Annotated in this window: 53 protein-coding genes, 1 pseudogene and 1 riboswitch (2 of these 55 cut by a window edge); of the genes and pseudogenes, 33 read left to right on the plus strand and 21 right to left on the minus strand. The window is 71.0% G+C overall.

Going from position 1 to position 55,401, the window contains the following annotated elements; translation table 11 throughout:
* The 3 genes in view from WFJ01_RS11245 to WFJ01_RS11255 are tightly spaced (at most 13 nt apart) and all read left to right on the plus strand, a layout consistent with a single transcriptional unit that may run on beyond the window.
* On the plus strand, positions 1–723 hold the 3' portion of the coding sequence (locus WFJ01_RS11245) for a hypothetical protein (RefSeq protein WP_336629042.1). The gene continues 153 nt to the left of window position 1, outside the view; the window shows 723 of its 876 coding nt (coding positions 154–876); the start codon falls outside the window, past its left edge; its stop codon occupies positions 721–723.
* A complete protein-coding gene (locus WFJ01_RS11250) occupies positions 716–985 on the plus strand; it encodes a hypothetical protein (RefSeq protein ID WP_336629043.1) in 270 nt (89 codons plus the stop codon). The genes WFJ01_RS11245 and WFJ01_RS11250 overlap by 8 nt, the downstream gene beginning before the upstream one ends.
* A gap of 13 nt (positions 986–998) precedes the next feature.
* Positions 999–1,292 carry a transcriptional regulator gene (locus WFJ01_RS11255; protein WP_336629044.1) on the plus strand — a complete coding sequence of 98 codons (294 nt, stop codon included), beginning with the start codon at positions 999–1,001 and terminating at the stop codon, positions 1,290–1,292.
* Positions 1,293–1,406: 114 nt separating this feature from the next.
* Here the strand turns inward: WFJ01_RS11255 and WFJ01_RS11260 are convergent, their stop codons facing one another.
* The 7 genes from WFJ01_RS11260 to WFJ01_RS11290 form a co-directional block, all read right to left on the minus strand.
* A complete protein-coding gene (locus WFJ01_RS11260) occupies positions 1,407–2,642 on the minus strand; it encodes an MFS transporter (protein WP_336629045.1) in 1,236 nt (411 codons plus the stop codon).
* Positions 2,626–3,837 carry an amidohydrolase family protein gene (locus WFJ01_RS11265; protein ID WP_336629046.1) on the minus strand — a complete coding sequence of 404 codons (1,212 nt, stop codon included), beginning with the start codon at positions 3,835–3,837 and terminating at the stop codon, positions 2,626–2,628. Before WFJ01_RS11265 ends, WFJ01_RS11260 begins: the two co-directional genes overlap by 17 nt.
* Positions 3,824–4,849 carry an ABC transporter ATP-binding protein gene (locus tag WFJ01_RS11270; RefSeq protein WP_292880873.1) on the minus strand — a complete coding sequence of 342 codons (1,026 nt, stop codon included), beginning with the start codon at positions 4,847–4,849 and terminating at the stop codon, positions 3,824–3,826. The genes WFJ01_RS11265 and WFJ01_RS11270 overlap by 14 nt, the downstream gene beginning before the upstream one ends.
* A complete protein-coding gene (locus tag WFJ01_RS11275) occupies positions 4,846–5,874 on the minus strand; it encodes an ABC transporter ATP-binding protein (protein ID WP_251444553.1) in 1,029 nt (342 codons plus the stop codon). Before WFJ01_RS11275 ends, WFJ01_RS11270 begins: the two co-directional genes overlap by 4 nt.
* Positions 5,874–6,875 carry an ABC transporter permease gene (locus WFJ01_RS11280; RefSeq protein ID WP_251444551.1) on the minus strand — a complete coding sequence of 334 codons (1,002 nt, stop codon included), beginning with the start codon at positions 6,873–6,875 and terminating at the stop codon, positions 5,874–5,876. The genes WFJ01_RS11275 and WFJ01_RS11280 overlap by 1 nt, the downstream gene beginning before the upstream one ends.
* A gap of 62 nt (positions 6,876–6,937) precedes the next feature.
* Positions 6,938–8,662, minus strand: a complete 1,725-nt coding sequence (locus tag WFJ01_RS11285; protein WP_251444549.1) for an ABC transporter substrate-binding protein — start codon at positions 8,660–8,662, stop codon at positions 6,938–6,940.
* A 42-nt stretch (positions 8,663–8,704) separates the two neighbouring features.
* The gene (locus WFJ01_RS11290; protein WP_251444548.1) at positions 8,705–9,712 is read right to left on the minus strand and encodes an ABC transporter permease; all 1,008 of its coding nucleotides are present in this window, start codon (positions 9,710–9,712) and stop codon (positions 8,705–8,707) included.
* A 159-nt stretch (positions 9,713–9,871) separates the two neighbouring features.
* Between WFJ01_RS11290 and WFJ01_RS11295 the strand changes: the two genes are divergently transcribed.
* A complete protein-coding gene (locus WFJ01_RS11295) occupies positions 9,872–11,365 on the plus strand; it encodes a chlorohydrolase family protein (protein ID WP_442928032.1) in 1,494 nt (497 codons plus the stop codon).
* Entirely contained in the window at positions 11,349–12,014 is a 666-nt protein-coding gene (locus tag WFJ01_RS11300; protein ID WP_295032812.1) for a GntR family transcriptional regulator, read from the plus strand. Before WFJ01_RS11295 ends, WFJ01_RS11300 begins: the two co-directional genes overlap by 17 nt.
* A gap of 18 nt (positions 12,015–12,032) precedes the next feature.
* Here the strand turns inward: WFJ01_RS11300 and WFJ01_RS11305 are convergent, their stop codons facing one another.
* Positions 12,033–13,037, minus strand: a complete 1,005-nt coding sequence (locus WFJ01_RS11305) for an isopenicillin N synthase family dioxygenase (protein WP_336629048.1) — start codon at positions 13,035–13,037, stop codon at positions 12,033–12,035.
* Positions 13,038–13,231: 194 nt separating this feature from the next.
* Between WFJ01_RS11305 and efeU the strand changes: the two genes are divergently transcribed.
* The 6 genes from efeU to WFJ01_RS11335 all read left to right on the plus strand — a co-directional run bounded on the left by efeU (position 13,232) and on the right by WFJ01_RS11335 (position 20,268).
* Positions 13,232–14,227 carry an iron uptake transporter permease EfeU gene (efeU, locus tag WFJ01_RS11310; RefSeq protein ID WP_336629049.1) on the plus strand — a complete coding sequence of 332 codons (996 nt, stop codon included), beginning with the start codon at positions 13,232–13,234 and terminating at the stop codon, positions 14,225–14,227.
* On the plus strand, positions 14,224–15,456 hold the full coding sequence (efeO, locus tag WFJ01_RS11315) for an iron uptake system protein EfeO (RefSeq protein ID WP_292880850.1): 1,233 nt from the start codon (positions 14,224–14,226) through the stop codon (positions 15,454–15,456). The genes efeU and efeO overlap by 4 nt, the downstream gene beginning before the upstream one ends.
* A 1-nt stretch (position 15,457) precedes the next feature.
* A complete protein-coding gene (gene efeB, locus WFJ01_RS11320) occupies positions 15,458–16,771 on the plus strand; it encodes an iron uptake transporter deferrochelatase/peroxidase subunit (protein ID WP_336629050.1) in 1,314 nt (437 codons plus the stop codon).
* Between the two features lie 218 nt (positions 16,772–16,989).
* Positions 16,990–18,204 (plus strand): LLM class flavin-dependent oxidoreductase, encoded by a 1,215-nt coding sequence (locus WFJ01_RS11325; protein ID WP_336629085.1) that lies wholly within the window; start codon positions 16,990–16,992, stop codon positions 18,202–18,204.
* A 1-nt stretch (position 18,205) separates the two neighbouring features.
* On the plus strand, positions 18,206–18,850 hold the full coding sequence (locus WFJ01_RS11330) for an FMN reductase (protein WP_251444534.1): 645 nt from the start codon (positions 18,206–18,208) through the stop codon (positions 18,848–18,850).
* 65 nt (positions 18,851–18,915) lie between these two features.
* The gene (locus tag WFJ01_RS11335) at positions 18,916–20,268 is read left to right on the plus strand and encodes an FAD-binding oxidoreductase (protein ID WP_336629051.1); all 1,353 of its coding nucleotides are present in this window, start codon (positions 18,916–18,918) and stop codon (positions 20,266–20,268) included.
* 50 nt (positions 20,269–20,318) lie between these two features.
* Here WFJ01_RS11335 and WFJ01_RS11340 read toward each other — a convergent pair.
* The 3 genes and pseudogenes from WFJ01_RS11340 to WFJ01_RS11350 form a co-directional block, all read right to left on the minus strand.
* Positions 20,319–20,759, minus strand: a pseudogene (locus tag WFJ01_RS11340) (6,7-dimethyl-8-ribityllumazine synthase); the annotation flags it as partial.
* Positions 20,760–20,766: 7 nt separating this feature from the next.
* A riboswitch (FMN riboswitch) is annotated at positions 20,767–20,912 on the minus strand.
* 52 nt (positions 20,913–20,964) lie between these two features.
* Entirely contained in the window at positions 20,965–21,657 is a 693-nt protein-coding gene (locus tag WFJ01_RS11345) for a response regulator (protein ID WP_336629052.1), read from the minus strand.
* A complete protein-coding gene (locus WFJ01_RS11350) occupies positions 21,654–22,949 on the minus strand; it encodes a sensor histidine kinase (protein WP_336629053.1) in 1,296 nt (431 codons plus the stop codon). The genes WFJ01_RS11345 and WFJ01_RS11350 overlap by 4 nt, the downstream gene beginning before the upstream one ends.
* Positions 22,950–23,130: 181 nt before the next feature.
* Here WFJ01_RS11350 and WFJ01_RS11355 point away from each other — a divergent pair, with 181 nt between their 5' ends.
* Together WFJ01_RS11355 and WFJ01_RS11360 are read left to right on the plus strand one after the other, a co-directional pair.
* Positions 23,131–24,585, plus strand: coding sequence for a cation:dicarboxylate symporter family transporter (locus tag WFJ01_RS11355; RefSeq protein ID WP_336629054.1), 1,455 nt, complete (start codon positions 23,131–23,133; stop codon positions 24,583–24,585).
* 97 nt (positions 24,586–24,682) lie between these two features.
* Positions 24,683–25,168 (plus strand): SRPBCC family protein, encoded by a 486-nt coding sequence (locus tag WFJ01_RS11360; RefSeq protein WP_336629055.1) that lies wholly within the window; start codon positions 24,683–24,685, stop codon positions 25,166–25,168.
* A gap of 7 nt (positions 25,169–25,175) precedes the next feature.
* Here the strand turns inward: WFJ01_RS11360 and WFJ01_RS11365 are convergent, their stop codons facing one another.
* Together WFJ01_RS11365 and WFJ01_RS11370 are read right to left on the minus strand one after the other, a co-directional pair.
* Positions 25,176–26,384 carry a hypothetical protein gene (locus WFJ01_RS11365; protein ID WP_336629056.1) on the minus strand — a complete coding sequence of 403 codons (1,209 nt, stop codon included), beginning with the start codon at positions 26,382–26,384 and terminating at the stop codon, positions 25,176–25,178.
* 125 nt (positions 26,385–26,509) lie between these two features.
* Entirely contained in the window at positions 26,510–26,680 is a 171-nt protein-coding gene (locus WFJ01_RS11370; protein ID WP_091477308.1) for a DUF5302 domain-containing protein, read from the minus strand.
* Between the two features lie 219 nt (positions 26,681–26,899).
* Here WFJ01_RS11370 and WFJ01_RS11375 point away from each other — a divergent pair, with 219 nt between their 5' ends.
* The 4 genes from WFJ01_RS11375 (at position 26,900) to WFJ01_RS11390 (ending at position 33,180) form a co-directional block, all read left to right on the plus strand.
* Positions 26,900–28,825: a GDSL-type esterase/lipase family protein gene (locus tag WFJ01_RS11375; RefSeq protein WP_336629057.1), complete on the plus strand. Its 1,926-nt coding sequence runs from the start codon at positions 26,900–26,902 to the stop codon at positions 28,823–28,825.
* Between the two features lie 137 nt (positions 28,826–28,962).
* Positions 28,963–31,239 (plus strand): polyribonucleotide nucleotidyltransferase, encoded by a 2,277-nt coding sequence (locus WFJ01_RS11380; RefSeq protein ID WP_251444517.1) that lies wholly within the window; start codon positions 28,963–28,965, stop codon positions 31,237–31,239.
* Between the two features lie 200 nt (positions 31,240–31,439).
* Positions 31,440–32,504, plus strand: coding sequence for an aldo/keto reductase (locus WFJ01_RS11385; RefSeq protein ID WP_251444515.1), 1,065 nt, complete (start codon positions 31,440–31,442; stop codon positions 32,502–32,504).
* Positions 32,505–32,577: 73 nt separating this feature from the next.
* Complete coding sequence (locus tag WFJ01_RS11390; protein WP_251444513.1) at positions 32,578–33,180, plus strand: histidine phosphatase family protein; 603 nt, start codon at positions 32,578–32,580, stop codon at positions 33,178–33,180.
* Between the two features lie 157 nt (positions 33,181–33,337).
* Here WFJ01_RS11390 and WFJ01_RS11395 read toward each other — a convergent pair whose 3' ends face one another.
* Positions 33,338–33,772, minus strand: a complete 435-nt coding sequence (locus WFJ01_RS11395; RefSeq protein WP_292880820.1) for a pyrimidine dimer DNA glycosylase/endonuclease V — start codon at positions 33,770–33,772, stop codon at positions 33,338–33,340.
* Positions 33,769–34,248, minus strand: a complete 480-nt coding sequence (locus tag WFJ01_RS11400) for a GNAT family N-acetyltransferase (RefSeq protein WP_251444509.1) — start codon at positions 34,246–34,248, stop codon at positions 33,769–33,771. Before WFJ01_RS11400 ends, WFJ01_RS11395 begins: the two co-directional genes overlap by 4 nt.
* Positions 34,249–34,333: 85 nt before the next feature.
* On the opposite strand from WFJ01_RS11400, the gene dapB reads away from it, so the two are divergent.
* The gene (dapB, locus tag WFJ01_RS11405; RefSeq protein WP_251444507.1) at positions 34,334–35,080 is read left to right on the plus strand and encodes a 4-hydroxy-tetrahydrodipicolinate reductase; all 747 of its coding nucleotides are present in this window, start codon (positions 34,334–34,336) and stop codon (positions 35,078–35,080) included.
* Positions 35,077–38,232: an ATP-binding protein gene (locus WFJ01_RS11410; RefSeq protein ID WP_336629058.1), complete on the plus strand. Its 3,156-nt coding sequence runs from the start codon at positions 35,077–35,079 to the stop codon at positions 38,230–38,232. Before dapB ends, WFJ01_RS11410 begins: the two co-directional genes overlap by 4 nt.
* A 96-nt stretch (positions 38,233–38,328) precedes the next feature.
* On the opposite strand, the gene WFJ01_RS11415 is transcribed toward WFJ01_RS11410, so the two are convergent.
* Together WFJ01_RS11415 and WFJ01_RS11420 are read right to left on the minus strand one after the other, a co-directional pair.
* Positions 38,329–39,159, minus strand: a complete 831-nt coding sequence (locus WFJ01_RS11415; RefSeq protein ID WP_336629059.1) for an ABC transporter permease — start codon at positions 39,157–39,159, stop codon at positions 38,329–38,331.
* Positions 39,156–40,160 carry an ATP-binding cassette domain-containing protein gene (locus WFJ01_RS11420; RefSeq protein WP_292880804.1) on the minus strand — a complete coding sequence of 335 codons (1,005 nt, stop codon included), beginning with the start codon at positions 40,158–40,160 and terminating at the stop codon, positions 39,156–39,158. Before WFJ01_RS11420 ends, WFJ01_RS11415 begins: the two co-directional genes overlap by 4 nt.
* A gap of 157 nt (positions 40,161–40,317) precedes the next feature.
* Here WFJ01_RS11420 and WFJ01_RS11425 point away from each other — a divergent pair, with 157 nt between their 5' ends.
* On the plus strand, positions 40,318–40,752 hold the full coding sequence (locus tag WFJ01_RS11425; protein WP_336629060.1) for a hypothetical protein: 435 nt from the start codon (positions 40,318–40,320) through the stop codon (positions 40,750–40,752).
* Between the two features lie 123 nt (positions 40,753–40,875).
* Here WFJ01_RS11425 and WFJ01_RS11430 read toward each other — a convergent pair whose 3' ends face one another.
* The 3 genes from WFJ01_RS11430 to WFJ01_RS11440 all read right to left on the minus strand — a co-directional run bounded on the left by WFJ01_RS11430 (position 40,876) and on the right by WFJ01_RS11440 (position 42,267).
* Positions 40,876–41,301 carry an OsmC family peroxiredoxin gene (locus WFJ01_RS11430; RefSeq protein WP_251444497.1) on the minus strand — a complete coding sequence of 142 codons (426 nt, stop codon included), beginning with the start codon at positions 41,299–41,301 and terminating at the stop codon, positions 40,876–40,878.
* A gap of 67 nt (positions 41,302–41,368) precedes the next feature.
* Positions 41,369–41,836 (minus strand): DUF4395 domain-containing protein, encoded by a 468-nt coding sequence (locus tag WFJ01_RS11435; RefSeq protein WP_336629061.1) that lies wholly within the window; start codon positions 41,834–41,836, stop codon positions 41,369–41,371.
* Positions 41,833–42,267 (minus strand): thioredoxin family protein, encoded by a 435-nt coding sequence (locus WFJ01_RS11440; RefSeq protein ID WP_251444493.1) that lies wholly within the window; start codon positions 42,265–42,267, stop codon positions 41,833–41,835. The genes WFJ01_RS11435 and WFJ01_RS11440 overlap by 4 nt, the downstream gene beginning before the upstream one ends.
* A gap of 102 nt (positions 42,268–42,369) precedes the next feature.
* Between WFJ01_RS11440 and WFJ01_RS11445 the strand changes: the two genes are divergently transcribed.
* From WFJ01_RS11445 to WFJ01_RS11460, 4 genes are all read left to right on the plus strand, one after another.
* Entirely contained in the window at positions 42,370–43,179 is an 810-nt protein-coding gene (locus WFJ01_RS11445; RefSeq protein WP_292880794.1) for a thymidylate synthase, read from the plus strand.
* Positions 43,176–43,661 carry a dihydrofolate reductase gene (locus WFJ01_RS11450; protein WP_295032216.1) on the plus strand — a complete coding sequence of 162 codons (486 nt, stop codon included), beginning with the start codon at positions 43,176–43,178 and terminating at the stop codon, positions 43,659–43,661. The genes WFJ01_RS11445 and WFJ01_RS11450 overlap by 4 nt, the downstream gene beginning before the upstream one ends.
* Positions 43,662–43,691: 30 nt before the next feature.
* A complete protein-coding gene (locus tag WFJ01_RS11455; RefSeq protein ID WP_336629062.1) occupies positions 43,692–44,453 on the plus strand; it encodes an SDR family NAD(P)-dependent oxidoreductase in 762 nt (253 codons plus the stop codon).
* A 250-nt stretch (positions 44,454–44,703) separates the two neighbouring features.
* A complete protein-coding gene (locus WFJ01_RS11460; protein WP_336629063.1) occupies positions 44,704–45,621 on the plus strand; it encodes an endonuclease domain-containing protein in 918 nt (305 codons plus the stop codon).
* A 193-nt stretch (positions 45,622–45,814) separates the two neighbouring features.
* Here WFJ01_RS11460 and WFJ01_RS11465 read toward each other — a convergent pair whose 3' ends face one another.
* Positions 45,815–46,354 (minus strand): NUDIX hydrolase, encoded by a 540-nt coding sequence (locus tag WFJ01_RS11465; protein ID WP_336629064.1) that lies wholly within the window; start codon positions 46,352–46,354, stop codon positions 45,815–45,817.
* Positions 46,355–46,415: 61 nt separating this feature from the next.
* Between WFJ01_RS11465 and WFJ01_RS11470 the strand changes: the two genes are divergently transcribed.
* From WFJ01_RS11470 to recA, 9 genes are all read left to right on the plus strand, one after another.
* Positions 46,416–46,835 carry an EF-Tu/IF-2/RF-3 family GTPase gene (locus tag WFJ01_RS11470; RefSeq protein ID WP_336629065.1) on the plus strand — a complete coding sequence of 140 codons (420 nt, stop codon included), beginning with the start codon at positions 46,416–46,418 and terminating at the stop codon, positions 46,833–46,835.
* Positions 46,836–46,863: 28 nt separating this feature from the next.
* Positions 46,864–47,841: a 4-hydroxy-tetrahydrodipicolinate synthase gene (gene dapA / locus WFJ01_RS11475; protein ID WP_045273778.1), complete on the plus strand. Its 978-nt coding sequence runs from the start codon at positions 46,864–46,866 to the stop codon at positions 47,839–47,841.
* Positions 47,842–47,970: 129 nt separating this feature from the next.
* A complete protein-coding gene (locus tag WFJ01_RS11480) occupies positions 47,971–49,647 on the plus strand; it encodes a ribonuclease J (protein ID WP_251444481.1) in 1,677 nt (558 codons plus the stop codon).
* 117 nt (positions 49,648–49,764) lie between these two features.
* Positions 49,765–52,566, plus strand: a complete 2,802-nt coding sequence (locus tag WFJ01_RS11485) for a DNA translocase FtsK (protein WP_251444479.1) — start codon at positions 49,765–49,767, stop codon at positions 52,564–52,566.
* Positions 52,566–53,153: a CDP-diacylglycerol--glycerol-3-phosphate 3-phosphatidyltransferase gene (pgsA, locus tag WFJ01_RS11490; RefSeq protein WP_336629066.1), complete on the plus strand. Its 588-nt coding sequence runs from the start codon at positions 52,566–52,568 to the stop codon at positions 53,151–53,153. Before WFJ01_RS11485 ends, pgsA begins: the two co-directional genes overlap by 1 nt.
* Positions 53,153–53,689: a CinA family protein gene (locus WFJ01_RS11495; RefSeq protein WP_336629067.1), complete on the plus strand. Its 537-nt coding sequence runs from the start codon at positions 53,153–53,155 to the stop codon at positions 53,687–53,689. Before pgsA ends, WFJ01_RS11495 begins: the two co-directional genes overlap by 1 nt.
* A gap of 141 nt (positions 53,690–53,830) precedes the next feature.
* Positions 53,831–54,139 carry a helix-turn-helix domain-containing protein gene (locus WFJ01_RS11500; protein ID WP_251444473.1) on the plus strand — a complete coding sequence of 103 codons (309 nt, stop codon included), beginning with the start codon at positions 53,831–53,833 and terminating at the stop codon, positions 54,137–54,139.
* 4 nt (positions 54,140–54,143) lie between these two features.
* Positions 54,144–54,368 carry a DUF3046 domain-containing protein gene (locus WFJ01_RS11505; RefSeq protein ID WP_292880762.1) on the plus strand — a complete coding sequence of 75 codons (225 nt, stop codon included), beginning with the start codon at positions 54,144–54,146 and terminating at the stop codon, positions 54,366–54,368.
* 269 nt (positions 54,369–54,637) lie between these two features.
* Positions 54,638–55,401, plus strand: partial view of a recombinase RecA gene (gene recA, locus WFJ01_RS11510; protein WP_251444469.1) — the 5' portion only. 286 nt of this gene lie beyond the right edge of the window; 764 of the gene's 1,050 nt are visible here — the first part of the coding sequence; the start codon lies at positions 54,638–54,640; its stop codon lies off the right edge, out of view.

Genomic DNA, 55,401 nt, shown 5'->3' on the forward strand with positions numbered 1-55,401 from the left:
TACGTCGGCGTCTATTTCATCGCCTGGGGGCTGCATCGGCAGAATCCCGACCTGCCCATCGCACCGATGAGCCTCCTCGCCGTCCTCCTCATCTGGTCGTTTCTCGCGCGCGAAGTCCGGGAAGGATACGGCGCCCGCCGCGTGCTTCGGGGTGCGCGTGCGGTCGCCTACTACGGCCTCGCCATCACCGGTGCCCTGCTCGGGCTCGCGCTCGTTCTCATCGATGGGTTCCTCGGCGCCTTCTCGTGGTTCTGGCTTCCCCTGCCCTCACTGCTCTTCCTCGCCGGAGGACTCTCGGCCGGTCTGTCTCTGCGCCATGACGGGCGGTACGACCCTTCCCGCACTGCGCCCGCGCGGGCGCCGTTCACCCGCACGGCACGGGTCGGCACGCTGGCGGTGGGTGCCTGCCTCGCGATCAGCGTCGCCCTCAGCGGGGTGGCGGCGGTCCCGGGATGGGGCCCCGGCGTCAGCTCCTTGGGGGTGTGCGCCGTCGTGATCCTCTCCCTGATCGCGGTGCTGACACGGTGGTGCGCGGATCTGGGCGACACCTGGCGGGCGCCGCAGTGGACCATGTTCGGGTTCGGCGCATCCGCCGCGGCGGCGATGGTGCTCCTCACCAGCACGCGTCCAGCGCTCGCGCCGGCGCTCGGCTTCGCCCTCGGGGCCGTGGTCCTGGTCCTGGCGGCGATCGTCAGTCGGCTCCCGGGACGCGGCGATGACTGAGGAGCGCCGCATCGACGACACGGACGGCATGCACGAGCGGCTCGCCGCGCAGCCCGCGCTCGACGCAGTGCCCGCGATCGGTGCGGCATGGCGTCCCCCTCAATGGACGGCGTTCGCGATCTCCGCCGTGATCACCTGCGTCGCGCCGATTCCGGCATTCGCGACCCCGTTGCACGGCGGCACGATCGGTGGCATCGCCGCGGGCGCGATCCTGGCGCTCTTCGTCGTCGCGGCGCTCTGGCCGGCCGGTCGCGATGACTGAGCCGCATCCGCGAATGCGCCTCGATGACACCTTCGCCGGCGCGATCCGCTTCTCGATGATGGCTGCCCTGCGCGATGGCGTGGAGATGGACTTCGCGACGCTCGCGCACGTGCTGCAGGCGAACGACTCCGCGGTGAGCAAGGCGATCGCCGCGCTGTCGGACGCCGGCTACGTCGTCAGCAGGAAGGGGCAGGTCGGCACCCGGCCGCGCACCTGGGTGCGCGCCACAGCGTCCGGTGCGCGGGCGTTCGAGGCGCACGTGCAGGCGCTGAGGGACATCGTCGCCGGTGGCGGACCCGACATCTGATCCCGCTCGCGATCGGGATCCGCGCGAGAAACCACGTCCTGCGCGAGACATCACATCAGACGTCGTCTCTCGTGCAGGAGGTGGTTCTCGCGGCGCAGCGGAGCGACGGCGTGGTCAGCGCCGGATCAGCGACACCGGACGGCGGCGGATCACGAGCGCCACGGATCCCGCGAGCAGCAGCGCGCAGACCGCCATGATCAGCAGACTCGGCGTCCAGGTGCCGGTCGCGTCGTGGACGACGCCGAGCAGCAGGCTTCCGATGCCGGCGACGGCGTAGCCCGCGCCCTGGGCGATCGCCGAGAGGATCCCCGCGGACGACTCGTCGGTGGCGAGGCTGACGAGCAGCCCCATGGCGAGCCCGAAGCCGGCGTTCTGCGCGATCCCGAGCACCGTCACGACCACCGGATCATGACCGCCGTCCAGGGCGAACCACACGAAGCCCGCTGCCATGACGAGACCGAGGCCGGGACCGAACCACGTGAGGATCCGGCGCCGGCGCGCGATCACCGGCGCCACCAGGGTCGGCACGAGCCCGATCAGGCTGAACCAGCCCAGGAGCCCGCCGGCGGCCGCCCGCGATTCGCCGTGCGAGGACAGCATCAACGGAAGCCAGGTGGTGACGGCGAAGTACAGCAGCGCCTGCAGCGAGAAGACAGCCGTCATCACGGCGACGGACACCCGTGCGTCGGCGGGGATCGAGACCGGCTCGCGGATCGGCGCGGTGGCCGCCGATCCGCGGCCCACCGCGAGCATCGCCAGCGCGGCGAGCACCGCGAGCACGCTCCAGGCGGCGAGGGCCGGGCGCAGGCCGAACGCCTCATCCAGGGGCACGGCGAGTCCGGCGCCGAGCGCCGCGCCGATGCCGAAGGACATGCTGCTGAGGCCCACCCAGAGTCCGCTCGCACCGAGCGCCTTGAGGTACGGCGGCAGCAGCGTCGCGGCGACCATGATCGCCGCCCCCGCGAGGAACGTGCCCGGCAGCAGCATCCACCCGCTGAGGACGCGCAGCACGAGGCCCGCGGCGAGCGCCGACATCGCGGCGAGGATCGCGCGGGTCGTCCCGAACCGCCGCGCCAGCAGCGGCCCGAGCAACGCGGTGAGACCGAAGGCGATCACGGGAAGCGTCGCGAGGAGGCTGCGCTCCACTCCGCCCAGGCCGAACTCGCTCGTCGCCTGATCCAGCAGCGCGGAGACCGAGGTGATCGCCGGTCTCAGATTGACGCCGACGAGGAGCGCGGCGCCGAGCGCGAGGGCTCGGGCGGCGGTCCCCGTCGGCGCCGGCCGGGCGCGGCCCCCCGCGCGTCCGGCCGGGACGACATGGCCGTCGACCCGATCAGCTCGCGAGGACACGGAGCCCATCGGCGACGACGCGTCCGTCGTGCAGGACGGTCCGGTCGGTGCCGCGGTCCATCACGGCGCTGGTGGGGGTCTGCCCGTCCACGAGCAGCAGGTCGGCCCGGTCGCCGATCGCCGTGCCGGGGCGGTCCTTCACTCCCGCCAGGCGCGGCACGTCGTGCGACATGATGGCGGCTCCGCCCATCGTCGCGATGGCCAGGCACATCTCGATGTGCTCGTCGCGGCGGAAGTTGTTGGTGAATGCGAGCTGCCAGGTGCGGTCCAGCATGTCGCCGTTGCCGTAGGGGCTCCAGTAGTCGCGCTGGCCGTCCTCGCCGAGCCCGAAGCGCACGCCCGCCTCGGTGAGGGCGACGAGCGAGAGCTGGTTGCGCGCGGCCGGGGCGACGCTCGCCATGGCGATGTCGAGTTCGGCGAACTCCTCGATCAGGCGGCGACTCGTGGCCTCGTCCACGCCGCCGAGCTCGTACGCGTGCGACAGGGTGACCTTGCCCTGCATGCCCAGAGCCCGCACCCGCTCGAGCACGAGGTCGGTGCTGAACACGCCGAGGTGTCCGGGTTCGTGCAGGTGGATGTCCACCTCGACCTGGTACTTCTCGGCGAGACCGAACACGACGTCGAGGTGACGCACCGGGTCGCGGTCGAGCTGAGAGGGGTCGATCCCGCCCATGACGTCGGCGCCCTGCTTGAGGGACTCCTCGAGATAGTCGACGGTGCCCTCCTCGAGCAGGATCCCGGCCTGCGGGAACGTCATGACCTGCACTTCGGCGGCTCCGGCGAACTTCTCCTTGGCGGCCATCACCGAGTCGAACTTCTCCAGCTTGCAGTCCACGTCGACCTGCGCGTACGACCGGACCCGGGTGGTGCCGCGCGCGATCATCCTCTCCAGGGTCCCGGCGACGATCTCGGCATGGGGCACGTCGGTGTTGCGCCAGTTGCGGCGGTCGTTCATCATCATCGCCCACACCCCGGGGGCGCCCGTGTGCTCCCGGAACGGCAGCCCGATGCGCGAGGAGTCCAGGTGCACGTGCACGTCGCTGAACGAGGGCAGCAGTAGCCGGCCGCGACCGTCGACGTCTCCTGCCCCGAGCGGGACGCTCTCATCGTGGGGGCGCACGGCGGCGATGCGGCCGTCCTCGATCACGACGTCGGATGCGGGGCCGCCCCAGGGGCGGGCGTCACGAATCAGCAAGGATCTTCCTCTCTTCGGGGGAGCTCGCCGCGAACGCGGCGGCCTCGGCGGGGTGGTGGCAGGCGACGGCGCCGGTGGGCACCTGCTCCACGCACATCCTCTTCCTCTCCTCGTCGAGGAGGGCGAACACGGGGCAGCGCGTGCGGAACACGCAGCCGCTCGGCGGGTTCGACGGGTGCGGCAGGTCTCCGGACAGGCGGATGCGTCCGCTGCGGTCGGCGTTCGGGTCCGGCGAGGGCACCGACGACAGCAGCGACTGCGTGTAGGGATGCCGGGGCGCGTCGAACACCTCGTCCCTGGTGCCGATCTCCATGATCTTCCCGAGGTACATCACGGCCACATCGTTCGCGAAGTGCTTGACGACGGAGAGGTCGTGGGCGATGAACACGTAGGAGATCCCGGTGTCGTCCTGGATGTCCTGGAGCAGGTTGATCACCTGCGCCTGCACCGACACGTCCAGCGCCGAGACGGGCTCGTCGCAGATCACCACGTCGGGTTCGAGCGCGAGCGCGCGGGCGATCCCGACGCGCTGCTTCTGCCCGCCGGAGAACTCATGAGGGAAGCGGTTGTAGTGCTCCGGCCGCAGCCCGACGCGATCCATGAGCGACTGCACGCGCGCCTTCAGGCCCTCCTTCGGGGCGATGCCCTGCGCGCGCAGCGGCGCGGCGATCGCGGCGCCCACGCTCTGTCGGGGGTTCAGCGACGATGCCGGATTCTGGAACACCATCTGCACCCGCCGGCGGAAGTCCTGCAGCTCGGACCCGGTGAGCCCCGCGACGTCGGCGCCGTCGAGTCGGATGCTGCCGGCGGTCGGCGTCAGCAGGCGCATGAGCAGGCGGCCCGTCGTCGACTTGCCGCACCCGGACTCGCCGACGAGGCCCAGCGTCTGGCCGCGCTCGAGGCTGAACGAGACCCCGTCGACGGCGCGCACGGTGCTCTTCGGGCGGAGGAAGCCCTTCGACACAGAGAAGTGCTTGGTGAGGGACTCGACCTGCAGCAGCGGTGCGCTCATCGTGCGGCCTCCGTCATCGTGGGGGCGCCGGGGGCATCCGCGACGCCGAGGTTCTCGGACAGGTGGCACCGGGAGCGGTGCGATCCGGCCCCGTGCAGCTCCGGCCGCTCGGTGATGCAGCGATCCCCGGGCACCAGGTGCCGCACCGGGCAGCGCTCGGCGAACAGGCAGCCCTGCGGAAGGTTCAGCAGAGAGGGCGGGAACCCCGGGATCGGCGTGAGCCTGCCGGCGTCGTCCGCCATCGAGGGCATCGAGGCGAGCAGCCCCTTCGTGTACGGGTGGGCGGTGTGCGCGAACGCGTCCTGCACCGTGGCGTGCTCGACGCACTGACCGCCGTACATGACGACGACGCGCTGGCAGACCTCGGCGACGACGCCGAGGTCGTGCGTGACGTAGACGACCGCGGATCCGGTCTCCTGCTGGAGCGAGGCGATGAGGTCCAGGATCTGCGCCTGGACGGTCACGTCCAGTGCCGTGGTGGGCTCGTCGGCGATGAGGAGCTCCGGCTCGCAGATCAGGGCCATCGCGATCATCGCACGCTGCCGCATGCCGCCCGAGAACTCGTGCGGGTAGGAGTCGTAGCGGGAGACCGGATCCGGGATCCCGACCCGCGCGAGCATGTCGATCGCCTGGGCCCTGGCCGCCTTCGCGCTCACGGCGTTGTGCACGCGGTACGCCTCGGCGATCTGCGTGCCGACCGTGTAGAAGGGGTGCATGGCCGACAGCGGATCCTGGAAGATCATGCCGATCTTGCGGCCCCGGTAGGGGCGCATCTCGTTCTCGCTGAGCGGCACGAGGTCGGTCCCCTCGAAGAGGATCTGCCCGCTGACCCGCGCGCTGGTCCCCTTGAGCAGTCCCATCAGGGTCTGGCTGGTGACCGTCTTGCCGGATCCGGATTCGCCCACGATGCCGATCGTGTCGCCGCGCTCGAGGGTGAGATCCATGCCGTTGACGGCGTGCACGAGCCCGTCGTCCGTGGGGAAGTCCACCCGCAGGTCGCGGATGTCCAGGAAGGGGGAGGCCATCAGCTGATCCTCACTCTGGGGTCGATGCCGGCGTAGACCAGGTCGACGATGACGTTGGCGGTGATGATGAAGAACGCGGCGAGCATGGTGATCGCCATCGTCACGGGCAGGTCGCCGGCCACGGCCGCGTGCACCGCGGTGAATCCGAGGCCGGGGACGGAGAAGATCTGCTCGGTGAGCACGGCGCCGCCGAGGAGTGCGCCGATGTCGAGGCCGAGCATCGTGACGATCGGGGTGATGCCGGCGCGGACGCCGTGCCGGAACACGATGGCGCGCCGTCCGAGGCCCTTGGCGCGGGCGGTGCGCATGAAGTCCTCGCCGAATGTCTCGATCATGTTGTTGCGGGTGATGCGGATGTACTGCGCGCTGAACAGCACCGCGAGCGCGATCCAGGGCAGCAGGTAGTTCGTGAACCAGGCGGCCGGGCCCTCGGGGCCGGCGGGGCTGAAGATCTGGTTGCTGGTGAACGGCAGCCAGTGCAGCGTGCTGACGAAGACGAGCAGCAGCAGGAGACCGGTGACGGGGATCGGCAGCGAGACCCCCACCGAGGCGGCGCCGACGATGATCTTGTCCGTCGGCCTGCCCTTGCGCAGCGCAGCCAGCAGGCCGAGCCCGACGCCGGCGATCGTCCACAGCACGACGGCGCCGACCGCGATCGACAGCGTGTACGGAAGGGCGCGGGCGAGCACGTCGGTGACGTTCTCGTTGGTCTGGAAGGACTTGCCCAGGCACGGCCAGGCGCAGAGCTGCTCCGCACCCGGGGCGCCGATCATCCGCGGGCCGATGAAGCCGGAGAGGTAGGCGAAGTACTGCACGAAGAAGGGCTTGTCCATGCCGAGCGCGATGCGCGCCTGCTCGATGCGCTCGGGCGTGCACTCCTGCCCGCAGGCGGCCGCTGCGGGGTCGGAGGGGCCGATCTGGAAGAGCGCGAACGTGACGAAGCTCACGACGAGGAGAAGGATGACGAGGCCCGCCACGCGGCGGACGAGGAATCCGAACATTGCTGTCCCGTGCGGGGCCGGCCGATGCTGCCGGCCGGCCCCGTCCTTTCAGGGGTGAGGCGTCAGTTCTTGACGCCGACGGTGGACAGGTCGATGCTTCCGAAGAAGTACCCGACCTGGGCGTTCTGGATCTTGGATCCGACGACGCTCGAGGTGTACGTGCGGAACAGCGGCACGATCGGGTAGGTCTCCATGGCCTTGTTGTAGAGCTTCGTCCACTCGGTGTTGAGCTCCTCGGACGAGCCGTTGGTGTCGCGCAGCTTGTACATCTCGCCCGAGATGGTGGGGTCGAAGTAGCGCGAGATGTTGCTGAACCCGTAGGTCGTGCCGTCCAGGCTCGGGCCGAGGTTCGGGTCGACCGTCGTGCGGGTCGATGCGGAGGCCGCGCCGCCGCACCAGCCGGCGCGCGCGATGTCCGGCATCTGGTCGCCTGCGAGGGTGGTGTAGTAGTTCGGCGCGGGGATCGCGACCATCTGCAGGTCGATGCCGAGCTCCTTGAAGTTCTGCTGCAGCACGGTGCCGAGGTTCTTGAACCGCTCGGTGGCGTTCGAGTAGCCGTAGGTGAGCGTCTTCGGCACGGTCTTGCCCTGCAGGAGCTTCTTCGCCTCGTCGAGCTTCGGCTTGCCGTTCGGGTCGAGGTCGATCGTCGGCGGGATCCAGCCCACCTGCGCGTCGTTCAGGTACGAGTTCGTCAGCTGGCCGAAGCGCTTGCCTCCGTACTGCACCTGGATCGCGGCGCGGTCCATCGCGAGCGCGAGAGCGTGGCGCACGTCCGGATCGGTGATCGTGGTGGTGTTCAGGTTCAGCACGTCGGTGCAGCCGAGCAGTCCGGCGGCGGTACGCGGCTTGATGGTCGCATCGGTGAGACGCGCCGCATCCGAGGCCTGCAGGGCGCCGTTCGAGTCCAGCGTGATCGCGGTCGGGTCGGAGTCGCTCAGGAGCTGCTGGCTGATCGTCGCCTGCGCCGTGGACAGCGAGAAGGAGAACGTGTCGGGCAGGGCCGTGCGGTTCTCATCGGTCTTCGCGTCCCAGTTCGGGTTGCGCACGAGCTTGAGCTCGCGGCCGCGGTCGTAGCTCGAGATCATGTACGGCCCCGACGAGATCGGGTGGTTCGTGTAGTCGAGCTTGGTGTCCTTCGCCTGCGGCACCGGGGCGCTGTTGGAGCGCGATGCGAGCGAGGGGAAGTCGGGGTACGGCTGCTTCAGGTGGAAGATCACGGTCTTCGCGTCCGGGGTCTCCACGGCGGCGAGGTCTCCGCCGGTGTACGGGCCCTTGTAGGTGTCCGCGTCGAGGACCGCGTTCAGCTCCTGCGGGGCCTGGGTGTAGACGTCGCGGGCGAAGGTGCGCTCGATGCCGTACTTGATGTCGGCGGAGGTGATCGGGGATCCGTCCTCGTACTTGAGGCCGTCCTTGAGCGTGTACGTCCAGGTGAGGCCGTCCGAGGAGACCTTGCCGAGGTCGGTCGCGAGATCGGGGACGATCTTCGGCGGCTGGCCGGCCGTCTCCTTGGCCATGGTCAGCGTGCGGTAGTAGAGCTGACCGACGTTGGCGGTCTGGACGTAGTTGCTGTTGCCCGGGTCGAGCGTCTGGAAGTCGCTCGACATCAGCACGTTGACGTTTCCGCCCTTGGTGCTGAAGCCCTCGTTCACGACGTGCGGGGCGTAGGGGTTGTTCGCGTTCGAGGAGCCGGACGCGGAGCCGCTCGGCGCGGATCCGGCCGCGCAGCCGGTCACGGCGAGCGCGACGGCCACGACGGAGGCGGCGAACAGGGGACGACTGTGTCTCATGGTGCTTCTTTTCTCGGGGTGGGTGGTGGGGCGAACTAGGGGTCAGCTGCGCGAGGCCTTGGGATCCAGCGCATCGCGCACGGCGTCGCCGAGCAGGTTGAACGCGAGGACCGTGATGACCAGCGCGATGCCGGGGACGAACAGGAACCAGGGATCGACGAGGTACCAGTTGCCGGACTGGGCGGCGTTGAGCATCTGTCCCCAGGACGGCGTCGGATCCTTGACGCCGACTCCGAGGAAGGAGAGCGCGGCCTCGGCCGAGATGTTCGTGGGGATCATCATGGTCGCGTAGACGAGCACGACGCCGGACACGTTCGGGATGACCTGGGTGAACAGGATCGTGCGCTTGGATGCGCCGTAGGAGCGCGCGGCCTCGATGTACTCCTGCTCCCGGATGCTGAGCACCTGGCCGCGGACGACGCGGGCGAGATACGCCCAGCCGAAGAATCCCAGGATGATCACGAGGGAGGCGATCGGTACGAAGCTGCCCTGCCCGAGTGCGGTGCCCCGCAGGCGGGACTGCAGGATGGGCGTGAGCGAGAGCACCAGGAGCAGGTGCGGGAAGGCGAGGAACAGGTCGATCAGGCGGCTGATGACCATGTCGACCTTCCCGCCGAAGAAGCCGGCGGCCGCGCCCAGGATCGTTCCCAGCACGACCGAGACCAGCGTCGCCAGCAGCGCGATCGTCAGCGACACCTGGGCGCCGTAGGCGAGCCGTGCGAAGAGGTCGCGGCCGAGACCCGGTTCGACGCCGAGCCAGTGCTGGGCGGACGGATAGATGAACTGCGGCAGCGGCAGGCCCGGGGTGTTGAAGTCGTCCAGCATGTCGGGGCCGGTGTGCGTCGTGAACGGGTCCTGGCCCTCGATCGCGGTGAGGACCGGCGCGAGGAGCGCGAACAGGATGATCGCGACGACGACGCCGAGCGACACGAGCGCGATCTTGCTGCGCTTGATGCGCAGCCAGGCCGTCCCGAGGAGGGAGCGGCCGGTGGCGATCTTCGGCATGATGACGGCCTCGGTCTTCGGGGCCGTCGGCAGGGTGTCCGTCACGATCTTCCTTGATGCTCGGGGACGGGGGTTGCTGGAATTGTATACCAAACCAGTAGGATATGTATACCAAACGAAAGCCACTTCTGACCAATCCCCGTCGTTTCGGGGGCATCTCGCGGAGAAAGCTCGGCTTTTGGATACCAATCGACTCTCGGGAGAATGAGACCTGTGCGCACCCTGATCACCGCCGATCATGTCCTTGCCTTCGACGGCACAGCCCCCGTCGAGCTGCGCGACGGCGCGGTCGTCATCGAGGGGGAGCGGATCGCGTTCGTCGGCCCCCGGGCGGAGGCGCCGCGCGACGTCGAGCGCACGATGGAGCTCGGCGAGAGCCTGCTCATGCCCGGTCTGATCGACCTGGACGCCCTCACCGACATCGACCACCTGATCCTCGACTCGTGGTCCACCGCGGAGCACGCCCGGCGCCTGCAGTGGTCCGCGGACTACCTCCTGCGCCGGCGCCACGTCTTCGACACGGCCCAGCGCCGGCGCATCCGCGAGATCGCGCTCGTACAGCTCGCCCTGCACGGCATCACCAGCTACATGCCGATCGCCTCCGAGGTGCACTCGGTCTGGGCGGAGACCGCCGACGACTTCCTCACGATGGCGGAGTACTCGCGCACGCTCGGGCTGCGCGGATTCCTCGGGCCGTCCTATCGCTCGGGCGTCAACGTCGTGCGGGACGGACGGCGCGACATCGCGTTCGACGAGGCGGAGGGGGTCGCGGGCCTCGCCGAGGCGATCCGCTTCCACGACACGGTCCGGTCCTGGAGGGATCCGCTGCTCACGCCCGTGTTCCTGCCCTGCCGCATCGAGACGCTGACCCCCGAGCTGCTCGCCGCGACCGCGGACGCGGCGCGGCAGCGCGGAGCACTGGTCCGCCTGCACGCCCTCCAGGGCGATTTCGAACGGGACTGGATCCTCGAGCGCTACGGCTGCACCCCGCTCGAGCTGATCCGCGCGCAGGGGCTGCTGGACGACCGGCTGATCATCCCGCACGGCGTCTTCCTCGACGTCAATCCCCGGGTGTGGGGCGAGGACCGCGGCGATCTCGCGACGCTCGTCGACGCCGGCGTCTCGATCGTGCACTGTCCGCTCACGAACGCGCGCTACGGCTCCGAGCTGGAGACGTTCGGGCGCTACCGTGACGCGGGGCTGAACATCTCGCTGGGCACCGACTCGTTCCCGCCCGACCTCATCCGCGGCATCGACACCGGCGTGTCCGTCGCGAAGGTGCAGAACCGCTCGCTGGCCGCCGGGGACCTCGCCGGCTACATCGAGGCCGCGACGCTCGGCGGCGCGAGGGCGCTGCACCGCCCGGATCTCGGGCGCATCGCCGAGGGCGCGTCCGCCGACCTCACGGCCTTCCGGTTGTCGGATGTGCGCTTCGGGCCGATCGAGGACCCGCTGCGCAACCTCGTGCTGGCCGGAAGCGCGCGGGACGCGTGCCTTACGATGGTCGCGGGCCGGGTCGTGATGCGCGACGGAGCGATCGACGGCGTCGACCTGCACGCCGTCCGCGACGACGCACAGGCGCTGTTCGATGTGATGCGCGCCGGGTACGACGAGCGCGATCACCTCGGCGGTGGGGGACTGTTCCCGCCCGTGTTCCGGCGGATGGGGGAGAGGATGGGCGATGGAGAGCGGTCCTGAGGCGGAGCACGCGGCGCTCGCGCTCGCCGATCGCGTCTACCGCGACGTCCTGCGCTCCATCATCGAGGGCGAGACGGCGCCCGGCGCCTGGTTGAAGGAGCGCGAGCTCTCCGAGCGCTTCGAGGTGTCCCGCATCCCCGTCCGCCAGGCGCTGCAGCGCCTCGAGGCCGAGGGGTTCGTCATCGCGTCCCGACACAGGGGTGCGAACGTCACGCCGCTCACCCGCGCCGACGTGCACGACCTCTTCGACACCCGCCTCTGCTTCGAGCCGTTCGCCGCGCAGCGCGCAGCGGAGCGCGTGCGCGACGGGTCGGAGAGCATCGACCGGCTGGACGAGCTGCACGAGGCGGCGTCCGTCGCGGATCCCCAGGTCGCACGGGCGGCGAGCATCGATTTCCATTCCGAGGTCGTCCGCCTCAGCGGCAGCCGCCTGCTGCTGCGCAGCCTCGGTCCCCTCGCGGGGCGCATGGAGTGGGTGTTCCGGCTGACCAGGGAGGCCAGGGACCGGGAGCAGACCGATGAGCACGTCGACCTCGTCGAGGCGATCGCGCACGGACGCGGCTCGCTCGCGGCGGCGCTGATGTACGCGCACATCGAGATGAGCAGGGAGCCCGTGCTCGCTCAGCTGGACGGAGTCCTGGACGGCTGACACCCTCCGCGCCGTGGATCAGGCCGGTGCGCCGACCAGGTCCGCGTGGTGGATCGCGGCGACGTCGGGGTGCGCGCGCAGGCGCGACTTCAGCGCGTTCTCGCCGTACAGCGCGTGGATCGGATTCGCGGGATCCTTGGTGACTCCGCGCGCCTGGGCGGCGAGCTCGGCGGGAAGCTCGATGAGCGGCAGGCGGGCGTCGAGGGCGGGATTGAAGAAGAAGGGGATCGAGATCCGCTCCTCGGGAGCCTTCGGCGAGACCACGCGATGGTTCGTCGCCTTGAGGTAGCCGTCGGTGGCATACTCCAGGAGCTCGCCGATGTTGACGACGAACGCGCCGTCGACCGGAGGAGCGTCGACCCAGGTGCCGTCGCGCTCGACCTGGAGGCCGCCCTTGCCCGGCTCCACCCACAGCAGGGTGAGCACGCCGGAGTCCTTGTGCGCACCGACGCCCTGCTGCGGCTCCGGCTCGTGGGAGCCCGGGTAACGGACGATCTTGATGAGCGTCGACGGATCGCCGAAGTTCGACTCGAAGTAGTCCTCCGCCGCGCCGAGCGCGAGCGCCCAGGCCCGCAGCAGCTTGCGCGCGACGCCGGAGAGGTGCTCGTGCCACTCCGCGACGACCTCCCGCAGCTCGGGCTGTGCCTCGGGCCACAGGTTCGGGCCGATCAGCCGGTTGTAGCCGGGGCCTCCGTGGACCGCGGTCCGCTCGGGACCGATGTCGATCTGCTCGCGCCAGTCCACCGCACCCTGGGTGCGCTCGCCGCCGATGCGCGTGTAGCCGCGGAAATGCGGGCTCTTCACGTTCTCGATCGCCAGCTTGTCGTCCTCCGGCAGCGCGAAGAAGTCTTTCGCCGCCCGGTGCAGGCGCCGCTCGAGCTCGTCGGTGACCCCGGTCCCGGTCAGGTAGAAGAACCCGACGTCGTGGGTCGCCGCGCGCAGGTCGCCGCGGAATCGGGCCGCCGCCTCCTCTCCGGCGTCGAGCTGGGACAGATCGAGGATCGGGAGGTTCAGTTCGGCCATGAGGCGAGGCTAGGTCCGGGTGGCCGGCCCCGGCGCGAATGTTGCCGAGGATTACTCCGGGCCCGGGCGGCACGGCCGTCGGGGGGCCGTCCGTCACAGAGCGACGCCCACGATGCGGAAACGCGGAGGACGGGTGCTACGCTTTCTGAGGTAAGGGATGCCTTACCTCAGAAACGTCAGGAACAGCCCCTCCCGTGTTCGCCACCTTCCTCATCGGCCTTCGTGAAGGCCTCGAAGCCGCGCTCGTCGTCGGCATCCTCGTCGCCTACCTGAAGCGCCTCGACCGCAGGGACGTGCTTCCCCGGCTCGGGACGGGCGTCGGCGCCGCCGTGCTCCTCGCCCTGGCCATCGGCGCGGTGCTCACGTTCGGCGCCTACGCGCTCACCTTCCAGGGGCAGGAGATCATCGGCGGCACGCTGTCGCTGGTCACGGTCGCCATGGTCACCTGGATGATCTTCTGGATGCGCAAGGCCGGCCGCACGATGAAGGCGACACTGCACGGGGGCGTGGATCGCGCCCTCGAGGCGGGCACCGTCTGGGCGCTCGTCCTGGTCGGCTTCGTCTCGGTCGCACGCGAGGGCGTGGAGACCACCCTCCTGCTCTGGTCGATGGTGCAGTCCTTCGGCGACGCCCCTTCCGCCATCCTCGGGGCGGCACTCGGCCTCGTCGTCGCCGTGCTCGCCGGCTGGCTGCTGGCCCGCGGCGCGGTGCGCCTGGACCTGTCCCGCTTCTTCACCTGGACCGGCGGCTTCCTCGTCATCATCGCGGCGGGCGTCCTCGCCTACGCGATCAGCGACCTGCAGGAGGCGGGCGTCGTGCCGGGGCCGTTCACGTCGGCGGCACCGCTCGACGCCTCGGGCGCCGTGCTCGTGGGCTGGGCGGGGCTGCCGTTCGGCTGGGCGTTCGACGTCACCTCCGCCATCCGCCCGGACAGCGCGCTCGCCGTCCTGCTGCAGGCCACGGTCGGCTTCATGCCGAGGATGAGCTGGATCCAGGTCATCGCCTGGGCCCTCTACCTCCTGGTCGTCGGCACACTGTTCGTGCGCGGCCTGCGCCGCCCTGCGTCGCGTGCCGCGGCGCTCTCCGATTCCCCGTCCACCGCCGCAGGAGCGGCTTCCGGCGCGCCCGTCGCCGGGGAGCACGCCGCCCGGGTCGCCTCGCCGACCGCCACTCCCGAAGGAGCCTCATGACCCTCGCCCGCCGATCGATCGCCGTCCTCGGCGCCGCCGCCGCCCTCGGCCTCGCCCTCACCGGGTGCGTCGCCAAGGCGGACGTGTCCGCCGCCGGACGCCTCACCGTCTCGTCGACGGCCGACGGGTGCGCCGTCTCGGCCGGCACCGCGACCAGCGGCACGCTCGCCTTCGACGTGAGCAACAAGGGCGACGAGGTCACCGAGTTCTACCTGCTCGCCGAGGACGGGGTCCGGATCGTCGGCGAGGTGGAGAACGTCGCTCCGGGAGCATCCCGGACCCTCACCGTCGTCGCGCAGCCCGGCAAGTACTTCACGGTCTGCAAGCCCGGGATGATCGGCTCCGGGGTCGGCAAGACGGCGTTCGCCGTGACCGGCGAGAAGGTCTCCGAAGCCGGGGGCGACGCCGCGCAGAAGAAGAAGGCTGTCGACCTGTACGCGGCCTTCGTCAAGGACCAGGTCGGCCAGCTTCTCCCCGCGGCGAAGACCTTCGCAGAGGCCTATCGCACGGGGGACGACGCGGCCGCGAAGGCCCAGTTCTCCGTCGTGCGCTCCTACTACGAGCGGATCGAGCCGGTCGCCGACAAGCTCGGGACGCTGGATCCGCGGCTCGACTTCCGCGAGCTCGACGCCAAGGCCGACGGGATCGACTGGACCGGCTTCCACCGCATCGAGAAGGACCTGTGGGTTCCCGCCGCCGGTGCGATGAACTCCGACGGCACCACCCCTGCGAACCTGGACTGGGCGCCCTCCACGCCCGAGCAGCGCGGTGCCTTCGCCGACAAGCTCGTCGCCGACCTGCAGGAGCTGTACGACCACGTCCACTCCGACGCCTTCCTCAAGGATCTGGACGCGCAGGGCATCGCCGGCATCTCGAACGGCGCGATCTCGCTGCTGGACGAGGTCGCCAACGGCAAGATCACCGGCGAGGAGGACTGGTGGTCGGGAACCGACCTGTCCGACTTCGCCGCGAACGTCGAGGGCTCGAAGATGGCGTTCTCGCTGGTCCGGGACTTCGCGGACGGCAAGGGCGACGAGGGGCGCAAGCTGGTCGCGCAGATCGACCGCGGCTTCTCCGCGCTCGAGGCCGAGCTGGCCGTGCACGGCTCGCTGAAGGACGGCTTCGCCCCGTACTCGACCGTGACCGAGACGCAGAAGCGCGACCTCACCGACCTTCTGAACGCGCTCGCCGAGCCGCTCTCCAAGCTCACCAGCACGATCCTGGGCTGAGATGACCGCGCCTGAGTCCGAGGAGGGGCGCTCCCCTTCGCCCGAGCCCGCGGAGGGGAGCGCCGCCGAGGGGTCCGATCGTCGCGGCATCAGCCGTCGCGGCCTGATCGGATGGGCGCTCGGCAGCGGTGTCGCCGGCATCGCCGTCGGTGCGGGCGGTGCGGCCGCCGTCGCCGCCACCGGCGTGCTGGGCGGATCGGCCCCCGCGGACGAGTACGCGTTCGAGGGCGCCCGCCAGGCGGGGATCACGACGCGCGTGCAGGAGCATCTGCACTTCGCGAGCTTCGACATGATGCCGCGGGCGAGCCGGGACGACCTGATCTCACTGCTGCAGGACTGGAGCTATGCGGCCTCGCGGCTCACGAAGGGCCTGGACGTCAGCGCGTCCGGGGCGGTCGGGGGATCTCCACAGGCGCCGCCGGACGACACCGGGGAGGCCCAGGGGCTCACTGCCGCGGGGCTCACGATCACGTTCGGGCTCGGCCCCTCGCTGTTCCTCGCGGAGGGGGACCGCTTCGGGATCGCCGCGCGGCGGCCACCGGTGCTCACCGACCTGCCGGGCTTCGTCGGCGATGCGCTGGACGCCGCCTACACGGGCGGGGATCTGTGCATCCAGGCCTGCGCCGACGACCCGCAGGTCGCCGTGCACGCGGTGCGCAATCTGAGCCGGATCGCGTTCGGGCGCGCGAGGCTGCGCTGGTCGCAACTCGGCTTCGGGCGCACGTCGCGCACGTCCGCCGACCAGCAGACGCCGCGCAACCTGTTCGGCTACAAGGACGGCACCGCCAACATCCTCTCCGACGATGCGGCGGCCCTCGACGAGCACGTGTGGGTGGCGGAGAAGGACGAGCCCGCGTGGATGGCCGGTGGCTCCTACCTGGTGGCCCGCAAGATCGCGATGCTCGTCGAGACCTGGGATCGGCTCCGCCTCGCCGAGCAGGACCGCACGATCGGCCGCGCCAAGGGCAGCGGCGCTCCGCTCTCCGGCGGCGGGGAGATGACGGAGCCGAAGTTCGCCGGACATGCGATCGACGAGAACTCGCACGTCCGGCTCGCACATCCCACGGTCAACGACGGCATCAGGATCCTTCGGCGGGGCTACAACTACGTCGACGGCAACAGCGACCTCGGGCGCCTCGACGCCGGACTGTTCTTCCTCTCCTATCAGCGCTCGCCGGAGCAGTTCGTCACCCTGCAGAAGCGCCTGTCGACCGACCTCATGAGCGAGTACATCCGCCACATCGGCTCGGGCGTCTGGGCGATCCCGCCCGGTGCGGAGAAGGGCTCGTACGTCGGCGCCGGCCTCTTCGCCTGAGGCCTGTCCGGCAGCTCGCTTCTCCCTCCGCCCGCTTCCCTCCGTCCCCTGAGCGATGCGCGTCCGGGGAGCGGATGACGGACAGGGGAGGGAAAGCCGGGATGGATGATGTCCGGGATCCGGGGAATACTTCTCGAAGGACGGCGTTTCACCAGATATATTCAAGTGAATAGAAATCTGAAGGAGACACAGTGAGCGAGTCGAGCACCTGGTCGGGCATGCAGTTCGGCCTCATGTCGGTCAGCGACATCACCCGCAACCCGGTCACGGGGGAGACCCCGAGCGAGCGCGAGCGGATCCAGAACACCCTCACGATCGCCAAGCACGCCGAAGAGGTCGGCCTCGACGTCTTCGCGATCGGCGAGCACCACAACCCGCCGTTCTGGTCGTCGAGCCCCACGACGTTCCTCGCCGCGCTCGCCGCGCAGACCGAGCGTCTCATCGTCTCCACCTCGACCACGCTCATCACCACGAACGACCCGGTGAAGATCGCCGAGGACTACGCGATGCTGCAGCACGTCTCCGGCGGCCGCATGGACCTCATGATGGGCCGCGGCAACACGGGCCCGGTGTACCCGTGGTTCGGCAAGGACATCCGGCAGGGGCTGCCCCTCGCGATCGAGAACTACGCGCTGCTGCACGAGCTGTGGACGAAGGACGTCGTGGACTGGGAGGGCAAGTTCCGCACCTCGCTGCAGGGCTTCACCTCCACCCCGCGCCCGCTCGACGGCATCGCCCCGTTCGTCTGGCACGGCTCCATCCGCACGCCGGAGATCGCAGAGCAGGCCGCATACTACGGCGACGGGTTCTTCGCGAACAACATCTTCTGGCCGAAGGAGCACTACCAGCGCCTCATCGAGCTGTACCGGCAGCGCTTCGCGCACTACGGTCACGGCACCCCGGAGCAGGCGATCGTGGGGCTCGGCGGCCAGGCGTTCATCCGCCCGAACTCCCAGGACGCGGTGAACGAGTTCCGTCCCTACTTCGACAACGCCCCGGTCTACGGCCACGGGCCGTCGATGGAGGACTTCACCGAGATGACGCCCCTCACCGTCGGGTCCCCGCAGCAGGTCATCGACCGCTACGCCGCGATGCGCGACCACTACGGCGACTACCAGCGTCAGCTCTTCCTCATGGACCACGCGGGGCTCCCGCTGAAGATCGTGCTCGAGCAGCTCGACCTGCTGGGCGGCGAGGTCGTGCCGGTGCTCCGCAAGGAGCTGGCGCAGAACCGCCCCGACACGGTGCCGGACGCGCCGACCCATGCCGCGCGCGTCAAGGCCGTGTACGGCGACGGGCCCTCTCGTGAGGCGCGCCCCGGTGCGAACCGCGGCGACAACCTCACCGCGGGGTCGCCGTACCAGGACGGCGGCGCGGTCCCGGCCGCGGCGGGCTCGTCGTTCGGAGCCGCGGCCACGAAGGGGGCGAACTGAGATGGGCGCCCGTCGCATCGCGGTGATCTCCGCAGGGCTCAGCAACCCGTCGTCCACGCGCATGCTGGCCGACCGCCTCGCGGCCGAGACCGCGCACCGGCTCACCGAGCTGGGCTCCGAGGTGAGCGTCGACGTGATCGAGCTGCGCGATCTCGCGCACGACATCACGAACAACCTGCTCACCGGATTCGCCCCGCCCGCGCTGGACTCGGCCATCAACACGGTCGTCTCGGCCGACGGCCTGATCGCCGTCACGCCGATCTTCTCGACGAGTTACTCCGGGCTGTTCAAGTCCTTCATCGACGTCCTCGACCCGGATGCGCTCTCCGGCAAGCCCGTGCTGATCGGGGCCAACGCCGGCACGGCGCGGCACTCGCTCGCGATCGACTACGCGATCCGCCCGCTGTTCACCTACCTGCACGCGGAGCCCGTGCCGACGGGGGTCTTCGCCGCCTCGAGCGACTGGGGGGCGAATGCCGACGAGGTCGCGCCGCTCAGCACGCGCGTCGAGCGCGGCGCGCGGGAGCTCGCGGAGGCGATGGCCCGGCGGGAGCCCGCGGCCGACAAGGATCCCTTCGATCCGGGCAACTACCTCGGAGAAGGGCGCTCGTTCGGGCACCTGCTCGGCGGTCTCGCAGGGGAGTAGGGCCGCGCAGCGCGCAGGGGCATGACGCCGCAGGGAATGTCCGTGGGGCATCCTAGGGTGGCGTCATGCCCCTTCTCTCTGCGTTCGACTCCCTTCCCGGTCGGCTCGACGGATCCCTCCTCCGTGCCGGAGACGACGGGTTCGACGCCGCCCGCCGCCCGTGGAACCTCTCGATCGATCAGCTGCCGGCGGTCGTCGCAGCCCCGGCAGGGCTCGACGACCTGCGCCTGATCCTCGCGGCCGCGCGCGAGGCGGGAACGCCTCTCGCCGTTCAGCCGAGCGGGCACGGCGCCTCCGGGGACCTGTCCGGCGCGGTGATCGTGCGCACGGCGGCCTTCGACCGGCTCGAGATCGATCACGACGCCGGAGTCGTGGTGGTCGGCAGCGGCGTGCGCTGGGGCGCCGTCGTCGACGCGCTCGAGGGCAGCGGATGGGCGGCGCCCGCGGGGACGAGCCCCGTCGTCTCCGTCGCGGGCTACACGCTCGGCGGCGGGCACTCCTGGTTCAGCCGCACGGCGGGTCTCGGATCCGACAACCTGCGCGCCGCGTGGGTGCTGCGGCCCGACGGCACGCACGAGCGCATCGACGACGGCAGCGACCCCGAGGCGATGTGGGCGCTGCGCGGGGCGGGCGGCGTCGTCGGGATCGTCACCGCGCTCGAGATCGACCTCGTCCGCGCCCCGGCGCAGTGGGGCGCCGCGCTGACCTTCGACGCGGCGGACACCGCCGCCGTGATCCGCGCCGTGCGGGATCTCGCCGCGGTGGCGCCCGCGACGCTCAACGTGTTCGCGAACTCGATGCGGATGCCGGACGTCCCGATGCTGCCCGAGGCGATCCGGGGCAAGAGCTTCCTGACCGTCCAGGCGCTGTCCGCCGACGGCGCGGCCGACGCGCTGCTCGACGGCGTCCGTCGTTCAGGCGCCGTGCAGCGGGAGACCGCAGGCCCGACCTCGCTCTGCGCCCTCGCCGCGGCCTCGGGGGAGCCGACCGAGCCGACCGCGGGCCGGGGCGCCTCCGTCGCGCTCGATCGACTGGACGACGCGACGATCGACGCCCTGGCGGAGTTCCGTCAGGCGCCCGAGCAGGCGCCGATCGTCGGGATCGACCTGCGCATGCTGGGCGGAGCGCTCGACGCACCGCGACGATCCGGGTTCGCCTCGCTCGCCTCCGCCTCGTGGCTCCTGCACGCGCTCGTGCCGGACTTCCCCGGGGCGCCGACCGAGCCCGGCGATGCGAGCATCGCGGGACTGGTCGACCTGCTCGCGCCGGCGGTCGCCGATCGGACGGTGCCGACGTTCCTCACGCCGGGGCAGACGCTCGAGCGGTGCGCCACGGAGTCCGACCTCGATCGGCTCCGGGCGGTGCGGGCGAGCGCCGACCCCGACGCCGTCCTGCACGAGGGACGCCTGCCGCGCTGAGATCCGCCTCAGCGACGGCGGGCGTGCCTGAGCCGGGCCTCGTGAGTCGGTCAGCCGATCGCGGCGAGGCTCTGCACGGTGGCCGACACGGCCTCGGCGAGCTCCCGGCCCTTCACGGAGAAGTGCCGGCGGAAGTAGTCCTGGTGCTCGTCGTGCTCGTGGAAGTGATGCGGGGTGAGCACCGCGGAGAACACCGGGACGTCGGTGCTGAGCTGCACGCGCATGAGCGCGTCGACGACGGATCCGGCGACGAAGTCGTGCCGGTAGATGCCGCCGTCCACGACGAGGGCGCTCGTGGCGATGGCGTCGTAGCGACCGGTGCGGGCGAGGCGCTGCGCGTGCAGCGGGATCTCGAACGCCCCGGGAACGCGGAACACGTCGACCTGGTCGATGCCGAGCTCGGCGAGGCGCTCGATGAAGGCGGAAACGGCCTGTTCGACGATCTCGGCGTGCCACTGCGCGGCGACGATGGCGATTCTGGGCATGGTGGACTGCTCCTTCTGTCCTCTCTCATCCGGACTGTGACCGTCGGCTCCGGAATCGCACCGGATCGGCGGTCCCCACCATGGGGACCGTTCGCGGGCTCGCGCGGACCATGCCGCGACACCGCCGGTGGGGACTCTCACCCCGCCCTGAGGACAGGACGACGCTATCACCGCGGTGAGGGCGCGCCGACCACGGCGACGGGCGGGACGGTCAGTGTGAAGCCGTTCCCGTTCCGGCCAGGCGGTACGCGGTCTCCGGACGTCCCGGCGCCCCGTAGCGCGGGGCGCGGATCGCGATCTGCTGGGCGACGAGGTGCTCCAGGTAGCGTCGCGCGGTGACCCGCGACACGCCCACGAGGGGTGCGGCCTCCGCCGCCGAGAGGTCGCCGTGGGCGCGCAGCACGGCGGTCACCGTCTGCAGCGTCTCGACCGCGAGTCCCTTCGGGAGGGCGATCGTCCCGGTCGTCGGTCCGCCGATCAGGGCGTCGATCTCCTCCTGGCTGGCGGCTCCGGCGAGGGCGATCGCGCGCTCGTGCCGGTCGCGGTACTGCAGCAGGCGTTCGCGGAAGACGGCGAACGGGAACGGCTTGAGCAGATACTGGGCGACGCCGAGCGCCGACATCCGCCGCACGGCCTCGACATCGCGGACACTCGTCACCGCGATCACGTCTATCGCGCTCCCGGCTCCGCGGATGCGCCGCAGGACGTCGATGCCGGATCCGTCCGGCATCGTGAGGTCCAGCAGCACCAGGTCGATCCGCTCCGCCTCCGTGGTCAGCGCGCTGAGCGCGGCGCGGACGCCGGTGCACTCGCCGACGACCTCGAAGCCGTCGAGCCGTGCGAGGTACGCCGAGTGCAGCTCGAGCGTGAGCGGATCGTCGTCGACGAGCAGGACGCCGATCATCCGGATCTCCTCTCCGACGGCGCGCCCGGCAGCGTGACACGGAACGCGGTCGGGTCTGCGGACAGCTCGACCCTCCCGCCGGCGGCGGTCACGATGTCGCGGACGAGGGCCAGTCCGACGCCGCGCCCCGTGCGGTCGCTCGGCTTGGTGGAGTAGCCGTGCTCGAAGATGCGCTCCCGGTCGTCCGCGGGGACTCCGGGGCCCCCGTCCGCGACGGTGATCGCGACGGCGCCGCCGTCCGCCGCCGTCACGTCCACCCGCACCCAGCGGTCGGCGCCCGTCCCGGCCTGACGCGCGGCGTCGAGGGCGTTGTCGATGAGGTTGCCGACCACGGCGACGGCGTCGACCGGGGGCAGATCCGCACGGGGAGCGGCCGGATCCACCTGGACCTGCCAGCGCACGCCGCGTTCCTTCGCCTGGGAGGCCTTGCCGAGCAGCAGCGCGCCGAGCGTCGGATCCCCGTCCCGCAGCGTCATCTGGTCGATCACCGACTGGCTCTGCAGGGACGATTCGGACAGCAACGCGATCGCCTCGTCGCGGCGGTCGAGCTCGAGCAGAGACAGCGCTGTGTGCAGGCGGTTGCCGTGTTCGTGGGTCTGCGCGCGCAGCGCCTCGCCGAGCGTGCGCACCGACTCGTACCCGGCCACGGCCTCGCGCACATCGCGGGCATCCAGATCGCCCGTGATGCGCCGTGTCGCGAGCCGGGCGAGCACGGCCCCGATCGCGCCCAGGGCCACGACGGCGAGGGTCAGCAGCACGATCACGGGCAGGCGTCTCAGCAGCGCCCCGGCGAGCGACTCCACGGTCACGCCCGCCGACACCCAGCCGACGATCGCGCCGTCCGCGTCGTGGACCGGGGCGATCGTGCGCACGGACGGCCCGAGCGTCCCCGTGTACTGCTCGGTGAGGGGACGACCGTCGGCGGGGATCGTGCCCAGGTACTTCTCGCCGATCCGGGCGGGATCCGGATGCGTGAGGCGCACGCCGTCGCGGTCCATCACGGTGATGAAGTCGAGCCCGGCGCCGGTGCGGGCGGACTCGACGTACGCGCGCAGACCCGCCGCCGCCGTGGGGCGGTCGGCGGCGGTCACGGCGGCCTCGATCTCCGGTGCCGCGGCGAGCGCCTGCGCGATCGCCGCGGTGACGTGCTCTGCCTCCTGCCGCGCCGAGGTCTGCGCCTCCCAGGTGAGGAACGCCCCGATCGCGGCGCCGATCAGCAGCACGGATCCGATCAGGAGCGCGAACACGCGTGATGCCGCACTGCGCACTCCGCCGCGTCTTGTCGTCGCCATCGCCGATCCCGACCTCCTCAGCCAGTATGCGCGAGCTCCCCGGACCAGCGGCGGCCCGGAGCGGATCCGAGCCGGTTTCAATACGACCAGAACTCGCCGGGCAGCGCCGCGGATCCGCACGATGGTCGGCACAGCCCGCCCGCAGGGGTGCGGGCTTCAGGTTCACTCAGCGGAGGCGATGATGGCTCTCACCGAAGGTTTCACTCTCCCGCGGCACGACTGGCGCCGCGGCAAGAACTCCTGGGACAAGCACACCTGGCTCTATGTGTCCGTGCTCATCGCGGTGGCCCTCGGGATCGCCGTGGGGCTCGTGTTCCCGCAGTTCGCGCAGGGTCTCGAACCCATCGGCAAGGGATTCGTGAGCCTCATCAAGATGATGATCGCGCCGATCATCTTCTGCACGATCGTGATCGGCGTCGGATCCATCGCGAAGGCGGCGACGGTCGGCAAGATCGGCGGGCTCGCGCTCGTCTACTTCATGGTGATGTCGACGTTCGCCCTCGCGATCGGGCTGGTCGTCGGCAACATCATCCATCCCGGCGAGGGGCTGCACATGGCGGGCGCGACCTATGAGGTCGCGACGACCGAGGCGAAGACGACGCAGGACTTCATCCTCGGCATCATCCCCGCCACGTTCTTCGGCGCCTTCACCGGCGAGAGCGTGCTGCAGGTGCTCTTCATCGCGCTGCTCGTCGGGTTCGCGCTGCAGGGGCTGGGGGAGCGCGGCGCGCCCATCATGACGGCGATCAAGCACCTGCAGACGCTCGTGTTCCGCGTGCTCGGGATGATCCTGTGGCTCGCCCCGCTCGGCGCGTTCGGCGCGATCGCCGCCGTGGTCGGAAAGACGGGCGTCGCGGCGATCTGGAGCCTCGGGATCCTCCTCGGTGCGTTCTACCTGACCTGCATCGTGTTCATCGTCGTGGTGCTGGGCGGGATCCTGATGCTCGTCGCGCGGGTGAACATCTTCCAGCTCATGAAGTACCTGGCGCGCGAGTACCTGCTGATCGTCGGCACCTCGTCGTCCGAGTCGGCGCTGCCTCGCCTGATCGCGAAGATGGAGCACCTCGGGGTCGCGAAGCCCGTCGTCGGCATCACGGTGCCGACCGGCTACTCGTTCAACCTCGACGGCACGGCGATCTACCTCACGATGGCGTCCCTGTTCATCGCGACGGGCCTCGGCCAGCCGATGTCGATCCCCGAGCAGATCGGCCTCCTCGTCTTCATGATCATCGCGAGCAAGGGCGCCGCGGGCGTCACCGGCGCCGGGCTCGCGACGCTGGCGGGCGGCCTGCAGGCGTACCGGCCCGACCTCGTGAACGGCGTGGGCGTGATCGTGGGCATCGACCGCTTCATGTCGGAGGGCCGCGCGCTGACCAACTTCACCGGCAACGCGGTCGCCACGATCCTCATCGGCACCTGGACGAAGCAGATCGATGCGGAGCAGGTGCGCGCGGTCCTCTCCGGTGCGCGGCCGTTCGACGAGTCGACCCTGGACGGCGTCGGGCACGACGCGCCCTCTGCCGCGCTCGGCCGCGGTGAGGCGGAGGCGGTCAGCACCGAGACGCTCGGGCACGCCGCCGTGGACGAGATGGCCGCCAAGCAGGAGCGGGCACGCGCTCGCGCCGGGCGCGGCTGACCCGGATCGCCCGCCGAGGCCGGGGCGGGGCGCCGACGACGCCCCGCCCCGGCCGTCGCGTGCCTCGCCGTCGCGGCCGAGGCGCTAGCGTCGGAGCATGCCCGTCGTCCAGGCCGCCGTCGTCGTCCCGATCTCCCCCGACCTGGCCTTCGCGGTCTCGCAGACGACGGGGGACGTGCGACGCCGCTGGGACGGCTTCATCCACGCGCAGCACTTCCTCGACGGTGCGACGACCCCGGCGAAGGGCGTGCGCACCTTCACCCGGCAGAGGTTCGGCCTCGCCATGACCACCCACTACGTCTCCTACGCCCCGCCGACGACCGTGGGGATGGTGATGGAGCGCGGGCCGTGGTTCCTCCGCACGCTCGGCGCGGGCTGGCGCTTCGAACCGGTGGACGGCGGCACGCGCGCCGTCTGGAAGTACAGCTTCACCTGCCGACCCGCGTGGCTCGCCCCCGTCGCGGAACGCATCGGCACCGTCGTCCTGGGACGGGAGATCCGCCGCAGGATCGCCGGTTTCGCGCGCGGCTGTGCGGATCCGGTCGTCCTCGACGCCGCCCGCGCGGCGCGGGCTCGTCCCTGAGGACTGCTCAGTACCAGTTGTTCGAGACCTCGTGCGCCCAGGCGCCGCAGGGGGACCCGTACCGGTCCTGGATGTAGTTCAGCCCCCAGTCGATCTGGGTGTTCCCGTTGGTGCGCCAGTCGGGGCCGGCCGCCGCCAGCTTCTCGGCGGGCAGGGCCTGCGGGATCCCGTAGGCATCGCTGTCGGGGTTGAGCGCGTCCGCACGCCAGCTGGACTCCTGCATCCACAGGCGGTACAGGCAGGGGAACTGATCCTGGCCCCAGCCGTAGTTGCCGAGCTGCCCGGCGGCGTAAGCCTGGGCGCCGGCCGGGTCGACGTTCACCCCGCCCCCGCCGAGGTCGGTGGATCCGCCTCCGGAGCCGCCCGAGGAGCCGCCGCCGGAACCCGCGGCCGCGGCCGCGGCGGCCGCCTCGCGCTGCAGCTCGGCCTGGCGCTCCTGCTCGGCCACCTGCTGGCCGAGCCGGTAGCGGCGCTCGACGTCCGCCGTGGTGTTCTTCAGCGCGGCGAGCTGTTGATAGAGCGTCGTGACGTGGCCCTGCAGGTCCTGGACCGCGGCGGCCTCGGCATCCGCGGCCGCTTTCGCCTCCCGGGCGGCCTGCTCCGCCGCCGTCGCCCGCTGATCGCGTGCCGTGCGCGCCGTCTGCGCCTGATCCCGCAGCGTGGCCGCAACCCCCTGCTCCGCGAGAGCGCGTGCGCCGAGAGTGCTCCACGTCGTGTCCAGGCGCTGCATGACCCCGAGCCGGGTGAGCAGCTGATCCGGATCCGAAGCGGTCAGGAGGCGTACGGAGAGCGGCGCAGCGGTCTCCGTACGGGCCCGGCCGGCGATGATCGTTCCCACCTGTTCGTGCGTGCGCTCGGCCGCCGCAGTGGCGTCGGCCGCCTGTGCGGTCAGCTGATCGGCGCGCTTCGCGGCGGCATCGGCGTCGGCTCGCGCGGCGTCGGAGGCTTGGGCCGCCTTCATCGCGGCGGTCGAGTCGTCCGCCGCCTTCTGCTGCGTTCCCGCGAGGGCGTCGTTCACTTTGGCGATCTCGTCCTGCGTGGCCTGTTCGTCGCCCTGCGCGTTCTGCACGTCCTGCCAGGACGGGTAGTCGTCCGCGTACGCCGGCGCCGCGACCATCGGGCCCGCCACGAGCGTCGAGGTCGCCAGGATCGCGGCGAGCAGGCGCGCGGCGCGGCCCCTTCGCGAGGCAGCGGCGGTTCGGGACGGATCGCTCACCTTTCGACCGTAACCCGGTTGCCTGTGGATCGGAACCGCGACGGCACGGACCGGTCTCGGGGGCCCGCATGCGGAGGGGCGCCGACGGCGATGCGTCGGCGCCCCTTACCGGGTGGATACGGGCTTCAGCCGCTCTTGCGGCGGAACTCGCGCTTGGTCTGCGCGGCGTGTGTGCCGTGCACGGCGGAGTCGCCGTCCAGATGCGCCTCGCCCCGATGCTGCTGGGCGTTCTTCTTCTCGAGCGCCTCCTTGAACTTGCGCTTCATGTCCGCAGCGGCGGTGTCGTCGGTACTCATGCGCGCCAGCCTAGGGCGTGCGTCCCGACAGGGCCATCGTCGCCGCGGCTCGTCGCCGGTCGCGTGCCGGTCCCGAGGACGGCATCGTCGGCGGAGGACGCGGCGGCAGACGATCGGTGACCGGGTGCCGTGCATCCGGTGAACACTGCGCGATGATCGCCGATCCGGGCGCCTCCGGAGCCGGCGGGGCGGGATCCTGATCACGTGAGAGCAGCGATCGTGACGGAATCCTTCCTCCCGCACATGAACGGCGTGACCGGGAGCGTCCTGCAGATCCTCCGCCATCTCGAGCGTCACGGACATGAGGCCCGTGTGTACGCGCCCGCGGCCGCGGACATGCCGCGCATGATCGGGCACGCGCGGATCGAGCCGATCCCGTCGGTCGCCCTGCCCGGCTACCGCACCGTGCGGGTGGGCACCTCGAGCGCGCACCGGCTGTCCGTCGCACTGGCCCGCTTCGAGCCCGACGTCGTGCACCTCGCGTCGCCCTTCGCGCTGGGCTGGCGCGGTGCGCTCGCCGCGGAGCGCATCGGGGTGCCGTCGGTCGCGGCGTACCAGACCGACGTCGCCGCCTACGCCGCCCGCTACGGAGTGGCCCTCACCACCGCGCTCGCCGAAGCGCACATCGCGCGTCTGCACCGTCGGGCGACGCTGACCCTCGCTCCGTCGTCGGAGTCGGAGGAGCAGCTCGCCCGTCTCGGCGTCGACCGGGTGCGTCGCTGGGGCAGGGGAGTGGACGCCGAGCGCTTCCACCCCGATCGGCGGGTGGCGGACTGGGAGCACCGGGGCGGGGCGGACGTCGTCGTCGGCTACGTCGGGCGGCTGGCGCCGGAGAAGCAGGTGGAGGATCTGCGCGTGCTCGCCGACCTCCCCGGGGTGCGGCTCGTGATCGTGGGCGACGGGCCCGCCCGTCCCCGTCTCGAGGCGCTGCTGCCCGGCGCGCTCTTCCTGGGGCACCTCGGCGGGGCCGAGCTCGCCCGGGCGATGGCGTCCTTCGACGTCTTCGTGCATCCGGGGGAGAGCGAGACCTTCGGTCAGACGCTGCAGGAGGCCCACGCGAGCGGGATCCCGGTGGTCGCGACGGGCCGGGGCGGGCCGCTCGACCTCGTGCGGAGGGGGATCGACGGCTGGCTCTACCGCCCGGGCGATCTCGAGGATCTGCGCGAGCGGGTGCGGGATCTCGCCGGTGACGCCCGCAAACGGCAGGCGTTCGGCCGCGCGGGTCGCGAGGCGGTCGAGGGGCGCAGCTGGAGCGCCGTGTGCGACCAGCTCCTCGGGCACTTCGCCGAGGCGCAGGAGCTGCACAGGGCCGACGCGGGCCTCCGCGCTCCCCGGGCGGTGCGACCCGAGCCCGCGCCGGCGGGGGAGCGCAAGCACTGGCGCCGCTATGTCGCGCTCGGCGACTCGCTGACCGAGGGCCTGTGCGATCCGGGGCCGGACGGCGCACTGCGCGGCTGGGCGGATCGGCTCGCTCTGCTGCTGGCCGCCCGGGAACCGCTGGACTACGCGAACCTCGCGATCCGCTCGAAGCGCGTCGAGGACGTCTGCGGCACGCAGCTGCAGCGCGCCCTCGAGCTGCGCCCGGATCTCGCGTCGATCCTCGTCGGCGCGAACGACCTGGTGAAGCGGCGCGCCTCGATCCCGCGGCTCGCGGCGCGTCTCGAGGACGCCGTTCGGCAGCTGCGCGAGGCGGGCGCCGACGTCCTGCTCGTGACGGCGTTCCTGCCGGGGAACCCGGCGGCGCGGATCTACGCCCGCCGGTTCTCCGCCTGGGCCACGGCGCTCGCGGGCATCGCCCGCCGCCAGGGCGCGATCCTGCTGGACACCGACCTGCACCCGCAGCTCGCCGAGAGGCCGAACTGGGGGGAGGACCTCGTGCACCTCTCCAGTCGGGGGCACCGCTTCCTCGCGTATCGGGCCGGCGGCGTGCTCGGCGTGGCCCTCGCGGACGAGCTCGGAGCGCTGGACGAGGCCCTGCACGCGTCGGAGCGCACCGGGGCCGGCGTGTGGTGGCGTCGGCATGCGCTGCCCTGGGTGTGGCGGCGTCTGCACGGACGGGCCGCGGGCGACGGACGCAGCGCGAAGCACCACGACTACGTGCGCCTCGGCCGCGAGCGGGGAGTGCGGGAGCCGAGCGAGGTCTGATCGGCTGCGCGGCGGGAGAGGCCGGGGCAGCTGTTGCGCCGCGCGCTGATAGGATCGAACAGGATGCCTCTGTGCGCATCCGTCCATGCTCGCGCTCCACACGGGAGAGCGAGCCTAAACAAAGAAGGAGAGACCTCTTGGAAGGTCCTGAAATCACTGCCACCGAGGCCGTTCTCGACAACGGCCGCTTCGGCACCCGCACCGTCCGCTTCGAGACGGGCCGTCTCGCGCAGCAGGCGCAGGGCGCGGTCGCCGCTTACCTCGACGAGGAGACGATGCTCCTCTCGGCCACGAGCGCGGGCAAGTCGCCGCGCGAGGGCTTCGACTTCTTCCCGCTGACCGTCGACGTCGAGGAGCGCTCGTACGCCGCGGGCAAGATCCCCGGCTCGTTCTTCCGTCGCGAGGGCCGTCCGTCCACCGAGGCGATCCTCGTCTGCCGTCTGATCGACCGTCCGCTGCGTCCGTCGTTCGTCGACGGCCTGCGCAACGAGGTGCAGATCGTCATCACCGTCCTGAGCATCGCTCCGGGCGAGTACTACGACGCGCTCGCGATCAACGCGGCGTCCGCGTCGACCCAGATCTCGGGCCTGCCGTTCTCCGGCCCCGTGGCCGGTGTGCGCCTCGCGTTCATCCCCGGCCACGGCGAGCACGCGGACCAGTGGGTCGCGTTCCCCAACGCGGAGCAGGTCGAGCAGGCCGTCTTCGACCTCGTCGTCGCGGGCCGCGTGGTCACCAAGGGCGACGGCAGCACCGACGTCGCGATCATGATGGTGGAGGCCGAGGCGACCGAGGGCAGCTGGAACCTGATCAAGGCCGGCGCCACCAAGCCCAGCGAGGACATCGTCGCCCAGGGTCTCGAGGCGGCCAAGCCGTTCCTCAAGCAGCTCGTCGAGGCGCAGGCGCAGCTCGCCGCCACGGCGTCGAAGGAGCCGGGCGTGTACCCGGTCTTCCTGCCGTACAGCGAGGAGACGTTCGACTTCGTCTCGTCCCGCGCCTTCGCCGAGCTCGTCGACGTCTACCAGATCGCCGACAAGCAGGAGCGCCAGAACGCCGACGACGCGATCAAGGACCGTGTCAAGGCCGAGCTGGTCGCCGCCGTCGAGGCCGGCGAGCAGCCGGAGATCGCCCTCAGCGAGTTCTCCGCCGCCTACAAGTCCGTCACGAAGAAGATCGTGCGCGGCCGGATCCTCACCGAGGGCGTCCGCATCGACGGTCGCGGCCTCGCGGACATCCGCCCGCTCGACGCCGAGGTGCAGGTCATCCCGCGCGTGCACGGCTCCGCGATCTTCCAGCGCGGCGAGACCCAGATCCTGGGCGTCACCACGCTCAACATGCTCAAGATGGAGCAGCAGATCGACTCGCTGTCGCCCACCACGAGCAAGCGCTACATGCACCACTACAACTTCCCGCCCTACTCGACCGGCGAGACTGGCCGCGTGGGTTCGCCGAAGCGTCGCGAGATCGGGCACGGCTTCCTCGCCGAGCGCGCCCTCGTGCCGGTGCTGCCGAGCCGCGAGGAGTTCCCCTACGCGATCCGTCAGGTCTCCGAGGCGCTCAGCTCCAACGGATCCACCTCGATGGGCTCCGTCTGCGCCTCGACCCTGTCGCTGCTGAACGCGGGTGTGCCGCTGCGCGCCCCCGTCGCCGGCATCGCGATGGGCCTCGTGTCCGACCAGGTCGACGGTGAGACCCGCTACGCGGCGCTCACCGACATCCTCGGCGCCGAGGACGCCCTCGGCGACATGGACTTCAAGGTCGCCGGCACGAGCGAGTTCGTCACCGCGATCCAGCTGGACACCAAGCTCGACGGCATCCCCTCCGAGGTGCTCGCCGGCGCGCTGACCCAGGCCAAGGACGCGCGTCTGACGATCCTCAACGTGCTCAACGCCGCGATCGACAGCCCCGATGAGATGGCGCCGACCGCGCCGCGCGTGATCAGCGTGCAGATCCCGGTCGACAAGATCGGCGAGCTGATCGGCCCGAAGGGCAAGACGATCAACGCGATCCAGGACGAGACCGGCGCGCAGATCTCCATCGAGGAGGACGGCACCGTCTACATCGGCGCGACCGACGGCCCGTCGGCCGAGGCCGCCCGTGCCCAGGTGAACGCGATCGCCAACCCGACCAACCCCGAGGTCGGTGAGCAGTTCCTCGGCACGGTCGTCAAGATCGCGACCTTCGGCGCGTTCGTCTCCCTGCTCCCGGGCAAGGACGGCCTGCTGCACGTCACCGAGGTGCGCAAGCTCGCCGGTGGCAAGCGCGTGGAGAACGTCGACGACGTGCTCTCCGTCGGCCAGAAGATCCTCGTGAAGATCACGAAGATCGACGACCGCGGCAAGCTCTCGCTCGAGCCCGTCATCGACGAGGCTCCGGCCGAGGCCGCGGAGCCGGTCGCCGAGACCGCCGAGGCCTGATTCCGCACGAAAAGGCCCGTTGTGTCCGCCGAAGGGGGGACATGGCGGGCCTTTTCGCGTCTTCGTGACCGAACCGTTATCCATTGTTCGCCTCCCGGCCGTCTCAATGAACGGAAGCGTCCGAGGCCTCCCTTACTCTCGTAGGGAACGCACCGGGGGGTGCGTTCGAAGCACAGCGCAGCAGACACGGGGGTGATCGCATGCGTCTCTTCAGTGTCGGACCCGGATCCGCGACCGGCGGTGCCGCGCCTGCCGTCGCGACCGCGCCCGCCGTCACGACGCCGCCCGCCGTGGTCCCGCCGCATCCGTCCGCCCCGATCCCCGTGGTCGGACCCGGCATCGGCACGAGCCTGCGCGTGCCGATCGGCGAGACCGGCATCCGCACCTTCCCGTTGATCCTGGGCGGCGCGGAGTTCGGCTGGAACACCGACGCCGACACCGCCCTGCGCATTCTCGACCGCTACGCCGAGTTCGGCGGCAACGCGGTGCACACCGCCGACAGCTTCGCCGCGGGGCGCAGCGAGCACATCATCGGGCGCTGGCTCGCGTCGCGCCGCAACCGCGACGACATCGTGCTGAGCGTGCGCGTGGGCGGTCACCCCGACAACCCCGGCATCGGCGCGGTGAACCTCGTCCGGGCTGTGGAGGCCTCGCTGAACCGGCTCGGAGTCGAGTGCATCGACGTGCTCTACCTCGACGGCACGGTCGACGACGGCAGCGCCCTCGAGGACACCCTCGCCACGGCGGAGTGGCTGGTCGAGACCGGCAAGGTGCGCCTGCTGGGAGCCTTCGGGTTCACCCCGGAGCGTCTGGTCGAGGCCCGGATCCTCGCCTCAGCGGGGTACCCGCGCATCGAGGTGCTGGACGAGCCGTACAACCTGCTGCGCCGCCAGGGCTTCGAGGGCGACCTGCGACTGGTCGCCGCGGCCCAGGGGCTTGCCGTGACGCCCTCGCACGCCCTCGAGCACGGCTTCCTCTCGGGGCGCCACCGTTCGAAGCAGGCCCTGCAGGGCGTGCGCGGCATGCAGTTGCGCGGAAACATCAACCGCCGCGGAATCAAGGTGCTGCGGGCTCTCGACATCGCGGCGGACGAACTGCAGGTGCCCGTTGCGGCGGTGGCGATCGGCTGGCTGCTCGCGCAGCGCACGGTCACCGCCCCCATCGTCAACGCCTTCGCGACCGACCAGGTGGATGAGCTCATGCAGGGCGCGGGTGTCGCGCTGGGGCGGGCGCAGCTGGCCGAACTCACCCGGGCGGCGAGCTGATCCGGTCCGTGTCCGATCCGTGACATAGGCTGGAAGCACCCCGACCACGGAGTCGGCGACGAGGCGAGCGGTTGTGACGCATTACATCTATCTGGTCCGGCACGGCGAACATCAGGACGCCGAGCACGGTCTCGCCGACGGCCCCCTCTCGCCGCGCGGTCGCCGTCAGGCCGAGCTGATCGCCGACCGCCTGTCCGGGCTCCCGCTCGACGCGATCTGGCATTCTCCGCTGCTGCGCGCCGCCGAGACGGCGAGGGCGATCTCCGAGCGGATCCCCTCGGTCGAGGCTGAGCCGTCCGCGCTGCTGTTCGACTGCGTGCCCACCGGCATGACGGAGGAGACACCGGCCGTCTTCGAGCCCTTCTTCGGATCCGTCACCGATGCGGAGATCGAGGCCGGCAGAGCGCAGATGGACGACGCCGTCAACGAGTACCTGGTCCGCAAGCCCGGTGACGTCCACGAGGTGCTCATCACGCACAACTTCGTGATCGGCTGGTTCGTCCGCGAGGTGCTCGAGGCGCCGGACTGGCGCTGGATGACGCTGAACCAGGCGAACTGCGGACTCACCGTGATCTCGCAGAAGCAGGGCCGCCCGTGGACCCTGCTCGCGCACAACGACCTGAGCCATCTGCCTGTGGAGCTGCGCACCGGCCTGCCGGATCCCCTCGCGGTCTGACCTCACAACCGTGGACGCGGTGCTTGCGCGGCGCGTGTTCGTGACGATCCGCACAGCCTGTCACGATCAGCACACGAGTTCGCCGGATCCGTGTGCTGATCGTCACCACGTGTGCTGATCGTGACGGGCGAGGACGGCCCGCCGCGGCGCGCCGGGATCAGCTGATGCGCTCCCAGTCGGCGATCGGACCCGGCTCGACGATGAAGAGCGGATGCGGATCCGGGAGCGCACTGCCGCGCCACCGCTCCCAGAGGTCCGGGTTGCGGACCTCGAGCTTGCGCAGCAGGTGCCCCCACTCGTACTCGAGCTGACCGTGGGCGACGGGGATCCGCTCCACGGGACCGGTCTTGAGGATCTTCTCCCGCGCGAACCGGTAGCCGCGTGCGTCGGCCTCGTCCACCACTGCGGAGAGGTAGTCGCCGATCGCCGCGAGCGGATCCCGCACGGCGCGGAACCGCTGCAGCTGCGGGTGGTTCGCATAGCCGCGCCGCGTCGGGTCCGCGATCACCGCCTGCGCGAGCAGTCCCTCGCGCCAGCACGCCGTGAGCGCCTGCCGATCGTAGTAGCGGGGGTGAACAGACCACAGCCTCACGCGTGCGCCTCCAGATCCTTCCGATACCACCGGGTCGCGTTGGGATTCTCGTTGTAACGGGGGATTTCGGCGAAGCCGCTGTTGCGGTAGAGGTGGCCGGCCGCCTCGAGCGTGTGGTGGGTGTCGAGCACGAGGGCGCCGGCCCCGAATCCCCGAGCGCGGCGTTCCAGCTCCTCGAGCAGCAGGCGCCCCCAACCGCGACCGCGCGTCTCCGGGCTCAGGAACACGTGCTTGATCTCGAACACGTCCGGCGCGCCGTCGGGCATTGCGACGCGGCGGATCCCGCCGCAGCCCACGATCGCGTCGTCGTCTTCGAGAAGCAGGAAGACGCCGTCAGGATCCTGGAACGCCGCGGCCTTCGGATATGTAGGGGAGTAGGTGCCGCCGGGGAACTCCGCGGCCCGCAGGGTGAAGTAGGCGACCAGCACGGCGTGCGCGTCGGCATCCTCGGGGGATGCGATCCGGAACGTGGGCATGCTCCGACGTTATGCCCTCGACGCGCCCAGGACCGCACCAGCCGCGCGGAGGAGCCGCGTCCGCCGCCCTGAATAGACTGTGGACATGACGACGCGTGTGGCCCTGGTGGGCGCCTCCGGCAAGCTCGGCACCATCATCGGCGATGTGATCGCGCAGCTGGACGGGTTCGAGCTCGGCGCGGTGCTCGGCTCAAACAGCACGATGGACGAGCTCGACGGCGCCGACCTCGTGGTCGATGCGACCACGCCGGCCTCCAGCGTCGAGATCGTGCGCGCCGCGGTCGACCGCGGCATCAACCTCCTCGTCGCGACCTCGGGGTGGTCTGCCGACCGCATCGCCCAGGTGCGGCCGGCCATCGACGCCGCCGGCACGGGAGCGCTGTTCGTGCCCAACTTCTCGCTGGGATCCGTGCTGGGCACGGCGCTGGCCGCCCTCGCCGCTCCGTTCTTCGGGTCCGTCGAGATCATCGAGGCGCACCAGCACACGAAGATCGACTCGCCCAGCGGCACGGCGGTGCGCACTGCGGAACTGATCGCGGCGGCCCGCTCCGAGCAGGGGCCCGTCGATGCGCCGCACGTCGACCAGCGCGCGCGCGGCCAGCAGGTCGCCGGCGTCCCGGTGCACTCGCTGCGCCGGCCCGGCGTGCTCGCCAAGCAGGAGGTCATCCTTTCGGGCCCGGGGGAGTCGCTCACGATCGTGCACGACACCGTGCAGTCGGCGGCGGCGTACGCCCCCGGGATCCGCCTCGCCTTGCCGTACGCCCGTGATCTGCGCGGTGTGGTCGTGGGCCTGGAGAACGTGATCGATCTGGGGATCCGGCCGCGCGCATGACCGCGCGCATCGGCGTGCTCGGCCCGGTGCGGATCGCGGATCGCGACGCCGGAGGCACGCCCATGCGCGCTCTGCTGGCGGCGCTCGTCCTGGCGGGCACCGGCACCACGCGATCCGTGCCCGCGCTGGCCGACGAGGTCTGGGGAGACGACCAGCCGCAGAACCCGAAGGCGGCCCTGCAGACGCTCGTCTCCCGGGCCAGGGCGCTCGCCGGGCCGGACGCCATCGCGAGCGCTCCGGGAGGCTATGCCCTGGGCACCGATGACACCGACCTCCAGTCCGCGCGCCGTCTGCGCGCCGAGGCGGAGACGCTCGAGGACGGCGATCCCGACCGCGTCCGGTTGCTGCGCGCGGCCCTCGCCCTGTGGCGGGGCGAGCCCGGCGCGGACCTCGCGGGGGCTCCGATCGCGGAGGAGCTCGCGGCGCACACGCAGGGGCTGCAGGCCGCACTCCGCGGCTGCCTCGCCGCCTCGCTCGTGGCCGCTGGGCAGGCGGCGGAGGGCATCGGGATCCTCGAGGAACTCGCTGCGGCCCATCCGCTCGATGAGACGGCGCACGCCGCGCTGATGACGGCACTCGCCGACGACGGCAGGGTCCCTGAGGCCCTCGGCGTCTTCGCACGGCTGCGCGCCGCCCTCGCCGACGCGCTGGGCAGCTCGCCCGGCCCCGAGCTCGTCGAGTTGAACGCGCGGCTGCTGCGCGGGCGGGACGAGGGGCCGCGGGTGCGGATCGGCGTGCAGTCCGCCCCGAACGAGCTCATCGGCCGCGACGGAGCGCTGGCGAGCGCGCGCGTCCTGCTGCGCACCGCACGGCTCGTGACCATCATGGGCGCGGGCGGACTGGGCAAGACCCGGCTCGCGCAGGCACTGGCGGCGGAGTCGCCGGCGCCCGCCGTGGTCGTCGTCCCGCTCGCCGGTGTGCGCACCGACGGGGGCGTGCCGCTGGCGGTCGCCGCCGCCCTGGGAATCAGCGAGAACGCCCCCGGCGGCAGGCTCTCGGAGCAGCGTCCGCGTCCCGACCTCGGCGCCCGCATCATCGCCGCTCTCGGTGAGCGGACGACGCTCCTGGTCCTGGACAACTGCGAGCAGGTGATCGACGGTGTCGCGCGCTGGTCGGCGGATCTGCTGGCCATGGTGCCGTCGTTGCGGATCCTGACCACCAGCCGCACCCCGCTCGCGATCGCCGCGGAGCGCGTGCTGCCGCTGGAGCCGCTGGAGATCGAGGCGACGCAGGATGCACCGGCCGTGCGCCTCTTCGTGGAGCGTGCGCAGGTCGCACGTCCGGGCGCGACGCTCGATCTCGAGGTCGTCGCGCGCCTGTGCGCACGTCTGGACGGGTTGCCGCTCGCGATCGAGCTCGCTGCGGCGCGGGTGCGCACGATGACGCCCGAGCAGATCGAACGGCGGCTGGAGAACCGGTTCGCGCTGCTGACCACCGGTGACCGTTCGGCTCCCGAGCGCCACCGCACGCTGGAGGCCGTGATCGAGTGGAGCTGGGATCTGCTCTCGCCGGAGGCGCGGCAGGCGCTCGCGCTGCTGTCCGTGCTTCCCGGCGGCTTCTCGGCGGAGACCGCCGACGCCGTCCTGACCGCTGCGTCCGACGATGTGCTGGAGGGACTCGTCTCGCAGTCGCTGCTGAACGTCGTGGAGATCGGCGACGGCGACGTGCGCTTCCGCATGCTGGAGACCGTGCGCGAGTTCGGACACGACCGGCTGGTCGAGATCGGCGCCGAGCAGGACGCGTGGGAGGCCGTGGTCGCCTGGGCGCTCGCCTTCGTCGCCGCGCACGGTGCGAGGGCGCGGGCGTTCCCCGCGGGCCTGACCGCGCGGGCGCACCTCGCGATCACGCGCGAGCACGACAACCTCGTGCATGTGCTGCGGCACCTGGTCGCGGAGCGACGCGGCGGCGACGCGGTGCGTCTGTTCACCGTCCTCGGGCAGTCCTGGTTCATCCGCGGCTCCTTCACCGAGTTCATCGGCTATGCGGGGCCGATGATCGAGATCGTGGACGCCCTGCCGGCCGGGGAGGTCGAGCCCGACCTGCAGGTCATGGCCGTCGTGATGGCCTCGCTCGGCTGCATGATCAGCGGGGACCCCCTCGCCGCGCGCGGACTCGCCTTCGTCGCCCGTGCCGTGCGCGCAGCCGGCGACGCGCTCGCACCGGCCTGGCAGCTGCTGTCGGACGCGCTGCTCTCCGTGGGACGGGGCGCGCCGATGGGGTCGTTGCCCGAGGGGCCGCAGAGGTCGGATCCGCGCGCTCAGCTGGCCGCGGACGTGCTGCGCTCGCACCGCGCGGAGAACGACGGCGAGGCGGAGGAGGCGATGGAAGCCGCCCGCAGCGCCTGGCAGCGGGCGCGCAGCCTCGACGAGCGGTGGGCGGAGGGCATGGCCGCCGACCTCGCCGCCCAGCTGGCCGCGCAGTCGGCCCGTCCGGCCGAGGCGATGACCTGGATCCAGCGTGCGGGCGCCGTGTTCGCCGAGTTCGATGCGCAGGATCAGATCGACCACCAGGAGTGGGTGCGCGGAGGCGCGCTGCTCTGCCTGGGCCGCGGCGACGAGGCCCGAGCGCTGTTCAGCCGGCTCGTCGAAGAAGGGGGCCTCAGCCAGGACGGCGTGGAACTGGGGTCGATCGGTCTGTACGGGCTCGCGGAGGCCGACCTCCTGGAGGGGCGCAGGGCCGACGCGACCGAGGGCTTCCGCCAGGCTATGGCGGCTTTCGCCGATCCCGTGCACCGTCGCTCGCCCTGGTACCTGATGGCGCTGTCGGGGTATGTCTCGGCGGCCGTGCGGGAGCTCGAGGTGCCGGAGGCGGAGCTGGCCGTGTGGGAGCGGCGGCTGCGCACGCGCACCATCGCCGCCTGCCGGCTGCGCCGGGAGGGCGTGGACCGGCCGGTGCTCGGTACGGCCCTGATCGGATGGTCGGCCTGGGCGATCCGGCAGCCGGAGCTCATCGGACGGGGGACGGCGGCCGTCGCGCTCGCCGAGGTGCTCGGCGGGAGGCAGAACATGCCGAGTCTCAGCCTCGCCGTGCACCTCGCGGATGCGGAGAGGATCGCCGGATCCGCGGAGGTCGCCGAGGCCCGGGCGGACGCGGCGGCACTGGATCCTGACGAGAGGGTGGCGCGCGGCCTCGCCGTGCTGGGCGCTCGCTGAGCACGGGGCGCTCGCTGAGCACGGCGCGCGGAGAGCGGTGCCGCCCAGCGCCGAGGGGCGCCCTCCGAGAGGAGGACGTCCCGTGACGGGCCCTGTTCAGGCCTTGCGCATGTACGCCCGCACGGTGAGCGGGGCGAAGATCGCGACGATCACCACGGCGCCGAGGAGTGACACCCAGGCGTCGGCACCGAACGCGCCCGTGTTGACCAGATCGCGCACGGCGGTGACGAGATGCGAGACCGGGTTGACGTTCACGAACCACTGCAGCCAGCTCGGCATCGTGTCGACCGGGACGAACGCGTTGGAGAGGAACGTGAGCGGGAACAGGATGAGCATCGAGATGCCCTGCACGCTCGACGCGGTCCGGGCGATGACGCCGGCGAAGGCGAAGATCCAGCTGATCGCCCAAGAGCACGCGATCACCAGCAGGCCGGCGGCGACGACAGCGCCGAGGCCGCCCGCCGGACGGAAGCCCATGATGAAACCCATCGTGAACGTCAGCACGGTGGCGATGCCGTAACGGATCGTGTCGGCCAGCAGTGCCCCGGACAGCGGCGCGATACGCGCGATCGGCAGCGAGCGGAAGCGGTCGAACACGCCCTTGTCCATGTCCTCGCGCAGCTGCACGCCGGTCACGACCGAGGTCGTGATCACGGTCTGCACGAGGATCCCGGGGATGATCACGGGCAGGTAGTTCGTGACGTCGCCGGAGATCGCTCCACCGAAGATGTAGGTGAACATCAGGGTGAACAGGATCGGCTGCAGGGTCACGTCGACCAGCTGCTCCGGGGTCCTGCGGATCTTGATGAGGCCGCGGGCCGCCATGGTGACGGTGTTGCGCAGCGTCAGGGACAGGCTCGGGCGCGGGTCCGGCCGGCGCTCGGAAGCGGGGACGATACGACCGGCGACAGGGGAGAGAGTGCTCATGCGCGGACCTCCTGGATCTGTGCGGCGGTGGGATCCCCGGCGGGCTCCTCCTCGGCCGGGTGGCCGGTGATGGTGAGGAACACCTCGTCGAGGGTGGGCTTCTGCACGCTCACCTCCGCGAGACCGATCCCGGCCTCGCGGAACGTGATCAGCAGATCGGCGATCCGGTCGGGGTCGGCCATCGGAGCGGTGATGCGGGACGCCTCGGGCGAGAGGACGCCGCGGACGCCGAGGGTCTGCTCGATCGCGCGCAGCGCGTCGGCCGTGTCGGCGGCGTCGCGGACGCGGAGCTGCAGCGAGGAGGTGCCGACGGAGGCCTTCAGGTCGTCCGGGGTGCCCTCGGCCACGACCCTGCCCCGGTCGATCACGGCGATGCGGTCGGCGAGCTGGTCGGCCTCGTCGAGGTACTGCGTCGTCAGCAGCACGGTGGATCCGGTGCTCACGAGCTCGCGGATCGTGTCCCACATCTGCCCGCGCGTGCGCGGATCGAGGCCGGTGGTCGGCTCATCGAGGAAGATCAGCGGCGGCTGCGCGAGGAGCGAGGCGGCGAGGTCGAGGCGCCGCCGCATGCCGCCGGAGAAGTTCTGCAGCGGACGCTTCGCCGCCTCGGACAACCCGAACCGATCGAGGAGATCCGCGGACTTCGCCTTCGCCTCGCTGCGGCTCAGACCCAGCAGACGGGAGAAGATCATGAGGTTCTCGGTCGCGGAGAGCGTCTCGTCGACCGAGGCGAACTGCCCGGTGACGCCGATGAGCTGCCGCACGACGTGCGGCTCTCGGACGACGTCGTGCCCGAACACGCGGCCGGTGCCGCCGTCCGGACGCAGCAGCGTCGCGAGCATGTTGATGGTGGTCGTCTTGCCGGCGCCGTTCGGGCCGAGGACGCCGTAGACGGCGCCGGTGCGCACCTGCAGGTCGACGCCGTCGACCGCGCGGTTCGCACCGAACACCTTCACGAGTCCGTCGGCCTCGAGGGCCCAGTCGGTGGTGGAGTTCGTCATGTTCCGAGCATCCGGCCCGCCGCTTTCGGACCGCTGTCGTGTCGCTGTCGTACGCTGTCCGGCGCTGTCCGCGGCGGTGCCGTCGAGCGTCGGCCCCCCCGGGAGCGGGCCTGTCGCCGGCGCCGGACGCGACGGCGCGCCGACCTAGGATGGAGGGATGGGATCCCGGATCGGCGTCGCCGTCATGGCCGCGCTCCTCGTGCTGTACATCGCACTCGTCGGCTGGCGCGCGGTGGTGCTGCTCGGGTCGGGGCAGGCGCTCGGGATCGCCATGGGCGCGGCCCTGCTCGTGATGCCGCTGATCGGAGCATGGGCGCTGGTGCGCGAGCTGCAGTTCGGCCTCGCGGCCGACCGCCTCGGCCGCACGCTGAACGACGAGGGCGGGATGCCGGAGGCGCCGGAGCACCTGCGCTCGAACGGGCGCCTGCTGCCCGAGGACGCCGACCGTCTCCTGGCGGAGTACGGCGCCGCCGCCGAGGCGGGCCCGGAGGACTGGCGCGCGCAGTACCGCCTGGGCGTGGTCCAGGATGCGGCCGGTCGGCGGAAGGATGCGCGCGCCGCGATCCGCGCCGCGATCCGACTCGCGAAGTAGGTGCTCCGCCGTCTTCGGGCGACGGCGCGCCACCGGTCTCGCGGACCGCGGCGCAGGACCGGTCTCTGATGCGAAAGGGCCGCGCCTCCGAGGAGGCACGGCCCTTCGAGGTTCGCGAGGCGTTCAGGCCAGGGTCGCCTCGAGCGTGATCTCGATGCCCGACAGCGCGGCGGAGACGGGGCAGCCCACCTTGGCCTCCTGAGCGAGGCGCTGGAAGGTCTCGGCGTCGAGGCCGGGCACCGTCGCGTTCACGTTGAGGTGGCTGCCGGTGATGCCGACGCCGGGCTTGAACGTGACGGACGCGGTCGTGTCGACCCGCTCCGCGGGGGTGCCGTTTCCGGCCAGCGCGTGCGAGAGCGCCATGCTGAAGCAGGAGGAGTGCGCGGCGGCGATGAGCTCCTCGGGCGTGGTCGTGGTCTCGGACCCCTCGGAACGGGCCTTCCAGTTCAGGGGGAACGTGCCCAGGTGCGAGGAGGAGAAGGAGACGGATCCCTCGCCTTCGATGAGACTTCCGGTCCAGGTGGCAGCGGCTTCGCTCGTGACGGACATGGGATCCTCCGATCGGAATGGGTGAGGCTGCCAGCCTATCGACCGGGCCCGCGGGGATCCTTACTTCTCAGGGAAGTCGCGGCGCCCGGCCCAGGATGCCCGCGCGCTGGAGCAGCAGGTAGAGCTGGCAGCCCAGGCAGAGGCCGAAGGCCGCGTTCAGGAAAGCAGCCACGAACGCCATCGCGGTGGCGATGGGCAGCGCCCACGGCACGCCGAGCAGATGCAGCAGCAGCCCGACCGTCACGACGAACAGGCCCACGCCCTGGGCGAAGCGCGGCGGGCGCGGGTCCTCCAGCTCGGCCGGGGGATCCAGGCGCGGGCGGACGAGTGTGCGGAACAGCAGGCTCCACGGCTGGGTGCGCGGCGAGAGCACGCCCCAGAGGAAGAGCAGCGCGATCACGAGGGTGAGCAGGAACGCCGGCGCGTTGAACGGCGCGCTGACGAGTCCCAGCACGGTCGCGACGAGGAGCAGGGCGGAGGTGATCCACGCGGCGAAGCGCGGGCCGCGGGGATCGATGCCGGCGGGAGCGGTCATGGACGGGCCTCCTGAGGAGTCGTGGCGGCGAGCGCGGCGAGCACGTCGGCCCGCGCGGGCACGCCGGTGAAACGGGAGCGGATCCGGCCCTCCGGATCGACGACGAGCGTGGTCGGCGTCGAGAGCACCTTGTATCGCGCGGCCAGGTCGGAGCGCGAGGTGAGGTCGACCTCCGCCAGCACGACGCCGGCGCGCTCGTCGGCGACGGAGCCGAGCATGCGCCGCACCTGCGGGCAGCGTGCGCAGAACTCGGTGCTGAACTGCACCAGCGTCGCCTGGGACCCGAGCGGTCGCATGAGGTCGGCGGGATCCACGTGCCGGTCGCCGTGCACGACCACGGCCCGGCCGTCCCGGCGGCGCAGGAGCAGACCGGCCACGACGGTCGCCGCGAGCAGCGCGGCGCCGATGACGAGGGCGATCGGCAGGGACATGCTCCGAGGCTACGTCCGAGTCGGCAGGGCAGGGGCGGATATGACGGTTCGAGTCAGCGTGCTCCCGCCCGCCGCCGCTCGCCCGCCGGTACGCTGAAAGCCATGAGCGCCGCGATCCCCACGCCGTACGAAGACCTGCTCCGCGACGTGCTGGCCACGGGCACGCACAAGGACGATCGCACCGGCACGGGAACGACCAGCGTGTTCGGGCGCCAGATCCGCTTCGATCTCTCACAGGGCTTCCCGTTGATCACCACCAAGCGCGTGCACTTCAAGTCGATCGCGTACGAGCTGCTCTGGTTCCTGCGCGGCGACTCGAACGTGCGCTGGCTGCAGGAGCACGGCGTCACCATCTGGGACGAGTGGGCCGACGCCGACGGCGACCTCGGACCGGTGTACGGAGTGCAGTGGCGTTCCTGGCCGACGCCCGACGGCGGGCACATCGACCAGCTGCAGCAGGTGATCGACCAGATCCGGAACTCGCCGGATTCGCGCCGCATCATCGTCTCGGCCTGGAACCCGGCGGACATCCCCGACATGGCGCTCGCCCCCTGCCACGCCCTGTTCCAGTTCTACGTGGCCGACGGCAAGCTGTCCTGCCAGCTCTACCAGCGCAGCGCCGATCTCTTCCTCGGCGTGCCGTTCAACATCGCCTCCTACGCGCTGCTCACCCTCATGGTGGCGCAGCAGACCGGCCTCGAGCCGGGCGACTTCGTGTGGACCGGCGGCGACTGCCACATCTACGACAACCACCTCGAGCAGGTGCGCGAGCAGCTCACCCGGGACCCCTACCCGTACCCGACGCTGCGGATCACCCGGAAGCCGGACTCGATCTTCGACTACGCGTATGAGGACTTCTCCGTCGAGGACTACCAGCACCACCCGGCGATCCGGGCGGCGGTGGCGGTGTGATCGCCGGAACGCGCATCGGGCTGATCTGGGCGGAGGCGGAGGACGGCGTGATCGGCGCCGGCGGCACCATGCCCTGGCACGTGCCGGAGGACCTCGCCCACTTCAAGGAGGTCACCCTCGGAGCCCCCGTGGTCATGGGTCGGCGCACCTGGGAGTCCCTTCCCGAGCGGTTCCGTCCGCTACCGGGACGCGAGAACGTCGTCATCACGCGGCAGACGGGATGGCGCTCCGACGGCGCGCGCGCTGCAGGATCGGTCGCCGACGGCCTCGCCGGTCTCGACGAGGCCTGGGTGATCGGGGGCGGCGAGATCTTCCGCGAGGTGATCGGCCATGCCGACCGTCTCGAGGTGACCGAGCTCGACCTCGACGTGCCCGGCGACGCCTTCGCTCCGTCGCGCGAGGGGTTCCGCCTCGTCTCGGAGGGGGAGTGGCAGACCAGCCGGACCGGGATCCGCTTCCGTTTCCTCGGCTACCAGCGCTGACCGCATCCCCGTTCCGACAGGAGGACCCGTATGCCCGTTGCCCTCATCACCGGTGCCAGCGCAGGACTTGGTGCCGAGTTCGCCCGTCAGCTCGCCGACCGCGGGGCAGACCTCGTGCTGGTCGCCCGGTCGGATGACGCGCTGCAGGCGCTCGCCGCCGAGCTGCGCGCGAGTCATGGCGTCGCCGTCGAGGTGCTCCTCGCCGACCTCGCCGAGGAGCCGGACGTCGATCGCGTGGCGCAGCGGATCGCCGACGCGGCACGCCCGATCGACCTGCTCGTGAACAACGCCGGATTCGGGCTGCCGCTGCACTTCGCCGACAACGACATCGCGGACGAGGTGCGGCACCTGCGCGTCCACGTCGAGGCGCCGATGCGGCTCATGCACGCGGCCCTGGGGGTCATGCGCGGCCGCGGCGGACGGATCATTAACGTCGCCTCGGTGGCCGGCTTCATCTCGCGGTCGACGTACTCCGCGTGCAAGGCGTGGCTCATCGGATTCAGCCGCTGGGCGAACGGCGAGTACGCGCGCGACGGCGTCACGGTCACCGCGCTCTGCCCCGGGTTCGTGCACACGACCTTCCACTCGCGGATGGGGCTCGGCGCCGGACAGGAAGGGGTGCCGCGGTTCCTCTGGCTGGATGCCCCCTTCGTCGTCCGCCAGGGACTGCGCGCCGCCGCGCAGGGCAGATCCGTCGCGATCCCGTCGCTGCGCTACAAGGCGGTCATCCTCGGTTCGCGACTGGTCCCGCGTTCGCTCACGACGCGCATCGCCCGCCGCGGCCGCATGTAGTCCGCCGAACCTCTCGCGCGGATCCGGGCCGTTCTGCAGGGAGCTTCCGTGTTCTGCAGGGCCGTAAGCCTGAACCGCCCACCAACGTCGCGTCTTTCTGCGGAAAGGGCGACGGTGGGCGGCCCCAGACCCTGCACATTGACCTACCCTCCCTGCACAACGGCTTGCTCGCCGTCCCTCCATTCGTCCTCCACAGATCGGCCTCCGGACGAGTTGTCCACCGATCGCGGGATCGGCAACCGGCGCGCCTGTGCAGGCGGGCAACATCGAGCGGGTGTCGATCGAACGAGTTCTGGCCGGGTACGGCGGCGTGGCGCGCCGCGCACAGCTCGAGGGCCACGGGATCCGCCGGGCGGCGATCGCCCGGGCGGTCGCCGACGGCGGGGTCATCCTCGTGCGCAAGGGCGTCTACGCACTCGCGCACGTCGATGCGGACGTGCTGACTGCGGCCAGGCACGGAGGTGAAGTCGGCTGTGCGGGAGCGCTCCGGCAGCGCGGAGTGTGGATCCTGGACGATGCCGAGGAGGGGAGCGCGGCGCCGTCCTCTCGACCCCACGTCTGGATCGGTCCATCCGGCCGACAGCACCGACATGCCGCTTGCCGGTGCCGGACGCATCACGAGACGGGGGAGCGCGGCGCTGGGTTCGGCTTCGTGGATGTGCTCCTCGCACTGATCCAATTCGCGTGCTGCGCCTCGCCCGAGGCGTTCTTCGTCGCTCTCGAGTCGTCGCTGCATCTCGGCCTGATCGGCTTGGCCGGCGTGCAACGCCTGCGCGAGAGACTTCCGGCGCGCTTCCACGAGCTCCTCGACCTCGCTGACGACCGTTCGGAGAGCGGATTGGAATCTCTGCTGAAGCTGCGCCTGCGACGTTGCGGGATCACCCTGGCGGCCCAAGTGCAGATCGACGGCGTCGGTCGTGTCGACTTCGTGCTCGGCGGCCGGATCATCCTCGAAGTCGACGGGCGTCTCAACCACGATGGCGCGTCACACCGGCACAAGGACCTGATGCGCGACGCCAGGGCTGCCGCTCAGGGGTATGAGACCCTGCGGTTCGACTACGCGATGATCGTGCATGACTGGCCGGCCGTTCTCGCGGCCATCGAGGGGCGGCTCGCCGCGCTCGGGGCCGTTGTGCAGGGAGCCTCCGTCGTTGCGCAGGGTCGTTGAGCAGATCGGTGGATCTCCCGGGCGAGATTCCGCGGGGCGTCAGCGGAGCGCGACGCGGCGTCCCTGCAGAACGCCCCACCCGCCCTGCGCATCGGCGTCCGCGGCAGCGGCAGCGGCAGCGGCGGCGTCCGCGGCAGCGGCACCAGTGCCGCCTGCACAGCGGCCCGCATCGGCGTGGCGGCCTGCACCCGGCTCAGGCGAAGCGGCCGAGACGGATCCCCGCGTACGCGAGGGCGGCGATCGTCTCGCCGTCGCGGATGCGTCCATCGGCCACCATCGCGAGCGCCTCGGCGAACGGCACCCACGCCAGTTCGTCGATGCCCTCTTCGGCCTGCGTGAGCGTGCTGTCCTCGGCCTGGCGCAGGCCCCGGGCGAGGAAGACGTGCTCCGGCGCCACGGTCACCCCGTTGAGGGCGTTCATCGTGCCGATCGGCGTCCACTCGTCCGCTTCGATTCCGGTCTCCTCGAGCAGTTCGCGGCGTGCGGCAACGAGCGGATCCTCGCCGTCGGTGCCCCCGGCGGGCACTTCGATCGAGCGTCCGGTCGTGTAGCGGTCGATCGTGACCAGGCACACCCGGTCCTCCGTGTCGAGGGCGACGACGAAGACGGCCGGATTCTTCAGCGCGACGACCCCGTAGATCCCGTCGCCCGCGGGGCCCGAGACCTGATCCTCGCGGACGGAGATCCAGCGATTGTCGTAGACGGTGCGCGATTCCCGCGTGTGCCAGGCCATGGCGGGAGCCTAGCCGCCGTGCCCGGGCGTTCAGGACCGCGAGCGCGCCTAGGCTCGGAGCATGGGCTGGTTCGGGAAGAAGAAGGATCCGCTGGACGCGAACGAGATGCTCCGACGGTACAACGCGCAGGAGGCCGAGCGCCTCGCCGCGGCCGGGATCGCTCCGAGCGCGGGAATCGCCTCGGTCGCGGGCACGGTCTCGACCGGCGGGGGCTCCGAGTTCGTCGTGGAGGACGTCTTCACGATCACGGGGCGCGGGCAGGTCGCCACGGGCAGGACCACGACGGGCGCGATGCGCACGGGCGACCGGGTGGTGGTCCTCCGCGGATCCGCGCAGTCGGGCGCCAGCACCATCACCGGGATCGAGATGTTCCGCAAGAAGGCCGATGAGGCGCCGGTGGGCGTCGCCGCGGGGCTGCTCCTCAAGCCGAGCGTCGACCTCGCGCGTGGAGACGTCATCCGGGTGACGCCGACAGCGTGAGGCCGCCGCGAGCAGATACGCTGGAGGCATGACGCACACGGGCAATCCCTTCGGACAGGTGCTCGTCGCCCTCATCACCCCGATGACGGCCGACGGCGAGGTCGACTGGCCTTCCGTCGAGAAGCACATCGACCGCGTCATCTCGGACGGTGCCGACGGCATCGTCGTCACCGGCACCACGGGGGAGACCTCGACCCTCACCGACGCGGAGAAGCTGCGCCTGGTGGAGGTCGGCAAGGACGTCGCCGCCGGGCGCGCGAAGATCATCACGGGCGGCGGCTCCAACGAGACCGCGCACGCGATCGAGCTCTACAAGGCCAGCGAGAAGGCCGGCGCGGACGGCATCATGATCGTCACGCCGTACTACAACAAGCCCACCCAGGCCGGCATCCTGACCCACTTCCGCCTCGTCGCGGACGCGACCGATCTGCCGGTGATCCTCTACGACATCCCCGGGCGCACGGGTGTGCCGATCAAGTACGAGACGATCCTGCGCCTCGCCAAGCACCCCAACATCCTCGCCGTGAAGGACGCCAAGGGCGACTTCTCCGAGGTCAGCCGGGTGCTCAACCAGACCGACCTCATGTACTTCTCCGGCGACGACTCGAACGTGCTCCCGCACCTGTCGATCGGCGCGACCGGCCTCATCGGCGTGACGGCGAACATCACCTCGGCGCCGTACCGCGCGATCGTCGACGCGGTGAACCGGGGCGATCTCGCCGCGGCCACCGCCGAGCACAAGCGCCTGGAGCCGCTCGTGCGCGCCGCGATGACGCACGTGCCCGGCACGGTGTCGGCGAAGTACATCCTGCACGGCCTCGGCCGCATCACGAGCCCCCGCGTCCGCCTGCCCCTCGTGGGGCCGGAGGAGTGGGAGGCCGCTCTCATCGAGGACGAGCTCGCGCTCGTCAAGGACATCCCGGGCGCGGACTTCTCCGACTTCCGCCCCGACCGCAATGCCGCCGCCGGCGGCGCCCTCCCCAAGGTGCACGGCACGACCCGATGAGGGCGTGGCCGACGGGCATCGGGCCCGGACAGGACGGATCCGCGCGGAACGCGCACTCGGATCCGCTCCTTTTCGGCGGGGGGACCACGAACATCGGGCGCGCCGCGCGCCCCGCCTAGGAGGCACCACATGACCATTCCCCTCGCCGAGCCCGAGACGCTCGCACCCGGCACGCTCCGCGTCACGCCCCTGGGCGGACTCGGGGAGGTCGGCCGCAACATGACGATCTTCGAATACGACGGCAAGATCCTCGTGGTCGACTGCGGCGTGCTCTTCCCCGAGGAGCACCAGCCGGGCGTCGACCTGATCCTGCCCGACTTCGAGCCGATCAAGGACCGCCTGGACGACATCGTCGGGGTCGTGCTCACCCACGGTCACGAGGACCACATCGGCGCCGTCCCCTACCTGCTGCGTCTCAAGGCCGACATCCCCCTGATCGGGTCCGGGCTCACCCTCGCCCTCGTCGAGGCGAAGCTCAAGGAGCACCGCATCAAGCCCTTCACCCTCACGGTGAAGGAGGGCCAGCGCGAGCAGGTCGGGCCCTTCGACCTCGAGTTCGTGGCGGTCAACCACTCCATCCCCGACGCGCTCGCCGTCGCGATCCGCACGCCCGCAGGAATGGTGCTCGCCACCGGCGATTTCAAGATGGACCAGCTGCCGCTGGACGGCCGCATCACGGATCTGCGGGCTTTCGCGCGTCTGGGCGAGGAGGGCGTGGATCTGTTCCTCGTCGACTCCACGAACGCCGACGTGCCGGGCTTCACGCCCACGGAGCGCTCGATCGGTCCGGTGCTGGACCAGGTGATCGGCAAGGCTCCGCGCCGCGTGATCGTCGCGAGCTTCTCCAGCCACGTGCACCGTGTGCAGCAGGTCATCGACGCCGCGCACGCGCACGGCCGCCGGGTGGCCTTCCTCGGGCGCTCGATGGTGCGCAACATGACGATCGCGGAGCAGCTCGGCTACCTCAAGGTGCCCGACGGCGTGCTCATCGACTACAAGAAGGCGCGCGACCTGCCCGACGATCAGATCGTCTACATGTCGACGGGGTCACAGGGCGAGCCGATGGCGGTGCTCAGCCGCATGGCCAACCTCGATCACGCGATCGAGCCGGGCCCGGGCGACACGGTGATCCTCGCCTCGAGCCTCATCCCCGGCAACGAGAACGCCGTCTACCGCGTCATCGACGGCCTGACCAAGCTCGGCGCGAACGTCGTGCACAAGGCCAACGCCCGCGTGCACGTCTCGGGCCACGCCGCAGCCGGTGAGCTGATCTACTGCTACAACATCCTGAAGCCGAAGAACGTGCTCCCCGTGCACGGCGAGTACCGTCACCTGATCGCGAACGCCAAGCTCGCGCAGGACACCGGCATCGACGCCGAGCGCACCATCGTCGGATCCAACGGAACCGTGATCGACCTCAAGGACGGCGTCGCGCGCGTCGCCGGACAGCTCGACATCGGCTTCGTGTACGTGGACGGCTCCACCGTCGGCGAGATCACCGACGCAGATCTGAAGGACCGGCGGATCCTCGGCGAGGAGGGCTTCGTGTCCGTCATCGTCGTGGTCGACTCCACGACCGGGCGGATCATCTCGGGTCCGGAGATCCACGCCCGGGGTGTGGCGGAGGACGACTCGGTCTTCGACGACGTCGCCCCGAAGATCGTCGCGGCCCTCAAGGAGGCGGCGGGCAACGGCGTGCGGGACAACCACGCGCTGTCGCAGATCGTGCGGCGCACGATCGGGCGCTGGGTGAACCAGAAGCTGCGTCGCCGGCCCATGATCGTGCCGCTCGTCATCGAGGCCTGATCGAGCGCCGGCCCTCACGCAGGGTCTGTGCGGTCCTGGTGCGGCCGTAGGCCCGCAATCCCGCGGAATGCCGCGTCATTGCGGGCCGATGTCGGTCCGCGGGCCTAGCGTGGAAGCATGCCCAGGAGTTCCTCTGCGACCAAGAGCGCGGCCGACAAGCCCTCGACGCGCAGTCGCTCCACGTCCGGGGCGAAGCCGCGTGCCCAGGCCAAGGCGGCGCCCGCCCCGAGGAAGTACGTCGACGAGCCGGACAAGCCGCCGGTGGCGGTGCGCGCCTGGACCGGGCTCGCTCACGGCGTCGGGGGTCTGTTCCGCGCCTTCGGGCTGGAGACCCTGGAGAAGGACCAGCGCCGGGACGGGTTCCCGTTCCTGCTCGTGCTCCTCGCCGTCGCCGGAGCCGTCAACGAGTGGTTCTTCATCGGCAGCGCCGTCGCGTCCAACATCAGCGCCTACTCGGTGGGGGCGCTGATCGGGCGCGCCGCCTTCATCATGCCCGTGCTGCTTCTCCTGCTCGCCGGCTGGCTGTTCCGTCACCCGTCGTCGGTGCACGACAACGGACGGATCGGGATCGGCTTCGGCCTGTTCGTCGTGGCGCTCGCGGGCTTCTGCCACATCGCCGGCGGCATGCCGCAGCCGCGCCAGGGCATGGTCTCGCTGAGCGCCGCCGGGGGATTGTTCGGCTGGCTCCTGGGGCAGCCGCTCAGCTACCTGACGACGATCCCCGCCTACATCGTGCTGTCGCTGCTGGCCGCGCTCAGTGTGCTGATCCTCACCAAGACCCCGCCGAACCGGATCGGACAGCGGCTCGGCGACCTGTACGCCTGGATGTTCGACGCGGAGCGCGCGCCGAAGGCGGCACCGGCCGAGGACGCCGTCGTCGACGAGGCGGAGAAGGTCGACGACCCCGACGTGCTGCCCTGGTGGCGGCGGAACAAGACGGGGCGTGAAGAGGATCCGGACGGCGGAGCCGGGTCGCAGGATCTCACCGAGCTGCTCACGGCTCAGGACGACACCCCCACCGTCGCCCAGGCGACGGCCTATGACCAGGCGGTCATCAAGGACGACGACCCGTACGACGCCGCGACCGAGGTGCTCACCGACGTGCGCGCCGTCGCCGACTCCCTCGCGGAGCAGCAGAGCACGGCTCTGCTCGACGACGGGGACACCGGTGAACTCGAGCTGGCGGGCTTCGACGGCTTCGGCACAGATGGACCCGGGGATCACGGTCTGCAGGCCCCGCTGGCGCCGTACATCCTCCCGTCGCCGGGGGCGCTCAAGGCGGGTCCGCCGTCGGTGGCCCGCTCCGAGGCGAACGACCGCGTCGTCGAGCAGATCACCAACGTGCTCACGCAGTTCAACGTCGATGCGAAGGTCACCGGCTTCTCGCGCGGTCCGACGGTGACGCAGTACGAGGTCGAGGTCGGGCACGGCGTCAAGGTCGAGAAGATCCTGCAGCTGAGCAACAACTTCGCCTATGCCGTCGCGTCCAACGATGTCCGCATCCTCTCGCCCATCCCGGGCAAGAGCGCGATCGGCATCGAGATCCCCAACGCCGACCGCGAGACCGTGGCCCTCGGTGACGTGCTGCGCTCCGCGGCCGCCCAGAAGAGCACGCACCCCCTGACGATCGGCGTCGGCAAGGACGTCGGCGGCAACTTCGTCGTCGCGAACCTCGCCAAGATGCCCCACCTGCTCGTGGCCGGATCCACCGGATCCGGAAAGTCGAGCTTCGTGAACTCGATGATCACCAGCCTGCTCATGCGGGCGCGGCCGGCCGACGTGCGCATGGTGCTCATCGACCCGAAGCGCGTCGAGCTCACGAGCTATGCGGGAGTCCCGCACCTCATCACGCCCATCATCACGAACCCGAAGAAGGCCGCCGAGGCGCTGCAGTGGGTCGTGAAGGAGATGGACATGCGGTACGACGACCTCGCGTCGTTCGGGTTCCGCCACATCGACGACTTCAACCGCGCGGTGCGCGCCGGCGAGGTCGAGGTCCCGCCGGGCAGCGAGCGGGTGCTCAAGCCCTACCCGTACCTCCTCGTGGTGGTCGACGAGCTCGCCGACCTCATGATGGTCGCCCCGCGCGACGTCGAGGACTCGATCGTGCGCATTACCCAGCTCGCCCGGGCGAGCGGCATCCACCTGGTGCTCGCGACCCAGCGACCCAGCGTCGACGTCGTCACGGGCCTTATCAAGGCCAACGTGCCGTCCCGTCTCGCGTTCGCGGTGACGAGCGTCACCGACAGCCGCGTCATCCTGGACAGCCCGGGAGCCGACAAGCTGATCGGACAGGGCGACGCGCTCTTCTCCCCGATGGGATCCTCCAAGCCCTTCCGCCTGCAGGGTGCCTGGGTCGATGAGAGCGAGATCGACGCGGTCGTCAAGCACGTCACCGGCCAGGCACGCCCGGAGTACCGTCCGGACGTGGCCGAGGCGGTCGAGGGCAAGAAGAAGGAGGTCGACGAGGACATCGGCGACGACCTCGAGCTCCTGCTCGCGGCTGCCGAGCTCATCGTGTCGTCGCAGTTCGGGTCCACCTCGATGCTCCAGCGGAAGCTGCGGGTCGGGTTCGCCAAGGCGGGGCGCCTCATGGACCTCCTCGAGTCGCGGGAGATCGTCGGCCCGTCCGAGGGATCCAAGGCCCGTGACGTGCTGGTGACCCCCGAGCAGCTGCCCGGTGTGCTGGCGCGGCTGCGGGGAGACGACGCACCCGCCGCACCCGCGCCGGCCGCGCCCGTCCCTGCTGCCGCGCCCGCAGCGGCGCTGCCCCCGCGTCCGGCGGACCCGGTCCCCGCGTCGTCGGGGCCCGGCTTCGACCGCTACGGCGAGGATCCGCTGGAGGCGCAGTACCGCGGTCTCCCGGAGGTCGAAGCGGAGTCTGATGAGGACGCCTGGGGCCTGACGGGGCGCGACTGATGGCGATCCCGCGTCAGCTGCCGAACGCGATCACGGTCGCCCGGATCCCGCTCGCCGTCGTCTTCTTCGTGCTGCTCCTGCTCGGCGGCACGTACGGGGCGAGCCAGCCGGTGTTGCGCTGGGTGGCCGCCGGGCTGTTCATCCTCGCGATCTCGACCGACTGGGTCGACGGCTATCTCGCCCGCAAGTACGACCTGGTCAGCGACTTCGGCAAGCTCTGGGATCCGATCGCCGACAAGCTGCTCACCGGAGCCGGGTTCATCGGCCTCGCCATCCTCGGCGAGGTGTGGTGGTGGCTGGTGCTGATCATCCTGATCCGGGAGTGGGGGATCACGATCCACCGCTTCACGATCGTCAAGGAGCATGTCGTCGCGGCGGCCTGGATGGGCAAGATCAAGACGACCGTGCAGGGGATCGCCCTGTCCTGGGCGCTGCTGCCGCTGCAGGCGTGGATCGGTCTTCCGGCGTGGACGATCATGACGACGGTGCTCATGATCGCCGCGCTGATCCTGACGATCCTCAGCGGCATCGACTACGTCGTCGCTCAGGTGCGCGGTTCTCGGACTGATCGCGAGACCGGCGTCTGATGGACGACGTCGCGCCCCGGGCCGCGGTCGTACTGGACGCGCTGCGGGAGCGGGGCATGACCCTGGCGGTCGCGGAATCGCTCACCGGTGGGGCGCTGTGCGCCGCGATCGTCGCCGTTCCCGGCGCGTCCGACGTGCTCAACGGTGCGGTGGTCGCCTACGCCACGCCGGTCAAGTCCTCGCTGCTCGGCGTCGATCCGGAGCTGCTCGAAGCCCGCGGGCCCGTCGATCCGGACGTGGCCCGGCAGATGGCGACCGGGGCGCGTGCGGCCCTCGCTGTCGACGGGCGGCCGGCGGACGCTGGTCTCGCCACCACGGGAGTCGCCGGACCCACGGCGCAGGGCGGGCAGCCCGTCGGCACCGTGCACATCGGCGTGAGCGTGGGGGAGCGCGTGCTGAGCCGTCGGTTCCTGTTCGCGGGCGACCGCGCCGCGATCCGGGCGGCGACCGTGGAGGCGGCGCTCGAACTGCTTCTCGAGACGGTGACGGACGACGGATCCGGCCAGGGCGCGCCCGGCGTCCCGCAGCGGGAATAGAGTGCTTCTGGATGAAGTTGAGTCGAGTGTGCTCACATTCAATGCACAGGACGAAACAGTAGTGTCGAACATGTCAGGTCGGGTTAGACTGACCATCCGATCCGGCGGTTCCGCCGGGGCGATGGGGGAGAGGAGGTCCCGATGATTCTCGTACGACAGGAGATCGGCGACGTGCTGCGGGACTTCCGTCTGCAGAAGGGCCGCACCCTCCGCCAGGTCGCAGGAAAGGCATCTGTCGCGCTCGGGTACCTCAGCGAGGTCGAGCGCGGGCAGAAGGAGGCCTCCAGCGAGATTCTCGCCTCGGTCGCCGAAGCGCTCGACGTCCCCATCTCGACGATCATGCGCGAGGTCGGTGATCGCATCGCCGTGCTCGAGGGGCTGCAGGTCATCCCGGACGTGGTCCCGGACGACCTGGTGGCCTCGGTCGAGTCCGAGCTCTCGCTGCGCTGACCGGATGCGGAGAAGTGAGTTCCTCCGCGCGGTCGACGCGGAGTTCGGGGCGCGTGGTGCTGCGCTCGTGGCTGACCTGGTGCTGACGGCCGTCGGCGGACGGACCGCCGTGCAGGCCATGGAAGCGGGTGTGCCCCCGCGCGAGGTGTGGCTGGCGCTGTGCGCCGAGACCGATGTTCCCGACTCTCGACGGCACGGCGTGGGCCGGCTCGAGCCGAAGCGTCGTTGATCGACCGCCGGTTCGTCCGGTGTTCGATCGGTTTCGCTGTTTCGTCGGCGTGTCGTCGAAGACATGTTCGAGGTGGGCGTATCGTCCTGCACAGATGATCTCGTGATCGGCATCTGCACGATTCCCGGGACCTTCGGCTCGATGTCGGTGGCCCCTCCTAACGTGTTCGACATGACCACGAGGTCATACGCCTTGTCGGAGAGCTCGCCCCAGCCGGGGCGGCCGCGACAGCCTACAGGCGGCAGTTCACGAGCACGAAGGAGCACGACATGCCCTCTCCCGCAGACCGCGAGAAGTCCCTCGAGACCGCACTCGCCCAGATCGACAAGCAGTTCGGAAAGGGCTCGGTCATGCGGCTGGGCAGCGACGAGCGCGCTCCTGTCGCCGTGATCCCCACCGGCTCCATCGCGCTCGACGTCGCGCTCGGTGTCGGTGGACTGCCGCGGGGACGGATCGTGGAGATCTACGGTCCGGAGTCCTCGGGTAAGACGACGCTCACGCTGCACGCGATCGCCAACGCGCAGCGCGCCGGCGGCATCGCCGCGTTCGTGGACGCGGAGCACGCCCTCGACCCCGAGTACGCCAAGAAGCTCGGCGTCGACATCGACGCGCTGCTCGTCTCCCAGCCCGACACCGGCGAGCAGGCGCTCGAGATCGCCGACATGCTCGTGCGCTCGGGAGCCATCGACCTCATCGTCATCGACTCCGTGGCGGCCCTGGTGCCGCGTGCGGAGATCGAGGGCGAGATGGGCGACTCGCACGTGGGCCTCCAGGCACGACTGATGTCGCAGGCGCTGCGCAAGCTCACCGGTGGCCTGAACCAGACCAACACCACGATGATCTTCATCAACCAGCTGCGCGAGAAGATCGGCGTGTTCTTCGGCTCGCCGGAGACCACCGCGGGCGGCAAGGCGCTCAAGTTCTACGCCTCGGTGCGCCTCGACATCCGCCGCATCGAGACGCTCAAGGACGGCGCGGAGGCGGTCGGAAACCGTACGCGCGTCAAGGTCGTGAAGAACAAGATGGCTCCGCC

The sequence above is a fragment of the Microbacterium sp. MMO-35 genome (genome assembly GCF_037147555.1).
Lineage (GTDB): Bacteria > Actinomycetota > Actinomycetes > Actinomycetales > Microbacteriaceae > Microbacterium.

What these genes read in the sequence shown, in the direction of transcription:
- WFJ01_RS11295 (WP_442928032.1), top strand. Translation starts at nt 9,872, where the DNA reads ATGAGACCTGTGCGCACCCTGATCACCGCCGATCATGTCCTTGCCTTC.
- dapB (WP_251444507.1), top strand. Translation starts at nt 34,334, where the DNA reads ATGACGACGCGTGTGGCCCTGGTGGGCGCCTCCGGCAAGCTCGGCACC.
- WFJ01_RS11325 (WP_336629085.1), top strand. Translation starts at nt 16,990, where the DNA reads ATGCAGTTCGGCCTCATGTCGGTCAGCGACATCACCCGCAACCCGGTC.
- WFJ01_RS11455 (WP_336629062.1), top strand. Translation starts at nt 43,692, where the DNA reads ATGCCCGTTGCCCTCATCACCGGTGCCAGCGCAGGACTTGGTGCCGAG.
- dapA (WP_045273778.1), top strand. Translation starts at nt 46,864, where the DNA reads ATGACGCACACGGGCAATCCCTTCGGACAGGTGCTCGTCGCCCTCATC.
- WFJ01_RS11270 (WP_292880873.1), bottom strand. Translation starts at nt 4,849, where the DNA reads ATGAGCGCACCGCTGCTGCAGGTCGAGTCCCTCACCAAGCACTTCTCT.
- WFJ01_RS11305 (WP_336629048.1), bottom strand. Translation starts at nt 13,037, where the DNA reads ATGGCCGAACTGAACCTCCCGATCCTCGATCTGTCCCAGCTCGACGCC.
- efeO (WP_292880850.1), top strand. Translation starts at nt 14,224, where the DNA reads ATGACCCTCGCCCGCCGATCGATCGCCGTCCTCGGCGCCGCCGCCGCC.
- WFJ01_RS11250 (WP_336629043.1), top strand. Translation starts at nt 716, where the DNA reads ATGACTGAGGAGCGCCGCATCGACGACACGGACGGCATGCACGAGCGG.
- WFJ01_RS11385 (WP_251444515.1), top strand. Translation starts at nt 31,440, where the DNA reads ATGCGTCTCTTCAGTGTCGGACCCGGATCCGCGACCGGCGGTGCCGCG.
- WFJ01_RS11360 (WP_336629055.1), top strand. Translation starts at nt 24,683, where the DNA reads ATGCCCGTCGTCCAGGCCGCCGTCGTCGTCCCGATCTCCCCCGACCTG.
- WFJ01_RS11355 (WP_336629054.1), top strand. Translation starts at nt 23,131, where the DNA reads ATGGCTCTCACCGAAGGTTTCACTCTCCCGCGGCACGACTGGCGCCGC.
- WFJ01_RS11255 (WP_336629044.1), top strand. Translation starts at nt 999, where the DNA reads ATGCGCCTCGATGACACCTTCGCCGGCGCGATCCGCTTCTCGATGATG.
- WFJ01_RS11430 (WP_251444497.1), bottom strand. Translation starts at nt 41,301, where the DNA reads ATGTCCGTCACGAGCGAAGCCGCTGCCACCTGGACCGGAAGTCTCATC.
- WFJ01_RS11345 (WP_336629052.1), bottom strand. Translation starts at nt 21,657, where the DNA reads ATGATCGGCGTCCTGCTCGTCGACGACGATCCGCTCACGCTCGAGCTG.
- WFJ01_RS11335 (WP_336629051.1), top strand. Translation starts at nt 18,916, where the DNA reads ATGCCCCTTCTCTCTGCGTTCGACTCCCTTCCCGGTCGGCTCGACGGA.
- WFJ01_RS11400 (WP_251444509.1), bottom strand. Translation starts at nt 34,248, where the DNA reads ATGCCCACGTTCCGGATCGCATCCCCCGAGGATGCCGACGCGCACGCC.
- WFJ01_RS11500 (WP_251444473.1), top strand. Translation starts at nt 53,831, where the DNA reads ATGATTCTCGTACGACAGGAGATCGGCGACGTGCTGCGGGACTTCCGT.
- WFJ01_RS11330 (WP_251444534.1), top strand. Translation starts at nt 18,206, where the DNA reads ATGGGCGCCCGTCGCATCGCGGTGATCTCCGCAGGGCTCAGCAACCCG.
- WFJ01_RS11280 (WP_251444551.1), bottom strand. Translation starts at nt 6,875, where the DNA reads ATGTTCGGATTCCTCGTCCGCCGCGTGGCGGGCCTCGTCATCCTTCTC.
- WFJ01_RS11440 (WP_251444493.1), bottom strand. Translation starts at nt 42,267, where the DNA reads ATGTCCCTGCCGATCGCCCTCGTCATCGGCGCCGCGCTGCTCGCGGCG.
- WFJ01_RS11285 (WP_251444549.1), bottom strand. Translation starts at nt 8,662, where the DNA reads ATGAGACACAGTCGTCCCCTGTTCGCCGCCTCCGTCGTGGCCGTCGCG.
- WFJ01_RS11465 (WP_336629064.1), bottom strand. Translation starts at nt 46,354, where the DNA reads ATGGCCTGGCACACGCGGGAATCGCGCACCGTCTACGACAATCGCTGG.
- WFJ01_RS11485 (WP_251444479.1), top strand. Translation starts at nt 49,765, where the DNA reads ATGCCCAGGAGTTCCTCTGCGACCAAGAGCGCGGCCGACAAGCCCTCG.
- efeB (WP_336629050.1), top strand. Translation starts at nt 15,458, where the DNA reads ATGACCGCGCCTGAGTCCGAGGAGGGGCGCTCCCCTTCGCCCGAGCCC.
- WFJ01_RS11415 (WP_336629059.1), bottom strand. Translation starts at nt 39,159, where the DNA reads ATGAGCACTCTCTCCCCTGTCGCCGGTCGTATCGTCCCCGCTTCCGAG.
- WFJ01_RS11300 (WP_295032812.1), top strand. Translation starts at nt 11,349, where the DNA reads ATGGAGAGCGGTCCTGAGGCGGAGCACGCGGCGCTCGCGCTCGCCGAT.
- WFJ01_RS11420 (WP_292880804.1), bottom strand. Translation starts at nt 40,160, where the DNA reads ATGACGAACTCCACCACCGACTGGGCCCTCGAGGCCGACGGACTCGTG.
- pgsA (WP_336629066.1), top strand. Translation starts at nt 52,566, where the DNA reads ATGGCGATCCCGCGTCAGCTGCCGAACGCGATCACGGTCGCCCGGATC.
- WFJ01_RS11480 (WP_251444481.1), top strand. Translation starts at nt 47,971, where the DNA reads ATGACCATTCCCCTCGCCGAGCCCGAGACGCTCGCACCCGGCACGCTC.
- WFJ01_RS11370 (WP_091477308.1), bottom strand. Translation starts at nt 26,680, where the DNA reads ATGAGTACCGACGACACCGCCGCTGCGGACATGAAGCGCAAGTTCAAG.
- WFJ01_RS11445 (WP_292880794.1), top strand. Translation starts at nt 42,370, where the DNA reads ATGAGCGCCGCGATCCCCACGCCGTACGAAGACCTGCTCCGCGACGTG.
- WFJ01_RS11275 (WP_251444553.1), bottom strand. Translation starts at nt 5,874, where the DNA reads ATGGCCTCCCCCTTCCTGGACATCCGCGACCTGCGGGTGGACTTCCCC.
- WFJ01_RS11410 (WP_336629058.1), top strand. Translation starts at nt 35,077, where the DNA reads ATGACCGCGCGCATCGGCGTGCTCGGCCCGGTGCGGATCGCGGATCGC.
- WFJ01_RS11435 (WP_336629061.1), bottom strand. Translation starts at nt 41,836, where the DNA reads ATGACCGCTCCCGCCGGCATCGATCCCCGCGGCCCGCGCTTCGCCGCG.
- WFJ01_RS11425 (WP_336629060.1), top strand. Translation starts at nt 40,318, where the DNA reads ATGGGATCCCGGATCGGCGTCGCCGTCATGGCCGCGCTCCTCGTGCTG.
- WFJ01_RS11350 (WP_336629053.1), bottom strand. Translation starts at nt 22,949, where the DNA reads ATGGCGACGACAAGACGCGGCGGAGTGCGCAGTGCGGCATCACGCGTG.
- WFJ01_RS11470 (WP_336629065.1), top strand. Translation starts at nt 46,416, where the DNA reads ATGGGCTGGTTCGGGAAGAAGAAGGATCCGCTGGACGCGAACGAGATG.
- WFJ01_RS11495 (WP_336629067.1), top strand. Translation starts at nt 53,153, where the DNA reads ATGGACGACGTCGCGCCCCGGGCCGCGGTCGTACTGGACGCGCTGCGG.
- WFJ01_RS11505 (WP_292880762.1), top strand. Translation starts at nt 54,144, where the DNA reads ATGCGGAGAAGTGAGTTCCTCCGCGCGGTCGACGCGGAGTTCGGGGCG.